At 69.5% G+C, this 51,471-nt stretch carries 49 protein-coding genes and 2 tRNA genes; 21 read left to right on the forward strand and 30 right to left on the reverse strand.

The window, feature by feature from the left end:
* Window positions 1-197: 197 nt before the first annotated feature.
* Window positions 198-1,208 carry a PrsW family intramembrane metalloprotease gene (locus DJ74_RS13705; protein WP_094527599.1) on the forward strand — a complete coding sequence of 337 codons (1,011 nt, stop codon included), beginning with the start codon at window positions 198-200 and terminating at the stop codon, window positions 1,206-1,208.
* A gap of 23 nt (window positions 1,209-1,231) precedes the next feature.
* On the opposite strand, the gene DJ74_RS13710 is transcribed toward DJ74_RS13705, so the two are convergent.
* The 3 genes from DJ74_RS13710 to DJ74_RS13720 form a co-directional block, all read right to left on the reverse strand.
* Window positions 1,232-2,212 (reverse strand): ROK family protein, encoded by a 981-nt coding sequence (locus DJ74_RS13710; RefSeq protein WP_094527600.1) that lies wholly within the window; start codon window positions 2,210-2,212, stop codon window positions 1,232-1,234.
* A gap of 123 nt (window positions 2,213-2,335) precedes the next feature.
* Window positions 2,336-2,794 (reverse strand): universal stress protein, encoded by a 459-nt coding sequence (locus DJ74_RS13715; RefSeq protein WP_094527601.1) that lies wholly within the window; start codon window positions 2,792-2,794, stop codon window positions 2,336-2,338.
* A gap of 66 nt (window positions 2,795-2,860) precedes the next feature.
* On the reverse strand, window positions 2,861-3,715 hold the full coding sequence (locus DJ74_RS13720; RefSeq protein WP_094527602.1) for a hypothetical protein: 855 nt from the start codon (window positions 3,713-3,715) through the stop codon (window positions 2,861-2,863).
* A gap of 143 nt (window positions 3,716-3,858) precedes the next feature.
* On the opposite strand from DJ74_RS13720, the gene DJ74_RS13725 reads away from it, so the two are divergent.
* Entirely contained in the window at window positions 3,859-6,192 is a 2,334-nt protein-coding gene (locus DJ74_RS13725) for a hypothetical protein (protein WP_094527603.1), read from the forward strand.
* A 56-nt stretch (window positions 6,193-6,248) separates the two neighbouring features.
* Window positions 6,249-6,842 carry a histidine phosphatase family protein gene (locus DJ74_RS13730; protein ID WP_094524079.1) on the forward strand — a complete coding sequence of 198 codons (594 nt, stop codon included), beginning with the start codon at window positions 6,249-6,251 and terminating at the stop codon, window positions 6,840-6,842.
* 21 nt (window positions 6,843-6,863) lie between these two features.
* Here the strand turns inward: DJ74_RS13730 and DJ74_RS13735 are convergent, their stop codons facing one another.
* Together DJ74_RS13735 and DJ74_RS13740 are read right to left on the reverse strand one after the other, a co-directional pair.
* Window positions 6,864-7,247: a DUF5611 family protein gene (locus DJ74_RS13735; RefSeq protein WP_094527604.1), complete on the reverse strand. Its 384-nt coding sequence runs from the start codon at window positions 7,245-7,247 to the stop codon at window positions 6,864-6,866.
* 80 nt (window positions 7,248-7,327) lie between these two features.
* Window positions 7,328-8,428 carry a hypothetical protein gene (locus DJ74_RS13740; RefSeq protein WP_094527605.1) on the reverse strand — a complete coding sequence of 367 codons (1,101 nt, stop codon included), beginning with the start codon at window positions 8,426-8,428 and terminating at the stop codon, window positions 7,328-7,330.
* A gap of 166 nt (window positions 8,429-8,594) precedes the next feature.
* On the opposite strand from DJ74_RS13740, the gene DJ74_RS13745 reads away from it, so the two are divergent.
* Window positions 8,595-8,909: a 2Fe-2S iron-sulfur cluster-binding protein gene (locus tag DJ74_RS13745; RefSeq protein ID WP_094524076.1), complete on the forward strand. Its 315-nt coding sequence runs from the start codon at window positions 8,595-8,597 to the stop codon at window positions 8,907-8,909.
* 201 nt (window positions 8,910-9,110) lie between these two features.
* Here DJ74_RS13745 and DJ74_RS13750 read toward each other — a convergent pair whose 3' ends face one another.
* Complete coding sequence (locus DJ74_RS13750; protein WP_004048101.1) at window positions 9,111-9,305, reverse strand: cold-shock protein; 195 nt, start codon at window positions 9,303-9,305, stop codon at window positions 9,111-9,113.
* A 187-nt stretch (window positions 9,306-9,492) separates the two neighbouring features.
* Between DJ74_RS13750 and DJ74_RS13755 the strand changes: the two genes are divergently transcribed.
* Window positions 9,493-10,032 carry a hypothetical protein gene (locus DJ74_RS13755; RefSeq protein WP_176451355.1) on the forward strand — a complete coding sequence of 180 codons (540 nt, stop codon included), beginning with the start codon at window positions 9,493-9,495 and terminating at the stop codon, window positions 10,030-10,032.
* Between the two features lie 89 nt (window positions 10,033-10,121).
* Window positions 10,122-10,448: a zinc ribbon domain-containing protein gene (locus DJ74_RS13760; protein ID WP_094527607.1), complete on the forward strand. Its 327-nt coding sequence runs from the start codon at window positions 10,122-10,124 to the stop codon at window positions 10,446-10,448.
* On the opposite strand, the gene DJ74_RS13765 is transcribed toward DJ74_RS13760, so the two are convergent.
* A complete protein-coding gene (locus tag DJ74_RS13765; protein WP_394338278.1) occupies window positions 10,445-10,939 on the reverse strand; it encodes a DoxX family membrane protein in 495 nt (164 codons plus the stop codon). The genes DJ74_RS13760 and DJ74_RS13765 overlap by 4 nt on opposite strands.
* A gap of 368 nt (window positions 10,940-11,307) precedes the next feature.
* Window positions 11,308-11,381, reverse strand: a tRNA-Phe gene (locus DJ74_RS13770).
* 282 nt (window positions 11,382-11,663) lie between these two features.
* On the opposite strand from DJ74_RS13770, the gene DJ74_RS13775 reads away from it, so the two are divergent.
* Window positions 11,664-12,623 carry a hypothetical protein gene (locus DJ74_RS13775; RefSeq protein ID WP_094527608.1) on the forward strand — a complete coding sequence of 320 codons (960 nt, stop codon included), beginning with the start codon at window positions 11,664-11,666 and terminating at the stop codon, window positions 12,621-12,623.
* A gap of 53 nt (window positions 12,624-12,676) precedes the next feature.
* On the opposite strand, the gene DJ74_RS13780 is transcribed toward DJ74_RS13775, so the two are convergent.
* Window positions 12,677-13,825 (reverse strand): group I intron-associated PD-(D/E)XK endonuclease, encoded by a 1,149-nt coding sequence (locus DJ74_RS13780; protein ID WP_094527609.1) that lies wholly within the window; start codon window positions 13,823-13,825, stop codon window positions 12,677-12,679.
* A 114-nt stretch (window positions 13,826-13,939) separates the two neighbouring features.
* On the opposite strand from DJ74_RS13780, the gene DJ74_RS13785 reads away from it, so the two are divergent.
* The gene (locus tag DJ74_RS13785; RefSeq protein WP_094524641.1) at window positions 13,940-14,143 is read left to right on the forward strand and encodes a hypothetical protein; all 204 of its coding nucleotides are present in this window, start codon (window positions 13,940-13,942) and stop codon (window positions 14,141-14,143) included.
* Window positions 14,144-14,147: 4 nt separating this feature from the next.
* Here DJ74_RS13785 and DJ74_RS13790 read toward each other — a convergent pair.
* The 7 genes from DJ74_RS13790 to DJ74_RS13820 form a co-directional block, all read right to left on the reverse strand.
* Window positions 14,148-14,218, reverse strand: a tRNA-Pro gene (locus DJ74_RS13790).
* A gap of 92 nt (window positions 14,219-14,310) precedes the next feature.
* Window positions 14,311-16,365: a DEAD/DEAH box helicase gene (locus tag DJ74_RS13795; RefSeq protein ID WP_094527610.1), complete on the reverse strand. Its 2,055-nt coding sequence runs from the start codon at window positions 16,363-16,365 to the stop codon at window positions 14,311-14,313.
* Between the two features lie 124 nt (window positions 16,366-16,489).
* The gene (locus DJ74_RS13800) at window positions 16,490-17,020 is read right to left on the reverse strand and encodes a 50S ribosomal protein L16 (protein WP_094527611.1); all 531 of its coding nucleotides are present in this window, start codon (window positions 17,018-17,020) and stop codon (window positions 16,490-16,492) included.
* A gap of 86 nt (window positions 17,021-17,106) precedes the next feature.
* Window positions 17,107-17,913, reverse strand: a complete 807-nt coding sequence (gene nucS / locus DJ74_RS13805; protein ID WP_094527612.1) for an endonuclease NucS — start codon at window positions 17,911-17,913, stop codon at window positions 17,107-17,109.
* A 363-nt stretch (window positions 17,914-18,276) separates the two neighbouring features.
* Window positions 18,277-19,566: an adenosylhomocysteinase gene (locus DJ74_RS13810; RefSeq protein ID WP_094527613.1), complete on the reverse strand. Its 1,290-nt coding sequence runs from the start codon at window positions 19,564-19,566 to the stop codon at window positions 18,277-18,279.
* Between the two features lie 114 nt (window positions 19,567-19,680).
* Window positions 19,681-21,000, reverse strand: a complete 1,320-nt coding sequence (locus tag DJ74_RS13815; protein WP_094527630.1) for a DNA primase — start codon at window positions 20,998-21,000, stop codon at window positions 19,681-19,683.
* Window positions 21,001-21,266: 266 nt separating this feature from the next.
* On the reverse strand, window positions 21,267-22,586 hold the full coding sequence (locus DJ74_RS13820; RefSeq protein ID WP_094527614.1) for an amidohydrolase: 1,320 nt from the start codon (window positions 22,584-22,586) through the stop codon (window positions 21,267-21,269).
* A gap of 128 nt (window positions 22,587-22,714) precedes the next feature.
* Between DJ74_RS13820 and DJ74_RS13825 the strand changes: the two genes are divergently transcribed.
* Both DJ74_RS13825 and DJ74_RS13830 read left to right on the forward strand, forming a co-directional pair.
* Complete coding sequence (locus tag DJ74_RS13825; RefSeq protein WP_241881385.1) at window positions 22,715-23,518, forward strand: PHP domain-containing protein; 804 nt, start codon at window positions 22,715-22,717, stop codon at window positions 23,516-23,518.
* A gap of 49 nt (window positions 23,519-23,567) precedes the next feature.
* Window positions 23,568-23,912: a dihydroneopterin aldolase family protein gene (locus DJ74_RS13830; RefSeq protein ID WP_094527615.1), complete on the forward strand. Its 345-nt coding sequence runs from the start codon at window positions 23,568-23,570 to the stop codon at window positions 23,910-23,912.
* A 75-nt stretch (window positions 23,913-23,987) separates the two neighbouring features.
* Here DJ74_RS13830 and DJ74_RS13835 read toward each other — a convergent pair whose 3' ends face one another.
* On the reverse strand, window positions 23,988-25,619 hold the full coding sequence (locus DJ74_RS13835; protein ID WP_094527616.1) for a GTPBP1 family GTP-binding protein: 1,632 nt from the start codon (window positions 25,617-25,619) through the stop codon (window positions 23,988-23,990).
* A 138-nt stretch (window positions 25,620-25,757) separates the two neighbouring features.
* On the opposite strand from DJ74_RS13835, the gene DJ74_RS13840 reads away from it, so the two are divergent.
* Together DJ74_RS13840 and DJ74_RS13845 are read left to right on the forward strand one after the other, a co-directional pair.
* Window positions 25,758-29,090, forward strand: a complete 3,333-nt coding sequence (locus DJ74_RS13840) for a PAS domain-containing protein (RefSeq protein ID WP_094527617.1) — start codon at window positions 25,758-25,760, stop codon at window positions 29,088-29,090.
* Window positions 29,091-29,278: 188 nt separating this feature from the next.
* Window positions 29,279-30,205, forward strand: a complete 927-nt coding sequence (locus DJ74_RS13845; RefSeq protein WP_094527618.1) for a hypothetical protein — start codon at window positions 29,279-29,281, stop codon at window positions 30,203-30,205.
* Window positions 30,206-30,330: 125 nt separating this feature from the next.
* Here the strand turns inward: DJ74_RS13845 and DJ74_RS13850 are convergent, their stop codons facing one another.
* Window positions 30,331-33,390 carry a PAS domain-containing protein gene (locus DJ74_RS13850; RefSeq protein WP_094527619.1) on the reverse strand — a complete coding sequence of 1,020 codons (3,060 nt, stop codon included), beginning with the start codon at window positions 33,388-33,390 and terminating at the stop codon, window positions 30,331-30,333.
* Entirely contained in the window at window positions 33,377-33,922 is a 546-nt protein-coding gene (locus DJ74_RS13855; protein WP_094524622.1) for a HalOD1 output domain-containing protein, read from the reverse strand. The genes DJ74_RS13850 and DJ74_RS13855 overlap by 14 nt, the downstream gene beginning before the upstream one ends.
* A 623-nt stretch (window positions 33,923-34,545) precedes the next feature.
* On the opposite strand from DJ74_RS13855, the gene DJ74_RS13860 reads away from it, so the two are divergent.
* Window positions 34,546-35,421, forward strand: a complete 876-nt coding sequence (locus DJ74_RS13860) for a ZIP family metal transporter (protein ID WP_249269098.1) — start codon at window positions 34,546-34,548, stop codon at window positions 35,419-35,421.
* A 34-nt stretch (window positions 35,422-35,455) separates the two neighbouring features.
* Here DJ74_RS13860 and DJ74_RS13865 read toward each other — a convergent pair whose 3' ends face one another.
* Window positions 35,456-36,487: a transcription initiation factor IIB family protein gene (locus DJ74_RS13865; RefSeq protein ID WP_094524621.1), complete on the reverse strand. Its 1,032-nt coding sequence runs from the start codon at window positions 36,485-36,487 to the stop codon at window positions 35,456-35,458.
* A 163-nt stretch (window positions 36,488-36,650) separates the two neighbouring features.
* On the opposite strand from DJ74_RS13865, the gene DJ74_RS13870 reads away from it, so the two are divergent.
* A complete protein-coding gene (locus tag DJ74_RS13870; RefSeq protein WP_094524638.1) occupies window positions 36,651-37,175 on the forward strand; it encodes a hypothetical protein in 525 nt (174 codons plus the stop codon).
* A 48-nt stretch (window positions 37,176-37,223) separates the two neighbouring features.
* Here the strand turns inward: DJ74_RS13870 and DJ74_RS13875 are convergent, their stop codons facing one another.
* The 3 genes from DJ74_RS13875 to rnz form a co-directional block, all read right to left on the reverse strand.
* Window positions 37,224-38,003, reverse strand: coding sequence for an AAA family ATPase (locus tag DJ74_RS13875; protein WP_094527620.1), 780 nt, complete (start codon window positions 38,001-38,003; stop codon window positions 37,224-37,226).
* 65 nt (window positions 38,004-38,068) lie between these two features.
* On the reverse strand, window positions 38,069-38,488 hold the full coding sequence (locus tag DJ74_RS13880; RefSeq protein ID WP_094524619.1) for an HIT family protein: 420 nt from the start codon (window positions 38,486-38,488) through the stop codon (window positions 38,069-38,071).
* 76 nt (window positions 38,489-38,564) lie between these two features.
* Window positions 38,565-39,497 carry a ribonuclease Z gene (rnz, locus tag DJ74_RS13885; protein WP_094527621.1) on the reverse strand — a complete coding sequence of 311 codons (933 nt, stop codon included), beginning with the start codon at window positions 39,495-39,497 and terminating at the stop codon, window positions 38,565-38,567.
* A gap of 100 nt (window positions 39,498-39,597) precedes the next feature.
* On the opposite strand from rnz, the gene DJ74_RS13890 reads away from it, so the two are divergent.
* Together DJ74_RS13890 and DJ74_RS13895 are read left to right on the forward strand one after the other, a co-directional pair.
* Entirely contained in the window at window positions 39,598-39,909 is a 312-nt protein-coding gene (locus tag DJ74_RS13890) for a hypothetical protein (protein WP_094527622.1), read from the forward strand.
* 131 nt (window positions 39,910-40,040) lie between these two features.
* The gene (locus DJ74_RS13895; protein WP_094522306.1) at window positions 40,041-41,984 is read left to right on the forward strand and encodes an ABC transporter ATP-binding protein; all 1,944 of its coding nucleotides are present in this window, start codon (window positions 40,041-40,043) and stop codon (window positions 41,982-41,984) included.
* A gap of 43 nt (window positions 41,985-42,027) precedes the next feature.
* Here DJ74_RS13895 and DJ74_RS13900 read toward each other — a convergent pair whose 3' ends face one another.
* Window positions 42,028-42,360, reverse strand: coding sequence for a hypothetical protein (locus tag DJ74_RS13900; protein WP_094527623.1), 333 nt, complete (start codon window positions 42,358-42,360; stop codon window positions 42,028-42,030).
* A gap of 113 nt (window positions 42,361-42,473) precedes the next feature.
* Here DJ74_RS13900 and DJ74_RS13905 point away from each other — a divergent pair, with 113 nt between their 5' ends.
* Window positions 42,474-43,259, forward strand: coding sequence for a creatininase family protein (locus tag DJ74_RS13905; RefSeq protein ID WP_094527624.1), 786 nt, complete (start codon window positions 42,474-42,476; stop codon window positions 43,257-43,259).
* Between the two features lie 12 nt (window positions 43,260-43,271).
* Here the strand turns inward: DJ74_RS13905 and DJ74_RS13910 are convergent, their stop codons facing one another.
* The 3 genes from DJ74_RS13910 to DJ74_RS13915 all read right to left on the reverse strand — a co-directional run bounded on the left by DJ74_RS13910 (window position 43,272) and on the right by DJ74_RS13915 (window position 44,937).
* Window positions 43,272-43,685, reverse strand: coding sequence for a DUF5790 family protein (locus DJ74_RS13910; protein ID WP_094522303.1), 414 nt, complete (start codon window positions 43,683-43,685; stop codon window positions 43,272-43,274).
* Window positions 43,686-43,862: 177 nt separating this feature from the next.
* Window positions 43,863-44,024: a hypothetical protein gene (locus DJ74_RS19255; protein WP_170938268.1), complete on the reverse strand. Its 162-nt coding sequence runs from the start codon at window positions 44,022-44,024 to the stop codon at window positions 43,863-43,865.
* Between the two features lie 106 nt (window positions 44,025-44,130).
* Complete coding sequence (locus DJ74_RS13915) at window positions 44,131-44,937, reverse strand: aldo/keto reductase (protein WP_094527625.1); 807 nt, start codon at window positions 44,935-44,937, stop codon at window positions 44,131-44,133.
* Window positions 44,938-45,121: 184 nt separating this feature from the next.
* Between DJ74_RS13915 and DJ74_RS13920 the strand changes: the two genes are divergently transcribed.
* Together DJ74_RS13920 and DJ74_RS13925 are read left to right on the forward strand one after the other, a co-directional pair.
* Window positions 45,122-46,813, forward strand: a complete 1,692-nt coding sequence (locus DJ74_RS13920) for a methyl-accepting chemotaxis protein (protein WP_094527632.1) — start codon at window positions 45,122-45,124, stop codon at window positions 46,811-46,813.
* Entirely contained in the window at window positions 46,810-47,589 is a 780-nt protein-coding gene (locus tag DJ74_RS13925) for a bacteriorhodopsin (RefSeq protein WP_094527626.1), read from the forward strand. The genes DJ74_RS13920 and DJ74_RS13925 overlap by 4 nt, the downstream gene beginning before the upstream one ends.
* 28 nt (window positions 47,590-47,617) lie before the next feature.
* Here DJ74_RS13925 and DJ74_RS13930 read toward each other — a convergent pair whose 3' ends face one another.
* Entirely contained in the window at window positions 47,618-48,679 is a 1,062-nt protein-coding gene (locus tag DJ74_RS13930) for an Lrp/AsnC family transcriptional regulator (RefSeq protein WP_094527627.1), read from the reverse strand.
* A gap of 81 nt (window positions 48,680-48,760) precedes the next feature.
* Complete coding sequence (locus DJ74_RS19260) at window positions 48,761-48,919, reverse strand: hypothetical protein (RefSeq protein WP_170938267.1); 159 nt, start codon at window positions 48,917-48,919, stop codon at window positions 48,761-48,763.
* A 347-nt stretch (window positions 48,920-49,266) separates the two neighbouring features.
* Between DJ74_RS19260 and DJ74_RS13935 the strand changes: the two genes are divergently transcribed.
* Both DJ74_RS13935 and DJ74_RS19265 read left to right on the forward strand, forming a co-directional pair.
* Complete coding sequence (locus DJ74_RS13935) at window positions 49,267-50,391, forward strand: anthranilate phosphoribosyltransferase (RefSeq protein ID WP_094527628.1); 1,125 nt, start codon at window positions 49,267-49,269, stop codon at window positions 50,389-50,391.
* 144 nt (window positions 50,392-50,535) lie between these two features.
* Window positions 50,536-50,685, forward strand: a complete 150-nt coding sequence (locus DJ74_RS19265) for a hypothetical protein (protein ID WP_170938266.1) — start codon at window positions 50,536-50,538, stop codon at window positions 50,683-50,685.
* A gap of 129 nt (window positions 50,686-50,814) precedes the next feature.
* Here the strand turns inward: DJ74_RS19265 and DJ74_RS13940 are convergent.
* On the reverse strand, window positions 50,815-51,471 hold a 657-nt coding region (locus DJ74_RS13940; RefSeq protein WP_094527629.1), incomplete at its 5' end, for an NAD+ synthase.

The following is a 51,471-nucleotide window of genomic DNA, read 5'->3' on the forward strand; positions in this document are numbered from 1 at the left end:
CGTCCGCGATCGCGTCCGCGTCGAGCCCCGCCTCGCGGAGCGCTCGCTGAGTCCGTCGGTCGAAGTGCATACCGGCCCTTCGGGCGCCGCGGTTTCAACTCCATCGGCTCGGTCCGGGGCGGGTCCCGCCGGAGGACGACTCCCGATCGGCCGCGGTCCGGCCACGGCTTAAGTCATCCCGGGCCGAACCGGGGCGTATGCCATCCCGGTCGGACCCGGTCCAGTCGCGCGCCGACGACGACCGCGACCTCTACGACGTCGCCACGTGGGAGGAGCGCACCTCTCTCGACGGGCTCTCGGTCGCGCTGTACTGGCTCATCACCCGCTCCGCGAAGGCGCTCGTCGTGTTCGTCGCGCTTCTGGGGCTCCTCGCCATCCTCGGGTCGTTCGGCCTCGGGCTGGTCTTCGACCCCGCCGTCGCCATGCTCGTCGGGCTCTCGGCGATCCCGGCGTTCGGGCTCGCCGCGTACGTGTACGTCTCCGACGTCACGACCGCGGAGCCGCTCTCCCTGCTCGTGGCGACGTTCCTGCTGTCTATCCTGACGGCGACGTTCGCCGCGGTGCTCAACAGCTACGCGCAGCCGCTCTTCTCCCCGCTCGGCTTCCCCGGGATCGTCCTCTTCTTCTTCGTCATCGTCGGTCCCGTCGAGGAGACGGTGAAGCTGCTCGCCGTCCGGCTGTACGCGTACACTGACGACCGGTTCGACGCCGTCGTCGACGGCGCGGTGTACGGGGCGATCGCCGGCCTCGGCTTCGTCGTCATCGAGAACCTCGTGTACATCGCCCGGACGGTCGAGATGTCGGAGCTGACGCTCGGGCTCGCCGTCCTCGGCGCGGGCGACGGGATCACGGCGCTGCGAGCGCTCGCGGGGCCGGGCCACGTCGTCTACTCGGCGTTCGCGGGGTACTACCTCGGGCTCGCGAAGTTCAACCCCGAGAACCGCGGTCCGATCGTGGTGAAGGGGCTCGTCATCGCGGCCGCGATCCACGGGCTGTACAACACCCTCGTCGGCCCGGTGACCTCGGTGATCCCCGCGCTCACTCCCATCCCGCGGCTCCCGGCGCTGTTCCTCTTCGTCCTCCTGTTCCAGGGCGCGTTCGGCTACGTCCTCCTCCGGAAGATCTGGCGGTACCGGGACGCGTACGTGGAGACGCGAGACGCGGTCGGCCCGGACGTCGAGCCGGAGATCACGGAGTTCGAGGATTGACGACGGCCGTTTTTAAAAACCGATCACTCCGGCGGCGAGTCCACGCGCGACCGGTCGCCCGTGCCGCCGGTGAGCGCGCTCGCGAGCGCCCCCTTCACGACGACCTCGTCGCCGAGGTCGGTGAGCTTGACCTCCGGGACGTTGATGAACACCATGTCGGAGAGCTTCTCTCGGATCGGGTCGAGCACCCGGTCCGGGTTGTTGAGCGCGACCGCACCGCCCACGCTCACGACGAGCGGGGCGTACGCGTGGATCACGTTGGCGACGCCCATGGCGTTCCAGTGGGCCACCTGGTCGATCACGTGGTCGGCGAAGACGTCCTCGCCCGCCGCCTCGAACACGTCGACCGCGGAGAAGTCCGGGTCCTCGACGGGGAGCGACGTCTCGATCGGGTCCTCGGCGTGGAGTTCGCGGGCGTACTTCGGGATGTTGTTTCCGGAGCAGTACCCCTCCCAGTGCCCGTCGAGCCCGCACCCGCAGGTCATGAACCCGTGCGGGTCGACGGTCATGTGGCCCACCTCGCCGGCGTTCCCGTCCCACCCCGAGAGCACGTTGCCGTCGACGGCGACCCCGGCGCCGATCCCCGAGGAGATCGTGAGGTACACCATGTCGTCCGGGTTGCGCTCGGCGTGGAACCGCTCGCCGATGACGCCGGCGACGGTGTCGTTGTGGAGGTGGACCTCGTCGGTGCCGAGAAGCTGCGAGACGGGCCCGACGAGCGGGATGCGTTCGACCGTGTCCGGGAGGTTCGCCGGCCCCTGGACGACCCCGGCCGCCAGGTCGAGGGGGCCGATCGAGCCGATCCCGGCCGCGACGACCTCGGTCGGGTCGATCTCGGCGGCCGCGCACGCCCCCCGGACGACGCTCAGCACGGCCTCGGTCACGGCGATCCCGTTCGGACCGCGAGGGGTCCCCTGCGCGTCCGATCCGAGGACCGTCGCGGTGCCGTCGCCGACGACCGCCCGGACGTTCGTCGCCCCCAGGTCGACGCCCACGTAATACATCGGCTAGAACGGCGGACCGGTGTCACTTAAGCGGGACGCTTCCCGAGGCGGTTCGTCCCGTTCGGCGCGCGGTGAGGGCGGCGAGGTGTCGCCCTGACCGGCGCGCGGAGACGGGTCGGTCACTCAGGCGGCGACTTCCCGCACGAAGGTCACCGGGCACGGCGCCGAGAGGATGACCTCCTGAGCGACGCTGCCGAAGACGGCCTTCCCGGTCGGCGACCGGCGCCGCCCGCCGACCACCACGCGGTCGGCCTTGACGGCCGAGGCCGCCTCGACGACCTCGTCGGCGTGATCGCCGACCGCGCCGCGGATCGTGTACGAGACGCCGGCCTCGTCGAGCGCCTTCGCGAGCGCCCGCGTCGTGGTGTGCCGCTCCGCGACCGCGTTCGGCGTCGACCCCTCGCTCGTCGGGTTGACCCCGAGCTTCGACCGGATTCCGTCGAACTCCTCGTCCGAGAACACGTGGGTCAACACGATTTCCGCCCCCGCGGGCTCGGCGACCGCGATGGCCTCCTTCGCGAGCTGCTCTGTTTGTTCCTCGTCTTCGGTTCCGACCGCCAGTAGCACCGTTTCTATGCTCATACCTCCCTTTCGCCGCCCGCCCGGATAAAGCTGTCGAAGTTTTAACTCAGTTCTGAATTAATTTTCTTACGATCGATCCTTACGGTTCTCCCTTGCCTCCGCGTCGTCCTCAGCCGGCGTTCCGGCCGCGTCCGCCTCGGGCGGCTCCGGTTCGCCCGGCGGATCGACGAACAACGGTTCGCCGGTCGGGCGGCCGTAGTCGACGATCCAGTACCGACCGCGGTACGCGCCGACGTTCTCCGGCTTGAGCTCGTCGAAGTGAAACCGGTCGCGGTGCGGCGCCAGCGCCCTCCGAACGCGGTCGAGCGCCTCCTCGCGGACCGGCTCCTCTGGGGGGACCTCCGCCCGCGGCATGACGATCCAGTCGCCGTCGGGGTCGCCGTCGAGGACGGGCAGGAACGGGTGCGACTCGACCGCCGACCAGATCCGTCGCTCTCGTCGGTTCTGCGGGCGCCCGTCGCCCATCTCCGCCGAGGGACCGTACCGCGCCAGCTTCGCGACGAGCGGATCCCCGTGGGTCGGCTCCGGAGTTCCGTCGGTCGGCTTGGCATCCCCGTCGGACGTCCTCGGGTCCCCGCCGATCGATCCGGGAATCCCGACGGCGACGCGACCCGTGCCGACCCCGACGACGTCCGCCGTCGACGTCGCCCCCGACGCGGTCGCCTCCGCCGCCGCTCCCGCCTCGCGGAGCCGCTCCAGCTCCGCGGTCAGTTCGTCGAGGACCTCGCGCTCGCCCGGCGCGAGCTCGTGGAAGTACGTGCGCGCCTCCCCCGCCGGCCACGACCACGTCCGGCCCGCGTACTCCCACTCCGTCTCCTCGACGGCGACTCGCTCGAGCGCGTTCCGGCGGGCCGCTCGCAGGCGACGGGCCGCGGTCGACAGCCGGTCGGCGACCGCCGGCGGGATCGGGTCCTGTCGCATTCGGTCACAGTACCCGGTCCGCGGTCAATAGGTTGTCGTCCACGAGACTCCGCCGCGCATCGCCACGACCGCGCCGCCTCGGCGCCGCCTCGGCGCCGCATCGGCTGCCGAGCGTTTATGTATCGCCTCCGACTCCTTCGCCTATGCCCCGGTGTACCTTCGACGCCGACGAGGTCTCCGTCCCCGGCGACCTCGCCGACGACTGGCGCTGCCCGCGAACGGCCGTCGAGGGAGGCGATCACTGCGCGTTCCACGACCCCGACGCGCTCTCGAACGGGGACGCCGCCGGCGAGCTACTCGAATCCCTCTCTGCGACGCCCGAGGCCGACCTGTTCGCGATTGACCTCGGCGAGCGGCGCTTCGCCCGCGAGCGGAAGCGGTTCGTCGGAGCCCGCCTCTCGGCGCTCGACCTCTCCGACGAGCTGATCGAGCGCGGCGACACACACCCGCTCGACCTCCGCGGCGCTCGAATCGGTGCGCTCGACTGTCACGACGCGCGGATCGAGGCGGACTTCGACCTCGGTGGGTCGCGGATCGGGACCGTCGACGCGACCGACTGCGTCGTCGACGGCGACTGCTCGCTTCGCGAGTCCGCGCTCGGCCCGGCGACGCACCCCGACGCGCGGGTCGACCCGGACGCCGACGGCCTGTGGATCGGGGCCGTCGACGCGGCGGAGCGACCCGCCGACGGCGGCCCCCCGGTCGGTGACGCCGCCTCCACACCGGTGCGGTTCGACGACGCGCGCGTCGGCGGGCGCCTCGTGCTCACCGACGCGGTCGTGAACGGCGACGTCGAGGCGACGGAGTGCGTCGTCGACGGCCGGTTCGAGTTCAAGCGCGGCGCGGTCGAGGGGCGGCTCTACTGCCCGGGACTCACGCTCCGGGGCGAGCGCCACCACGCGAACACCTCCGAGCTCACGCTCCGACTCACCGAGGTGCGCTCGCACGTCGTGCTCGAACACCTCCGGAGCCGGGGGGCGCTCCTGCTGAACGACCTCCACGTCGGGGGCGACCTCCGGCTCGACGCCGTCGACCTCGACGACTCGCTCTGGCTCGGCGCCGTCGACGACGAGTCGACGACGCTCGGCCCCGCGATCGTCGCCGGGAACCTCTCGGTCCGGAACGGCCGGATCGGCGGCGACGCCGACCTCGCGGAGGCGCGGACGGGCACCCTTCCCGGTCCGGTCGTCGACGGCTGCCTCGACCTCTCGGGCACGACCGTCGCGGGCGCGTTGACCTGCACGCCGCGGCTCGCCGACACGACGTTCCCGGTTGCGCGGCTGCGCGGTGTGACCGTCGGCGCCGGCTCGCTCTCGCAGCCGACAGCGAGCGGTCCCGTCGGGTACGACCTCCGGAACGCCACGCTCGGCGACGTCCGACTCGGGACGAACGGCGGGTCCACCGACCGCCTCCACCTCGTCGAGACGACGTTCGACGGCTTCGTCTTCGGACGGAACCGCGACGCCTTCGAGGCGGCCGACTGGCGGATCCACGAGGTCCCGGAGACCGTCGACGGCGACGGCACCGGCTACCGCGGGCTCGCGACGGCCACCGTCGCCGCCGACGCGATGGCGCTCGCGGACGACCTCCTCGCGGCGGCCGCGACGTTCGAGGGGTTCCGGGACGCCCTCTCAGCCGCCGATCCGGTCGACGCGGTCGCGACCCTCGTCGGGGCCCGTGTCGACTTCGCCGCGATCGCCGGAGAGGCCGAGTCGTCCCGCGAATCCGCCCTCCCGGAACCGTTCGACGACCGAGAGAGCGACCGGGTGGGCCTCGTTCGCGGCCTCGCGGCGGTCGCCTCGGACGGCGGGGACGCGGTGAGCCCCGCGCCGACCGCCGTCGTCGCCCTCCGCGACCCCGACGTCCGCGCCGCGCTCGCCCGGGTCGACCCCGACGCATACCCCGCGCACGACCCGGGGAAGGCGGCCGCGCGCGGCGAGTTACAGAGCGCGATCGCCCCGGTGATCGCCGACGTCGACGCGGAGGTCCCCGACGCCGAGACGCTGGTCACCACCTACGTGCTCGCGCGCAACGGCGCGAACCGCGTCGGCGACACGAACGCGGCCTCTCGGTTCTTCCGGAACGAGATGCTCCAGCGTCGACGGGTCCACCGGAAAGAGGCCCGCGCCCGCGGGTCGCCACGGAAGCGCCTCGCCGCCGCGTCCGATTACGTCTCGAACGCGCTGTTCGACCTCAGCTCCGGCTACGGCGAACGCCCCGGCCGAGTGCTCACCTTCTCCGGGAGCGTCGTGTTCGTCTTCGCGGGGGCGTTCGCCGTGCTGCTCCCCGAACCTCCGTACGGGGGCGTCCTCGGGTACGGGCTGTTGAGCTTGGAGTCGTTCGTCGCGCTGATCCTCGGCGGCGGCACGGAGCAGTCCGACTTGGCCGTCCGGCTCGCCGCCACCCTGGAGGGGTTCGTCGGCGCGTTCCTCATCGCGCTGTTCGTCTTCGCGCTGACGCGGTCGCTCGAACGCTGACTGGGACGCGGCTCCGACGACGAAAGGCCCTTGATACGAGACGCCGAGAGTGAACCGTGAGCACGCTGTTCGTCAGACACGGGACGACCGAGTGGAACGAGGCGGGTCGGATCCAGGGGTGGGCGCCCGTCGGGCTCTCCGACGCCGGACGCGAGGAGGCCGCGGCGGTCGCCGACGCCCTCGTTGAGCGCCACGCGGTCGACGCGGTCGTCGCCTCGGACCTCGCGCGGACCGTGGCGACCGCCGAGCCGATCGCCGCGGCGGCCGGGGTCGAACTCGAGACCGACCCGCGGCTCCGCGAGCGCGACTTCGGCGTGTTTCAAGGCCTCTCTTCCGGCTCCTTCTTCGAGCGCTTCCCCGCGTTCGACCTGCTGGAGAACGGACGGGCCGCGGCCGAGCGCGAGCCGGAGAGCGGCGAGAGCTGGCTCTCCGTCCGCGACCGCGTTCTCGACGCGGTCGCGGATCTGCGCGCCCGCGAGGGGACCGTCGTCGCCGTCACGCACGTGAACCCGATCCGGCTCGTCGTCGGCGAGCGCAGAGACCTCTCGGTGGTGCGGTCGCTCACGGAGCTGTCGGCCGACAACTGCTCGGTCACCGAGATCGACGACGCGGGCGCGCTCGTCGGCACGAACGACCGATCGTATAAATAGCGGCGGGGGCCCGGGCTCGACTCAGTAGTCGGGCGCGTCGTCCTCGACCTCGCGCTTCAGCGAGTCGCGGCGGGACTTCGCGTCGCGGCCAGTCGCCTCCAGCAGGAACTCGTTTTTCGCGTCGACCGCGTCGGCGGCGGCGTCGGCGTTCCCCTCGGCGATGACGTCCTCGGCGGGCCGCTCCTCGAAGTGGACCGCGAGCTTGTCCTTCTTTCCACCGTACTCGGCGGCACCGGCCACGATTCGTTCGAAAACGGGATTGTCGGGGTCTTCGACCACGTACAGCTCGTGGCCCTGCCACTCCTCTGTGTCGGAGACCTCGCCGAAGTACTCCTCGATGGAGCCCTTCAGGTCGGGCATGCGGTCGTCCAGATGCTCGCCGCGGCGCATCTTGTACTCCTTCATGCCGCGACCGTTCGACAGGGGGGCGTAAACCAGTTTCGTCACGGGGTGTTCAGGCCGTTACGAGACCCCTCCGGCGCCGATCAGATCGGCCGCTCGGTGACGTAGCCGCGCTTGCACTCGGGACAGATGTCGCCCGCGCGCATGGAGTTGCCGTCGGCGTCCCGGGTCATCCCGCACTCGGGGCAGTGGTACTCCGTCGTCGTCTCCGAGGTCGACGTCGAGAGGTCCGGGGTCTCCGCGCGGGTGATCCCCGTTCCGGCGTCGACCGGCTCCGCCTCCTCGCCCCGCGGTTCGATCGTGCCGCCGACCTCGTCCGCGTCGCGCTCCGGCGCCTCGACGTACTCCGCGTCTCCGTCTCCGTCCGCCGACTCGGCCGCCTCGGGGGTGAGACCGCCCCCGAACTCCACGCCGCCGGCGTCGCCGTCGCCGACCTCCGCGCTGAACCCCTCGTCCTCCCCGCGCTGTTCGGGCCACGCCGTCGTCGACGGCTCCGGCTCGTCCGCCTCGTCGACCTCCGGCCACGCCCCGCGCTCGCGGTCGGCCGCCGGCTCGTCCGCCTCGTCGAGGATCACGCCGTCGTCGGTCGCCGCGTCCCGCTCGTCGCCCTCCGTCGACTCCGCGGTCTCGACCTCGGGGTACTCCGCGTACTCGTCGCCGCCCCCCAGCGAGCCCGCCTCGTCGTGCGGGCCCGATTCGAGGAGCTCCGCGTCCTCGTCGTCCGCGGGCGCGTCTCCCTCGTCGTCCGCGTCCGCGGCACCGTCTTCGGGTCTGTCGTCGGCCGCCGCGGCCGGTCCGTCGTCGATGATCACGGCGTCGTCGACGTCGTCGGTCGCGTCGACCGTCGGGCCCGCCTCGCCCGCCCCGTCGTCCGTCGCCGCGGCGTCCATCGAGACGGCGTCCGTTCCGACGACGTCCGGCCCGACGCCGCCCGTCGCGCCGCGGTCGTCGTCGACGCCCGGGGTCGCCCCGGCCCCCGCCGTTTCGGCGCCCGCGACGGCCTCGTCGGTCAGTTGCTCCATCGTCGTGACCTCGGTGTTCTCGCTCACGACCTGCGTCTCACCGCAGCGAGCGCAGGTCTTCACCTCGGTGACGGTCGTGACGACCTCGTTCCCGTCCTCCTCGCGCTCGCGCCGTAGTTCGGGCTCGTCGAAGTCGTGCCCGAGCAGACACCTGAGTCCCATTATGTCCGTCCTGCGGTGCCGAGGGTAAAAAACGCCCCGTCCGGCGTCTGACGCCCGGCGTACGCCCGTCTCGTCGGGCGGCCGTTTCGAACCGCGGTCCCGCGCGGGACGCTATCCCCGACCGCAGTACATAGACTCTTTGTGGATCGGTCGCGTACCTTCGGACATGCCGACCGTATCCTATCAGGGAGAGGAGATCGAGTGCGAGAAAGGCGCCGTGTTACGCGACGTGCTGAAGGAGGCCGGACTCTCCGTGTACAACGGCAAGATGAAACAGCTCAACTGCCGGGGTGCGGGGTCGTGCGGGTCCTGTGCGGTCCAGGTCGACGGCGAGGTGAGCGAACCCGGCAAGAAGGAGAAGGCCCGCCTCTGGTTCCCGCCGCACCACCCGAGCCACGACGTCCGACTCGCCTGTCAGACGAAGGTCGAGGGAGACGTTGAGGTGACGAAGGGCCGCGGGCTCTTCGGGCAGCACATCTGAGTCGTCCGTCTCCGGCCGTTGTACGCCGATACTTCGACGCCACCGCTCGCCGTCACCGGCCGAACCGATCGGCGGCGGCGACGCTCGGTGTCGTGATAAGTACCCGCGTCGGACGTGAGTCCGGAGCGGGCAAAAGTCTCGTTGTCGCGTGTCAGAGCCGTGTTCGGCGTCAGCCGGACCGACCCGCCTTATCGGATCGGCTTACTGCCGAACGACGTTGGACGCGCGCGGCCCCTTGGGCGAGGACTCGATGTCGAACTCGAGCTCCTGGCCCTCTTCGAGGTCCGGCCCTTCGACGTCTTCCATGTGGAAGAACACGTCGTCGTCAGCGTCGTCAGTCTCAATAAATCCGTAGCCGCCAGTGTCGTTGAAGAAATCAACCTTTCCGGTCGCCATTGCATCCTAGCGGACGCCCCGTTCGGGCATAAGGATTGCGAGTGTACAGTTACCACGGGTGAAGCCGAACGATTGTTGTCGTTGTGGGCTATTTTTGAGGCGATCGGTGCCCGCGCTCTGGGACTTATCGCGTCACACCGACCGATCCGTCGGTTCTCCGGATCCGGCCGCCGGCGGAGGGACGTTTATGTTCGCCCGCCGCGATCGGCGTGTCGTGTTTCGATCGCTCAGGGAGAACGGACCGGCGTTGCTCGTCCCCGCCGCTTGGACCGTCGTCGCCGCGACGGCGCTCGACGTCGTCTCGACGCGCGCCCTGTTCGTCGCCCACGTCGTCATGAGCGTCCTGCTCGTCGCGTTCGTGATCGCCTCGTGGCGCGACATGGCGAGCGGCGTGCTCCGGGCGTGGAAGCTCGTGATCCTCGCCGGCACGCCCGCGACGCTCGCTGGCCTCGCGGGATTCCTCGCGCTCGGCGGCACCGGGACCTCCCCGACCGCCCTGTTGGCCGTCTCGCTGTACGGCTGGGCGCTCCTCCCCGCGGCCGGGTTCGCGTACACCGGACGCCGCGTCGAGGCGGGCGCGCGGATCTACGACGCCGGCGCCGCCTGCTGCGTCGCCGGCGCGGTCGCGATCCCGGCCGCACCCTCGCCGACGTGGACCGCGGTCGGGATCGCGGTCGTCGGACTCGGCCAGACCGCCGGCATCCTCGACGCCACGCTGCGGTACTGACCCGTCGCCGCCGCGTCCGCCGCGGCCGCCGTAGCCTTGGTCCGTGCGATCACCCCACAATATCTATGCCTCCGGCCCGTAGGAACCGCGTGATCGACCTCGGCCCGGTGTACCTCGCGGTCGTGGGGACGCTGCTGCTCGTCGCGTTAGGGCTCGGGTTCCGCGTGCTCCGCGGGATCGTCCGCGAGGGGCGCGACCGCCGGGCCCGTCGGCGGGCCGGCGAGATGGAGCAGTACACGGAAGACGAGGAGTACGGTGGGCGGCCGTCGGCCGGTTCGGAGGGCGACCGCGCGGCGGTCGAGGAGCGCGACGACTCGAACGGACCGGCCGCGACCTGCCCGAACTGCGGCGCGGCCAACGAGTCGGGATTCGACTACTGCCGTCGCTGTACGACGCCGCTTCGACCCGGGCCCTAGCCCGTCGGCTCCGTCGCCCCTCCCGCCTCGACCTCTGCGTCGCCCTCGGGCTCCGACTCCGGGAGCGCGTGCCACCACGCCCACAGCACTAGCACGGCCTGAAACGGGAGTCTCGCCCACGCGGCCGCCCGCGAGACCCCGGCGAACCGGTCGGGAACGAGATCGGCCGCGACGTCGTCGGTCGCCATGTAGACGTTCGCCGGGAAGACGGCGACCAGCAGCGCGACGATCCCCCACGCCGACGCCCGCCGCGTCCGGTCGAACTGCAGTCCGATCCCGAGGGCGAGCTCCGCGATCCCGGAGCAGTAGACGAGCGCTCGCGGTCGCGGGAACTCGGGCGGGACGGCCCGGGCGAACGAGTCCGGCGCGAGGAAGTGGGTCATACCCGCGACGGCGTATATCGTTCCCATCACGCGGCGGAGGCGGCGCTTCCGTCTCGCGAGCGGGCCGGTGCGGTCGTCGGTGCCGTCGGCGTCGACGTCGTCTCTCACCCGAGCGGATACCGACGGGCGACTAATGAGCGTTCCCCCGGCTTCGACCGATCCGTTTTCCCGACGGTTCGCCCTCCTCACGGGTTTGGAACATGCCGCCTCCCCGATTTGAACACCGGAAGACATCGCTCCGCTCGTCTTCCGAGCCCCCGCTCGCTGCGCTCGCGGGGACGGAGGACAGCTCGATCTTTAGTCGGCGCTTCCGAACTTAGTTCCCACAAAAACAATGCCGCCTCCCCGATTTGAACTCGCCGAGACGCTCGCCCTCGCCCCGCTCGGGCTCGCGACTCGTCTGCTCAAATCGGGTCGGGAACATTTTCACTGCTCACGGTTCAGTCGCTTCGCTCCCTCACGAGTTCGCAGGAAAATGCCGCCTCCCCGATTTGAACGGGGGACAGCTCGATCTTCAGTCGAGTGCTCTCCCAGTCTGAGCTAAGGCGGCTCGCACTCGGATCAACGCCGATTCGAGACAAAAGGATTTCGAAAGGCGGCGGTCCGATCGCCCCGCCGCCTCGGAGCGCGCGACTCGGCCCGCTCCAGAGCGCGCCGACATCGAGCCGAGGCTCCTCGCGCCGACCGCGAACGCCTCCTTCAATCCTCTCGCGGTTGCGTTCGCTTACTTCAAACCACCGTCCGTTGACGCCATAAAACCGAGGCAATCAACTTTAATTCGGGCCTAATATTCTCGGTTTTTACACCCGCCCCGGACCAACGCCGAACTGCGATGAGCCGACACACTCGACGTTCGGTCGTGAAGCTCGCAGGCGCATCGATCGCGGCCGCCGCCGTCCCCGCCGTCGCGTCGGCCGAGGAGACCTCGTCCTCCGACTGGACCGTCGCCGAGACGCCGGTCGACGGGACCCTCCACGACGTCCGGTACACGGCGACGAACCCGCACGCGGTCGGCGCGGGCGGCGTCCTGATCGAGCGGACGGCGGCCGGCTGGGAGACGGTGTTCCGCGGCGGGCCCACGGGCAACGGCAACGGGCTGTACGGCGCCGCCGTCACCGACGACGGCGAGCGGCTCTGGTTCGTCGGCAACAGCGGCGCCGTCGGCGAGTACGACGTGACGACCGGGAACCTGATCGACCGGTCCAAGCCGACGGGCGCCTCCAACCAGTTCAACTCCGTCGCCGTCACGGGTCCCGCGGGCGACGCGGACGTGTACGTCGTCGACGACTCCGGGCTGGTGTACTACAGCTTCGACAACGGCGAGGAGGGTACCTGGAACCACCTCACGCCCGGTTCCGGCTCCGGGATCCCCGCCGTCGAGTTCTACGGCGCCCGCGCGGGAACCCTGATCGACACGAACGGCACGGTGTTCGGCACCGACGACGGCCCGACGTGGGAGGCGTTCGGCATAGAGAACGCCGACACGACCTTCGCCGGCCTCGACGCCGACGCCCCCGACGACGCGACCGTGGTCGGCGGCGGCGGATCCCTCTACGTCTACGACGGCGTCGAGTGGCGGTCGGACCGGATCGCAGAGGCCGGTCTCAAAGACGTGGTCACGAGCGACGCCGGCGGCGTCGCGGTCGGCGGAAGCGGCACCGTCGTCGAGCGCGATGACGGCGCCTGGGGCGTCGTCGACACGCCCTCCGGACAGAACCTCCGCGCCGTCGCGGCGTTCGACGGCGCTCGCGACTACGCCGTCGGCGCCAGCGGGACGGTGTTAGAGCGGTAAGGTTTCCACTCGGTGACTCGACTCTCAGAAGGGTCACCGAAGCATGTGTCTGTCTATACTGGCCACATCTTTTCTAACAGGTAATCCTCTGCAAAATTGATCCGACTATCCTCTTTTTCGGGCGGATCTATTCGCAGAGAGACAGAATCCCCGAACGAATCATCTGACACGAGATACCATTCTTCTTTTTCAGGATTCTTGAGCGAATAATAATCGGCATTATCGCCGCTCGCGTTGAACCGGAGTAGCCCGTTCTCGATCCACGCTGTTTCGACGCAGATTCGGAAGTCCAACTGCTTACTGTGGACCTCTGCCGTCTTTTTATCGCTGCACTCCACGCGGCTGTACGACACTTGCCCCTCTCGCAGTCTACTGATGAACTGGGACAGCTCCGGCGTCGGATCCGTCTGCGAAGTCCCGACGACTACTGGTGGCCAGTTGTTCCCGAACTCGTACTCATCTACTGGATTCGATCTGGTCCCTCGCGTATTCTCGCTGTCTACCCGGAAAGAGATTGATTCATTAAACTCATCAGTATGTACAGACAGCAAATCGTCCAAGCCATCGCAGTATACGAGATGGTACTCTGCGGAATTACTCGGCGTGAACCGGACCCGGCCATTCACGATCCATCCGGTTTCGACTCCGATCCGATGTGTTTCACCGTCTGTGTCCACGAACAACAGATTCCGGCTGTCCTCTCTGATCGGATCAATATACACCGAACCCTCTACGCTCTCAAGCGCATCGATAGCTGCAGAGACCGCTGAGTCACCCTCGTTGTGGCCGTCGGGTGGCCACTGGTGATCGAGCCGATAGTCATCAGCCCAATTGATCTGACTGGTCTTTCGAGTAGGCGTGTCGATGCGCAAGTGCATCGAGGTACCAACTTCCTCTGAATCGATAAAATAGGTCTCCTCTGTTTCGTCGCAGTATACGAGAAAGCAGTCGACATCGTCGCCGTACTCCTTGTACACATGCCCGGACGAATTCGTGTGTTGACTTACCCCTTTGAATCGAATCACGCCGTCTTTCAATCGCCCCGTTTTGATCTGTCCGCGTATCAGACCGCCGTCTGGTTTTTCCAGGATAACATCGTATCTTTCGTTGTCGCCTACCGGCGTTGACACGCTGATGTTGCGCTTCTTCAGTTCCGTAATGACGATTTGTTCGGTGAGATCGCCTTGCCTGTGTGATTCCATATCTGCCGTGATTCGTTATCTCGTTTGAAAGTCATGGCACTTACATTTGTGTATTTGCAAACTATGCCGATCGAACAGCGCCAAACAATTACCAGATTGGTGCGTAAACTGAGTGTGGCCCGAACACGCGCTCTCCTCACCGAAACCGAACGCGAACATCTCAGATCGGAGAAGGCCAGCTCGAACCAGTATCAAGCTGTGTCTCGAATTCGGAACCGAATACACGAAGAACTCCAGACCGATCTAGAGGTTCTCGAAAAACACCATCCAGAGCTGTATAAGGAGCTTGCGCAGATCGTCTGTGACGGCGAAGAGTAGTAGATGGGGCCGCTGAGAGTCGAACTCAGGTCCACTGCACCCAAGGCAGCGAGGATACCACTACCCCACGGCCCCGTACCTGCACATACCCGCATCGGCCGGTAAAGCGTTTCGTTGCGCGGTCAAGGCTGTTCTCAACCGCGGCCGCCCCGCGACGGCCTGCCGCTTCACTCCTCGTCGTCGCGCAGTTCGAGGTCGGCGACGATCTGGTAGGGGTCGGTCCCCTTCCGGATCGCGTCGAGGATGAAGAACGCCTCGTCGGGCGCGAGGAAGTGCCGCGTGACGCCGCGGCCGAGCGGCGTCGGATCGAAGCCGTCGATGAACTCCCACTCCAGCAGCTTCCCGATCGCGTGTTTCGTCGGCACCTCGCCGATCATCCGGTCGTTGAGCCGCTTGGCCTTCTTGCCGGCGACGACGACGTTCGCCAGCGTCTCCTCGACGGCGGCGGCCTCGTCGTAGTGGGTCGCCACGTCCTCCATCTCCCCTTTCAGCAGGGTGAACGCGACCTCGTCTTCGGTGCGGTCCATGGAGTTGTGGTAGACGCCGTCGGGCTCGACGAGGAGGTAGACGCGCCCGCGGTCGTGGTAGTCCGGCCGTCCGGCGCGCCCGAGCATCTGCGAGAACTCCTGGACGGAGAGCCACTCGATCCCCATCGCCAGCGAGTCGAAGATCACCTGCGAGGCGGGGAAGTCGACGCCGGCGGCCAGCGCCGCGGTGGTGACGACCGCGGAGAGGTCCTGGTTCCCGAACTGGCGTTCGACCTGCTTCCGGCGTTTGTAGTCGAGGCCGGCGTGGTACGGCGCGGAGTCGTATCGGAGCTTCCGGCTGATCTCGTGGCAGCGCCGCCGGGAGTTCGTGAAGACGATCGTCTGTCCGCGGTACCCCTTCGACGACTTCGTGTCGAACTCCCGCTTCACGAGCTTGTCGGCGATCTGCGCCTTCTCACGGCTGTCCGCGAAGGTGACGTGCCGCTCGATGGGAACGGGGCGCTCCTCGTACTCGATGAGGGTCGCCCGGAGCTTCTCGGCGAGCCACTCCGGGTTCCCGACCGTCGCGGAGAGGTAGACGAACTGCGTGCCGCCGTATCCCGAGTGCGTCTCCATCCGATTCTCGCTGTAGTACTTCAGCCGGGAGATGAGGCCGTCGAGCCGGTGGCCGCGCTCGCCCTCCTTCAGCGTGTGGACCTCGTCGATGACGACGGTGCCGACGTCGCCGAGGTCCTTCCCCGTCCGGAGCGCGTGGTCGATCCCCTCGTAGGTGCCGACGATCACGTCGGCGTTCGGGTCGAAGCGGTTGCCGTCGTCGTTCACGCGCGAGGAGCCGACGCGGATCGAGACGTTCAGCCGGTCGCCGTAGCGGTCTTTGAAGTCCTCGTGCTTCTGGTTGGCGAGCGCGACGAGCGGGACCAGAAAGAGGAGCTTCCCCTCCCCCTTCAGCGCCCGGTCGATCCCGGTCAGCTCCCCGACCAGCGTCTTCCCCGTCGCGGTCGCGCTCACGACGAGCTGGTCGTCCCCCTCGAGGAGGCCGTTTCGCACGGAGAGGCTCTGGACCGGGAGCAGCTCCTCGAACCGGCCTTGGAGGTGCGCGGAGAGGTCCGAGTGGAGATCGAGGTCCTCGGTGCGCACGGGGCTCACGTCGTCGACGTTGGCGGAGACCTCGTCGTACTTGGTGAGGTCGGGGTCGAGCCCGCCCTGCAGGAGGTTGACGATCCGATCGAGGTCGCCGGACTCGTACAGCAGCTCCTCCAACCGCTCCTCGGCGGCGCCCGTGAACTCGCCTTTATACGAGAGCTCCCGTTCGAGCTCTCTGCGGGCGCAGTCCCGGCAGATCAGCTCGTCGTTGTGTTCGACCGCGGTCTCGCTCGTGATCGGCCCGTATCGCCCGTCGTTCGCGCAGCGACGGCAAGTCCGGACGGCCATCGCCTCCAGCTGGTAGCCGTCGAGCATCGCCTCCAGCCGCTTCCGGTTCTCCGGCGACGTCTGCTCGGAGATGCGGATCCGGTCGGCCGCGCGGGCGAGGTCGACGAACTCGTCCGGACGGCGGGGGTGGTCCTCGCCGTCGCGGATCACGCGGAACTTCCCCGGGCGCGGGCCCGCGGAGGTCTCCTTGAGTTCGAGCCGCCCGCGGAGCACCCTGTTCCCGTCCCGGTTCGCGACGACGGTGTAGTCGCTCCGCGCCTCGTGGAGGAACAGCGTCTCGACCTCGGCCAACTGCTGTGACACTGGCCGTCGATACGCGAGGAAGGTATTTCAGGAGTTCGGCTCGCCGTGCGGCGGCTCTCGCGTCACCGCGTCCGGCCGCACGGCTCGGGGCGTGAGAACCGCGCCTCGAAAAAGGCCGGCGGGGTTACGAGACGAGGAGCTTCTCGCCGCGGTCGACCGTGATCCGGCACGGGGGCGAGAGCTTGTTGTACGCGCGCCGGAACGCCTCCTTCACGACGGACGCCTGCTCGACGTCGCAGTAGGCGGTGAAGACGATGTCGTCCGCGTTCAGGCGGGCGGCCGTCCCGACCGGCTTGCCGAACGCCTGCCGCATCCCGTCGGAGACGCGGTCCGCGCCGGCGCCGGTCGCCTGCTTGTTCTCCCGGATGACTTGGTGGGGAAACTTGCGGAGGGTCATCTTGTAGTTACCCTCGCCGAGCTCCTTGATCAGGTGACGGTTCGCCGAGAGGCGCGCGCTCTCGAGCGAGCCGTGGCGGATCTGGAGCTCCTCCTCGACGCGGAGGCTGATCTGGACGGGGTAGTCGTCCGGCTCAGCGGAGAGATCGCCCATGTTGTGCTGGGCGATCTTCGAGCCGGGGATCCCGGTGATGTACTCGCGGCGGGTGAACGACGGCTTGTCGATCGTCCGATACATAGAGGCGGGTTTGTCAGACATGGCTACTTGCCCGATGTAGCCCGCGCTGCGGCGATAAACCCTTCGATACCGCGGCGTCGTCGGTCCGTTTCACGGCGCTCGCCGCCTCACTCCTCGGGCGTCGGTTCGAGCGCGACGTGATCGAACCCCCGGTCCGCCAGCCGCTCGGCGGCCCGGTCCGTGACCGAGGGCGCGACGAGGACTCCGCGGACGAGGGTCCCGCCGTCGCCGTCGCTGAGCGCGTCGCCGTCGCCGAGCGCGTCGCCGTCGCCGAGCGCGTCGCCGTCGGCGTCGGCGTCCGCCGCCCCCAACTCCTCGCGGAGCGCCCGCACGTACCGCGCGAGCTGGCCGACAGCGTCCGGGCCGACCCGCCGGCGCTTCAGCTCGACGACGACCGGGTTGCCGTCGCCGTCGACGCCGAACACGTCCATCGGGCCGGCGCTGGAGGGGCGCTCGGTCGCCTTCGGCTCGAACCCCGGTTCGACGAGTTCGGGGCGCTCCAGGATCCGGGTCCGGAGGTCCTCCTCGCTGCCGTGGAGCGCGAGGTCGCGCCCGCCGGTGACCGCCATCGCGGAGAGCTGGTGGACCCGGTCGAAGCGGACCGTGAGCGTCTCGTCGGGGGTGGTGCGCGTCGAACGCACCCGGAGCCGCCCCTCGCGGACCGCGGCGCGGTGCTCGGAGCCCGGGGGCTGCCAGTTCACGGGCTGGTGTCCCTCGTCGGTGTGCACGAGGGCGGCCCCGTCGGGCTTCAACACGAGCAGGCGGTCGCCGGCGCCGAGGTCGGACGCGGCGCGGCCCTCGTAACTGACCGTGCAGCGCCCGAAGACGCTGATCAGGTCGCCGCGCTCGAAGGCGTCCTCCAGCTCCCAGAGGGCCTCGCGGTGGCTCGGGTCGTGGACGCTCGTGACTGTCACTACTACTCGTACGTGGTTGTCGCTCAAAAAGGAAGCGCGGTCGACTGTTTATAAATGATCGGGGATGGATCGGCGGAGAACGCCTCCAAAGCCCCAGCCGCGAAGGCGGGCGCACGCTCGCTGCGCGCCTCACTCGGTCGTTCGCTTCGCTCACTCCCTCGCTACGGTGCTTACGTCGCCTGCGCCCGCCTTCGCGGCTGTCCCTTTGAGTCCCACCCGACCACACCGCGACCGCACCACACGCCTCCCCAGCCTCGCGGCTCCCTCCGGTCGCCGCGTCCCTCGCACGCGCTCCTCGTGGCCTGTCGGCCACTCGGAGGCGCGCGCCACCGCACAAATCTGATTATAAACGCCGCCGCCGCGTTAGGTCCCGTGCTCCCAGCTGTCCATGTACTCGCGCTGCTCGTCGGTGAGGTCGTCGTGTTCGACGCCCTCCGCGGCGAGCTTGATCTCGGCGACCTCGCGGTCGAGCTCGTCGGGCACGTCGTGGACGCCGGGCTCGTAGCTCCCGCCGTTCGCGGCCAGCTCGCGGACGACGACCGCCTGGACGCCGAAGCTCTGGTCCATCACCTCGACCGGGTGGCCGAGCGAGATGGGCGCGGCGAGGTTGACGAGCCGTCCCTCGGCGAGCACGTTGAGGACGCGGCCGTCGTCCAGCTCGAACCCCTCGACGCCGTCGCGGACCTCGTAGCGGTCCACGGCGAGGTCGTCGAGGTCGTCGAGGTTCACTTCGACGTCGAAGTGGCCGGCGTTGGCCAGCAGGACGCCGTCCTGCATCCGCTCGAAGTGCTCGCGGGTGATCACGTCGCGGTTGCCCGTCGTCGTGATGAACACGTCGCCCTTCGCCGCGGCCTCGGCCATCGGCAGCACCTCGTACCCCTCCATGTGGGCTTCGAGGGCCTTCCGCGGGTCGACCTCGCAGACGATGACGTTCGCGTTCTGGCCGGACGCCTTCTTCGCGACGCCCTTCCCGCACTGGCCGTAGCCGCCGACGACGACGTTCTTGCCGGCCCACGAGAGGTTCGTCGTCATCGCGATGGTCGCGAGCGACGACTCGCCGGTCCCGTGGACGTTGTCGAACAGCTGTTTCATCGGCGTGTCGTTCACGGCGAAGACGGGGTAGTGGAGTTCGCCGTCGGCGTCCATCGCGCGCAGGCGCTGGACGCCCGTGGTCGTCTCTTCGGCGCCGCCGACGATGGAGTCGATCAGCTCGGGGTACTCCTCGTGGACGAGCTTCACCATGTCCATCCCGTCGTCGACGGTGACGGTCGGGTCGTGGGCGATGCAGGCGTGCATCGCGTCGTAGTACTCCTCGTCGTCGACGCCGCGGACCGCGTAGGAGGTGATCGACTCGTGGGTGTCGAGCGCGGCCGACACGTCGTCGTGGGTCGAGAGCGGGTTGCACCCGGTGATCGCCACTTCGGCGCCGCCGTCGGCGAGCAGTTCGACGAGGTTCGCCGTCTTCGCCTCGACGTGCATCGCCATCGCGATCGTCTCGCCCGCGAGCGGCTGCTCGTCGACGAACTCCTCGCGGAGCGCGTTCAGGATCGGCATGTGCTGGAGCGCCCAGTCCATCTTCCGGCGCCCCTCCTCCCGGGCCGTCTCGAGGTCCGAGAGGTGCTTCGCTACCGGCGGATACGCGGTTTCGCTCATGCCTCTCGGTTCGCTCACGGCGCACTAAACCCTGCCGACACCGGGTCGCGTTGAAAACGCTGAAAAGGGATCCGCGTCGGTCGCGTCTCGGTTACCGCGTCGCTCGCGCGTCAGTTACGGCGGGCCGTTGCCGTTCCCGTTACCCGGGCCGCCAGCGCCGTCGTCGTCATCGTCGTCACCGTCTTCGTCGTCGTCCGCTTCCTCGTCGTCATCCTCCGCGTCGCTCTCTTCTTCCGCATCGTCGTCCGCGTCGTCCGCGTCGTCCGCGTCGTCCGCGTCGCCCTCGTCGTCGCCGTTACCGGCGTGCTCCGGGGGACCCTGTTCGCCGTCGTTGCCCTGTCCCGCGTGGTCGGGCGCGTTGCCGTTGCCGGGCGCGTCGCTCTCGTTCTCGGCGGTGTCATTCTCGGCGTCGTCCGGGCCGCCGGGGCCGCCAGCCTGGTCCGGCGCGTTACCCGGGTTGTTCTCCGTCACGAAGTCCGAGACGGCGTCGCCGATGCCGCCCTCGCGGTCGCCGATCTGCTCGACGAACTCGCGGACGAGCTGTCCGAACGGCCGGTCCTCCGCGGCCCCCTCGCCGGTCGTCAGGTCGACCGTCGTCGAGACGGTGCCGTTCCCGAACTCGGCGGTCACGTCGACCGTGACGTTCTCCTCGGCGGCGGGGAGCGTGACCGTGCCGTTCTCGTCGGTCTCGTAGTCGCGCTCGCCGACGTAGGTGACGTTCTGACCGTCGGCGGTGGTGACGTTCACGGAGGCGTTCTCGGCGGCCTCGCCGTCGTCGGTGACCGTGACGACGGGCTCGCCGTCGGTGTTCTCGACGTCGAGTTCGAGGCCCTCGGGCGCCTCGAGGTCGACCGTCGTCGAGACGGAGTCGTTCTCGTACTCGGCGGTCACGTCGATCGTGACGTCCTCCTCGGCGGCGGGGAGCGTGACCGTGCCGTTCTCGTCGGTCGCGTAGTCGCCCGTGCCGGCGTAGCTGGCGTTCTCGTCGGCGGTCGTGACGTTCACCGAGGCGTTCTCGACCGCGGTGTCGTTGTCGGTGACCGTGACGACGGGCTCGCCGTCGGTGTTCTCGACGTCGACTTCGAGGCCGTCGGGCGCCTCCAGATCGGCCGTCGCGGAGACGGAGTCGTTCTCGGCGGTGGCGGTCACCTCGACCGTCACGTCCTGCTCGGGGACGGGGAGGTCGACGGTGCCGTTCGCGTCCGTCTCGTACTCGCCCGCTCCCGCGTACGACTCGTTCTCCGCGTCGACCACGCTCACGTTGACCGTGGCGTTCTCGACCGCGGTGCCGTTCTCGTCTGTCACCGTAACCGTCGGCTGCTCGCCGTCGTCGTCGACGGCCACTTGGAGGTGGCCGTCGGCGGCGGCGACGCCGGTCATCGCGCCGAGCGCGACGACCACGACCAGTAGGATGGCTGTCGTGCGTTCTCTCATGTCCACCTGAGGCCACTGGCCCTTTACATATAAATAGAGAGTTCAGTTAACCCGGTTTAAACCGGATTTTATCCGACTTAGCGGCTCTGTGTCGGTAGTTTTGTGTTTCACCGGCACTTCGGCGGTAATCGGTCCATATTGCCTCCGATCCGAGCGCCGATGACGCCGGTCCGCGGCTCGGACGCGGCTCGGACGCGGTGCGACCGCGCTCGCTATTCGCTGGTGTGCTCGCTTCGTCGCGGCGCTCCCGTTCGTCGACGCGATCGCTATTGGTCGACGCGGTCGACGAGGTCGGCGGCGGCCTCGGCCGCGCGCTCCTGAACCGCATCGGCGTCGAGCGTCAGCACCTCTCGGTCGCGCATCAACACCTCGCCGGCGCAGACGGTGTGCCGCACGTCGCTCCCGCGCGCCGCGTACGCGAGGTGCGAGACGGGGTCGTGGACGGGCGTGAGGTGCGGGGCGTCGAGGTCGACGACGGCGAGGTCGGCGGCCGCGCCCGGCTCGATCCGCCCGCCGGGGAGGCCGAGCGCGTCGGCGCCCGCCGCGGTCGCCATCTCCACGACGGCCTCGGCCGGGACCGCGGCGGCGTCGTCCGCGGCGAGCTTCCCGAGCATCGCGGCGTCGCGCATCTCGTCGAAGACGTCGAGGTCGTTGTTCGAGGCCGCCCCGTCGGTGCCGAGCGCGACCGTGACGCCCGCCTCGCGGAGCCGCTGGACGGGGGCCATCCCGCTGGCGAGCTTCATGTTCGAGGCCGGGCAGTGGACGACCGCGGTCCCCGCGTCGGCGAGCCGGTCGACCTCGGCGTCGTCGAGGTGGACGCCGTGCGCGAAGAAGTCGTCCGGGCCGAGCGCGTCGAGGTCGGCCGCGTATGCGACCGGGCGCTCCCCGCGCTCGTCGACGATCGGGTCGACCTCGTCGACCGTCTCGTTCGCGTGGAGGTGCACCGGGACGCCGGCCTCGCGCGCCGCCGCGACCCCCTCGCGCAGGAGCTCCTCGCCGACCGTCGTCAGCGAGTGCGGCATGAACGCGGTCCGGATCCGCCCGTCGGCGGCGCCGTCGAGCTCGCGGGCGACCGCGATGCTCTCCTCGACGTCGGCGCGGGCGTCGGCCTCCCCTTTGCCGACCGTCACGACGCCGTGCCCGAGCCGCGCGCGCAGGCCGGCGCGGTCGACGACCTCGGCCACCCGGTCCATCGCGAAGTACATGTCCGCGAACGCGGTCGTCCCCGAGCGGATCATCTCCAGCGCGCCGAGCGCGGCGCCGGCCTCGATGTCGTCGTCGGTCAGTTCGGCCTCGGCCGGCCAGATATCCTCTCGGAGCCATGCGTCCAGCGGCTTGTCGTCGGCGTACCCGCGGAGCAGCGTCATCGCGGCGTGCGTGTGCGCGTTGACGAGCCCGGGGATCACGAGCGACCCCTCGGCGTCGAGGGTTTCGTCGGGGGCCGCCGGTGCGTCCCCCGCGCCCGGGGCCGCGTCGTCTCCCACCGCGAGGATCCGTCCCGCGTCGCTGTCGATCGTCACGTCGGCCACGGTCACCGAGCCGTCCGGGCGGAGGACGCGGCCGCCCGTCACGCGAAGCGCGTTCATACGGACCGATTCCGGCCCCCGAACCAAACGGCTTCGGTTCGAGAACGACGGGGTGGGCGGGGGTCGGCCGTCTCCCCCGACTCCACGCCCGCGACGGGCTTACGCCGCTTCGGCCCCTCCGTTCACGAGTGACCGTCGACGTCCACGCGCACACGTCCTACTCCGACGGGTCCGGGATCCCGCTCATGGTCGACGCCGCCGAGGCGGCGGGGCTCGACGCCGTCGGGTTCGCCGACCACTGCAGCCTGAGCGAGGCGTGGCGCGACGAGCGCCTCTTGTGGAACCGGAACTTCGACCGCACGCACGAGCGCCGGCGGGAGGCGCTCGCGGTCGCCGCCGACCGGACCGATCTGACCCTCTACGACGCGGTCGAGATGGACTACGAGCCCGAGTTAGCGCCCGCGATCGGCGACTTCCTCGCCGCGGCCGACTTCGACTACGCGATCGGCAGCGTCCACTACGTCGCCGGGAAGCAGGTGTTCCCGTTCGAGTCGTTCGACGACGCGAGCGACGCCGAGCGCCGCGCGTTCGTCGACGATTACTACGACGCCGTCGTCTCGCTCGTCGGGTCGGGGCTGTTCGACGTGCTCGCGCACGTCGACCTCGTGGAGAACCACCCCGCGCTCCGCGGGCTCACGACCGCCGCCCACCGGGACCGGGTCGCGGCCGCCTGCGCCGACTCCCGGACCGTTCCCGAGATCAACGCCGGCAGGGCCGGCGACCGCGGCGAGTTCGACCTGTTTCATCCGACCGATCCGTTCGCGGAGGCGTTCCGCGACCGCGGCGTCCGGTTCGTCGTGGGGACCGACTCGCACGACCCCGAGGACTTCGCCGACCGGGTCCCGCGGCTGGAGCGCTACCTCGACGAGACGGGGATCGAGCCGCTTCCCGTCGAGTCGCTCTTGGGAGATCCGCCGACGGCCACCGAGTAACGCCGCCACCCTCCGAAGCCTCTTAGGCCGCTGCCGCCGCAGTACGGACATGGCAAGCGACGCCCAGCAGGCGTGTTTCGAGGCCGGGATCAAGTTCGGCTCGCTGTACCACCAGTTCGCCGGGACGCCGGTCAGCCCGTCGAGCACGCGGAGCTTGGAGGCCGCGATGGCCGAGTCGATCGAGAACCAGCCGTTCTGCGAGTCGGTGACCGTCGACATCCACGACGACCGCGTCGCCGACGCGATCGACCACGAGAACGGCTACACGGAGCTCACCGGCTCGCTGATGGACGTCGAGATGCGGATCGAACACGAGGGCGTGACGGTTCGCACTCAGATGACGATGGCCGACGGCTACCCGCTGATGGAACTCGTCTCCGTCGAGGGGGACTGATCCGTTTCGTCGAGGGGGACTGATCCGTTTCGTCGAGGGGGACTGAACTGTCCCGTTGAGGCCCAATCCGTCGATTCACTCCGCCGAATCCACGTCCCGAATCGTCCCGACGCCCTTGCTCGACCCCTCGCGGAAGACGAACCGCTGGCCCTCCTCCACGAGGTAGGGCCGGAACTTGAACCGGACCCGCGTCTGTCCGGTGTCGCCGGGCAGGAGCCGGCCGCCCTCGGGCGCGAAGACGGCGGCCTCGGAGACGGTCTCCACGTGGACGACCGGCTCGTACCCCTCCTGGATTCTGGTCGGGTGGTTCAGCACCATCACCTCGGCCTCGAACTCGCGGACGGGGTCGGGGTCGCTCTCGCGCGGCACCAGGGCCATCCCGCGCTCGATCTCCGCCTCGTCGACCCCCTTCAGCGCGATGCCGACGATCCGGCCGGCGCTCGCCTTGTCGACCCGGTGGTAGTGCATCTCGATCGAGCGCGCCTCCACCTCGCGGAAGGAGCCGTCGGCCATCGGGCCGAGGAGGAGCTCGTCGCCGGCCTCGACGGTGCCGGAGTTGACCGTGCCGGACGCGACGGCGCCGACGCCGGTCACCTTGTAGCTCCGGTCGACGTACATCCGGAACTCCGCGCGCTCCGGGGTCGCCCGCTTCGGAAGCGTCTCGAACAGTCGGTCGAGCGTCCCGAGCCCGTCCTTCGTCACCGCGCTGGTCCGGAGGAGCGGCACGACGCCGTCGCCGACCTCCGCGACCGCCGCGTCGATCCCGTGGCGGTCCACGAGGAGGGGGGTCTGCCCGGCGTCCCGTAGCATCGACTCGGCCTCGCGCTCGACCTCGGCGACCCGGTCGTCGCTCACGGCGTCAGCCTTCGTGATCGCGACGATCGTCGGCAGCTCGGTCGCCAGCAGGATGCCGAGGTGCTCGCGGGTCGTCTTCGTCGGCCCGTCGTCGGCGGCGACGACGAGGAGCCCGTAGTCGAGCTTCTGGCCGACGAGCCCGCGGATCGTCGTCCGCAGCCACGGCTCGTGGCCGACCGTGTCGACGAAGGAGACGAGTCGGTCGGCCTCCTCGACGATCCGCGCGCGGTCGGACTTGCGGTGCGGGTTATCCATCCGGACCGGCTCGCCGCCCGCCTCCTCGAAGCCGTAGACGGCGTACGACAGGTCGGCGGAGAGCCCCCGCTCGACCTCGTGGGGCTGGACGTCGAGGAAGCCGCGCGTCCCGCCCTGGCCGTCGTCGGCCCGCCCGGTCACGAGGGTGCCGACGAGCGTCGACTTCCCGTGGTCGACGTGGCCGGCCGTGCCGACCACGAGGTGGTCGTCGTCCGTCTCGAACATCCCGCCGTCGCGGAGGGTCGCGAGACCGACGAGTCCCTCCGAACCGCCGTTGCCGGCCGAGCCGGCGCTCCACGTCTCCACGTCGGCGATGTGGGCGTCCGCCTCGTCGGCCAACAGCGAGAGGACGTCCATCGTCTCGGAGAAGGTCTCGGGCGCGATCCCGGCCAGCCCGCCGTCGTCGGTGACGCCGAGGACGTACGTCGCCTCGCCGTCGCCCGAGAGCACTCGGTGGCGGAGCTGGGCCACGAGCGACTCCATGCGTCCCTCCGCCAAGTGGACCTCGCGTGTCAGCCGCTCTTTGAACTCGATCGCGCCGCCGTCGCGCTCGCCGCGCTCGATGGCCCGCCGTAACGCGGACCGGTCAGCGCTCATACACGCTCGTAGGCGACAGCCGGGCTTAACGGTTTTCGTGCGATCCGTCCCCACGTCACGTGATCGCTCCCGAGCGCTCGGGAGCGCTCCCGAGCCGATACACTCAGGTCAGTTCGGAATACTGATTTACGTAACAAGATGAGTTTGGATCGCATCTCGGCCGACTCTGGGGCCGACCCGTTCCTGGCGCGGCTGGCGATAAAAGCTCCCTCTCCGATCCTCGCGGCGGAGGCCGACAGCGGCACGGTCGTCGCGGTCAACGAGGCCGCGACCGAGCTGTTCGGTCGCGACCGCTCGTCGCTCGTCGGCATGCACCAGACCGAGCTTCACCCGCCGGAGGCCGAGCAGAACGTGCGCGAGGGGTTTCAGGCGGTCCGAGACGCGGGACGGGAACGCGCTTCCGGCGAGGCGGCGGAGCCGGTCACGATCCTGCGTGCGGACGGGTCGACGGTGCCCGTCGACGTGCGGTCGACGCCGTTCACGCACGCCGGCACGGAGTACGTGCTCGGCATCTTCACGGACGCGAGCGAGCGGGTGGCGCACCTCACCCGGGTCGAACGGCAGGCGACCGCGATGGACCTCACGACATCCGGCATCGCGCTGCTGGACGCGGACGGCACGTACACGTACCTCAACGACGCCCACGTCACGATGTTCGGCTACGACGACGCCGACGAGCTGCTCGGCGGGACGTGGCGACAGATCTACGCGGACGATGTCATCGAGCGGATCGAACGCGAGGTCCTCCCGGTCGTCGCGGAGACGGGATCGTGGGACGGGGAGCTGGTCGGCGTCAAGCGGGACGGCACGCCGATCACGCAACGCGTGTCGCTCGCGCAGCTCCCCGACGGCGGGATCACCTGTGTCAACCTCGACCTCACCGAGCAGGAGCGCCGGCTCCGCCGCCTCGGTGAGACGCGGTCGCTCGCCGAGACGCTGATGACCGCGGACGAGTACGAGGACGTGATCGACACCGCGATCGAGGGGATCGCGGAGATCATCGACCGACCGTTCTCCGGCTACTGGGCGGACGGCGCCGCCGAGACGGACTCCGCCGGGCCGAGCGCCCCCGACGACGCCCTCGTCCCGGTGTCCGTCTCCGACGAGGGGGCGTCGATCGTCGACGACGTGCCGCGATTCCGCCCGGGCGAGTCGCTCGCGTGGGACGCGTTCGACGCCGGGACGCCGGCGTACTATCCGGACGTCGCCGCGGAGCGCGGGGTCCACAACCCGGCGACGCCGATCAGCACGGAGTTCATCGTCCCCGTCGGCGACGACGGCGTGTTCATCGTCGGGGCGCGGGAGTCGGACGCCCTCGACGAGGACGAGCGCGAGCTCATCCTGATCGTCACGCAGTACCTCCGGACGGCGATCGAACTCGTCGCGCAGCGCCGACAGCTGCGCGCCGCACGCGACCGCATCGAGGCCGAGCGCAACCAGCTCGAACGCGTCATCAACACGGTCCCGCAGCTGATATTCGCGAAGAACACCGACGGCGAGTTCCTACTCGCGAACGAGGCGGTCGCCGAGGCGTACGGCACCACGGTCTCGGACCTGATCGGATCGACCGACGCCGACTACGCGACCGACCCGGACGAGGCGGACGCGTTCGCCGACGACGACAGGCGGGTGATCGAGACCGGCGAGCCGCTCCATCGCACCGAGGAGGCCCTGACCGACGCCGCGGGCAACGGACGCGTGTTGGAGACGTGGAAGATCCCGTTCTCTCCGGTCGACGGCGAGGGAGACGCGGTGCTCGGCGTCGCCAACGACATCACCGACCTCACCGACGCGCGCGACGAGCTCGACCGTCAGCGCCGGCTGACGAACCTCTACGCCGTGAGCAACCGCGTGTTCCAGGCGACGGACCCGCAGGACGCGTTCGACGCCTGCGTCGAGGCGGTCGCCGACGTGGTGACGGCGGACGAGCTAGCGATATACGACCGCGACACCTCGGAGGGGGAGCTGGTGCGGCTGGCGACCGCGGGCGACGAGGCCGCCCCGCCCAGTCGCCGACGCATCGAGCCGGGCGAGACGGACCTCTGGCGAGCGTTCAGCGAGCCCGAGACGTGCTGGCTCCCGGCCGACGCCGTCGTCGACTCGGCCGACGCGGCCGGGAAGCAGGCGCTCGCCACGCAGCTCGGTGACACGAGCCTGCTGAGCGTGGTCGTCGACGAGCGGAACGAGTCGCTGGAGTCGTTCATCCGGGCGGTGAGCCAGCAGGTCTCGGCCGCGCTCACCCAGATCCGCCAGGAGACGTCGATAGCGGGCCTCTCGAACGACGTCGCCAGCACCCGGCGACAGGCGAACCGGCACAGGGACCTGCGGGAGGGCGTCGTCGACGCCGTCGAGACCATCGCGACGGCGGAGACGCCGGCTGCGGTGCGCGAAGCGATCGTCGACGTCGGCGGTCGGGTGGCGGAGTACGCGTTCGTCGGCACGTACGACCCGGCCGCAAAGCGGGTCGACCCGGTCGAGGTGACCGAGCCGGGCGGACCCGCGAAGCTGTACGAGACCGACGAGCAGTCGTTCCCCGCGGTCGTCGCCGCCACGCGCGACGAGCGGCAGCACGCCGTGGACGGGCAGGCGACCGCGGCCGGTCACGGCGAGTGGATCAACCGGCTGCTCCACTTCGGCTACCGGGAGTCGTTCGCGGTTCCGGTGAGCCACTACGGGACCGTCCACGCCGTCGCCGAGTTCATCAGCACGGACGCCGAGTGCTTCGCCGAGCCGGAGCGGCGGGCGCTCGGCGCGGTCGCGGACGCCGCCGGGATACGCCTGTCGACGCTCGAGTCCGCCACCGCGTCGAACGCGCCTATCGCCTTCGCCCTGGAGTGCCGGCGGCCGTCGCCGCTCTTCCCCGGCCTCCCGGCGGACGGCTCGATCGCCGTCGAGCACGTCGCGATGACCGGCGGCGAGAGCTTTCACCTGACCGGCCGCGTCGACGGCTACACCGAAACGGCGTTCCGCGACTACGTCGCGGCGACGCCGGGCATCGAACTCGACGGCGTCGACTCCGTCGACCGCGACACCCACGAGGTCGCCGTGCGGATGCGGGACACGCCGGACCGCTCGCTGGCCGCCGTCCGCGACGTGCTCGCCGGGACGGACACGCGGCTGCGCGGCGTCCGTTCCCGCCCGGACGCCGACGTCTTGGCGTTTCGGACGACGGACCCGACGGTGATCGGGCGGGTCCGGGCGGCGCTGGTTCCCGTCTCCGACTCGTGTCGGCTCGTCTCGAAGCGGCACGTCTCCGAGCCGTCCGGGGGCCCCGACGGGTGGACCGGGGAGCCGGACCTGACCACCCGCCAGCGAGAGATCGCGGAGACGGCGCTCCGAGAGGGGTACTACGACGATCCGCGCCGCATCAGCGGCACCGACCTCGCTGACCGATTCGACGTGTCCTCGTCGACGCTCCACCAGCACCTCCGCGCCGCGGAGTCGAAGATCATGCGCGGCTTCTTCGAGTGACGGCCGCCAGCCGACCGCGGCAACTCACACGGACATATTCGGTATCACACCGGCCTGCCACATATCTTCGGACGTAGAACTATCGGCGATACTACGACAATAACAGGTATGAACCCCGCTCGAAACGGCGCGGTGCGAACTCCTGTGGCGCCCCTCACACGGGCAGTGTCGACCGGGGGTGAGGATCGGTGAGCGCCGACGGATCCGAGCTGCCGACGCTGGTGTACGAGTACCTGAACCGCTCTACTGACCCCCTCGCGAGCGCGGCGGGCGACGACCGGTCGTCGTGGGTCCACCCCTCTGTCTCCGTCAACGAACGGGGGGACGACCTGGTCGAGAGGCTGCTCGCCGCCGAGCGACGCCCCGGAGAGGTGTTCGAAGCCGTGTTGAACCCCTCTCCGGAGACGGTCACGCCGGCCTTTATCGCCGACACCGCCGTTCAGTACGACGACGTCGTCGGCTTCGCGGCGCCGAGCTCCCAGCTGTACGACGACCTGTTCTACGCCGTGTACGAGGCGATGGCGGAAACGGGCGCGGTGTTGACGACGAAGTACCCGCGTCACGAGGTCTACGGCCGACTCTCGGCGATGGACCCGCTCGTCATCGACTCGACGCCCGGCGCGGAGGCCGACGGCGGCGTCGACATCGCGACGAGCGACGCGGGGTCGGTCCGGTGCGGCGACCTCACGTCGCTCGGGGTCGCCGCCGAGCGCGCGACGATGCGGCTCGCGACGGACGACCGACCCGGGACCTTCGCGATCGCGACGATGACGCAGCTGCTCGCGCACCACGACGCCCGCACGCTCGACAAGTTCCTCCACGAGCTGGTCGGCCAGTGGCGCAATCAGGGCGTCGGCGGACTCGTCCACCTGCCGCCGACAACCGACGTCGACGGCGCCGACCGGTTCGGGGCGGCGCACCTCGATTACGTCATCGAGATGCGAACCGGCGACGGCCAGATCGAGGCGCGCGTGTCTGGGAAGCAGGACGTTGCTCCCACATGGCAGGTGGTTGGCTCGGCGCCGTGCTCGGATAGCGAAGCGTCGGTCCGGTTGGTGGACCGACAGCTCTCCGGGACAGCCGACGAAGGTGGCGGCGAGTCTACCTCGGAATAGCACCCGGCGAATCCGGGCCACGAGCCGGCCTCGATCGCTGGATTTCGGCTCGCTGATCTTCGTCGTGAGGCCGCGCTTTGTTCGTCGACCACCCCATACTCCTCGCGGTTTGTACAGTACGCTCTTTAGGCCATCCGGCTGGGTTCGACCGAAGCCGGGTTGCGGTTTGCTGGCGCCGTCGGAACGCGAAGCACGACCTCGGTACCTGTGTCGGTCACGTCGACGTCGACCTCCCCGCCAAGCATCGAAACTAACATACGAATCAGCCAGATCCCGAGCGCGGAACCGTGCTGTAACGGCGTCTCTTCGCCGGTGACGAGTACCCCCCGCTCGATATCTGGCATGCCAGGCCCGTCGTCAGTCACGACGATCTGGAGCCAGCCGTCGTCTGCCTGTCTCACCGATACGTTGACGTGCGGGTCTTCTCTGTCTCCTGCGGCCACCGCGTTCTTTATCACCTCGGTAAGCGGGTGTGTAAGCCATCGTGAGACAGTCCCGTCGGTCGCGTCGACAGAGACGGCGATCGTTGCGTCCGAGTGGTCATCCCGTACCGCCGTCGCGGCCTTTTCAGTGACCTCAGCGATGTTAACGGTTGACTCGTCGTGTGGTATCTCCCGTATCGCGCGATCGATCACCTGCATTTTGTTCGTAAGCCGTTCCCATCCGTCGAATATACGCGTCAGTCGGCGGAGGTGATCGTGACGACAGTCAGCGTCCGGTTCCTCGGCGAGCATCGTTGTCCATCCCACGAGCTTGTTTAAATCGTTGCGGACGTTGTGTCGGACGACCCGCTGGAACACCTGTAAATGCTGTCGCTGTCGCGTCTTCACGGTAATATCCTTCCCCTCAACGGCGATCAGCGTGATTTCACCAGCGGCGTTACGAATTGGCTTGAACGACACGTCGATGCGTGCGAGACCATCTGGACCCTGTAGTTCTCCTTCGGTCTGGACGAGTTCACCGTCACCCGCGCGGTTGACCGCCTCAGAAACCGTGAGTCCGTGGTTCGGGTCAAGGCTCAGCCACGGGAATTTGTCGATCGGTTCACCAACAATTGCCGACCGATCAACACCGATGCGTGCGACCAGCGTATCGTTCACGTCAGTCACGGTTTTATTGGGGCGGACTAACGCGGTAAGCTGGTGTGGGCTGTTAAACACAGCCTCCAGTCGCCGAGTGTACTTCTCGCGTTCAGAGATATCAATAAACAACACATCGGTACCGACGACTTCGTCGTCAACGGTGCGTGGGATCGCCCGTAACAGACACGGGACCGTGTCGCCGTCCGTCGTCACGAGCGTGCGTTCTGCGACGGTGAGATCACCGCTAAGCGCGCGTTCGTAGCCGTCTGACTGGAGTGAATCAGTCGAGCTATCGTCATAAAACTCACTGAGCGGCTGTCCAACCACCGCTTCGCGCTCGCACCCCAGCGCGTCGGAAAACGACCGGTCACAGGCCTCAATGACTGCTTCGCCGCCAACGGCCCGAGTTTGAACGAACAGCAGCGGGCCCTGATCAAACAGTTTCGACGCCCATTTCACACGCTCGGAGCGCTTCGTCGCGTCTCGCCCCATCGCCAGCACACTGGCAGAGCCATCACCCGCATCACTCACAACGGTGTGTATATCTATCCACGTGACTTCGCTGTCATCCGTCCCGATTCGTATCGTCTCAGCAGCCGGGTCACCGGTCTCGATCGGGCGCCGCAGGGCGTCAGCGGCACGTTCGCGGTCCTCCGAATAAACTACTGCTTGCCATTCGTCTATCGTCGTCGGGCTCGCTCCGACCGTCTCTCGTAAAGTGGCGTCCAACGTGACTGTGTTGGTACTGAAGTCCCACTCACCGATGCCCGTCTCCGTCCCGCTGAGGACGAGTTCCAGCCGCTCAGTCTGGTCTCTGAGCTCTCTGATCCGCCGTCGTTGCTCAGTAATATCGTGTTGAACCCCGATGTAGTTTGTCACGATTCCGTTTGCGTCTCGAACCGGCGTCACGGAGAGCTTCGCCCAGTACGGTTCACCCTCCGCGGTGTAGTTTCTCAGCTTAGTCGTTATCGGTCGCTCGGTTTCGATCGCCGTACGGATGCGCTTTGTCGTCTCCGAATCTGATCCGGGGCCCTGGAGGAATCTCGGGTTTCGGCCGAGAGCCTCTGACCGCTCGTATCCGGTTAGCTGTACAAACTCCTCGTTGACGTACACCAACGGGTTCCCCGGTTGGGTCGGGTCCGTAATCTGGATGCTGGTCCCTGCTTCGTCCAGCGCCCGCTCTTTTAATGCGAGTTCGTGTTCCCGTGCTTCACGATCGCTCACGTCACGCACCGTACAGACCATTCGGGATGGGGTGACCATCGTCAGGGACAGCTCCGCCGGGAACGTCGTTCCATCTGGCCGACTTCCCGTTACTCGCCCCTGCCAGTGACCATCGCGTTCGAGCGCGTCGAAAGCTTCCTTCTCGATCCGTGCCGCTTCATCCGCAGCGTATAGCTCTCGCCAACTTCGACCGAGCAACTCCTGTTTGCTGTCGAATCCGTACATGTCGACGTGCGTCTGGTCGATATAGACGTACGACTCGTCGTCAAGAATGGCGACGCCATCGGCGGCGTCCTCAATCGCTTGTTGAAACGCCCCGAGGCGAATCTCAGAGGCGATCTCGCCTGTCGGCTCACGTGTCTGGGAGCCAATGCGGTCGAGTGCCGCGGCCAGTAACTCCGCTGCTCGCTCTAGGACATCGCGGACGGCGGCCCCGTCCAACGCGGTCGCAGCGTCGCGGTGACCCCATCCAACCGACAGCACACGCTCGGGACCGATCGGAACGAACAGTTCCTCACGCGGCAGCCAGCGGCTGTCATCCGGTGCGATTGGTCCGGCCACCCCGTCGGTTCGAGCCGGCGCATCAGTCGTGAAACATCGCTTGATAAGAGCTGCGTCCGGTGGGGGTGTTCGGCCCGGCCGACCGATATGACGTTCGGAACTAAACGCCGGTTGGGACGGCTGTTCCGGCGGTTGGGCGTTCTCAACGCTGCTGTCGCGCTCGTTGTGGTTTCGCCACACGGTAATCGCTGCGTCTCCCAGTGTGGCACGGATCGCGGTCAGTGTCCGATCAACAGCGCCGCCTACTGTCTCTTCCCGGTTGAGGTCGACGCCGAGGTTGAACAGCGCGTCCTCGGTCACCTCGTCACCGCTCGTCATCGACCCGTGTTGCCAGCGGTTCAGTCGAACACGGCCGAGCGGTCAGGTCATCGATCAATGTCTGAATGGCCCAGAGCCGCTCCACCACTGCCCAGAGCGGGTCGACGAGTTCACTGTCCGACGCGTTGGTAGCGGCGGTCCAGACGTGTTCTTCAGCCTCGGCGAGTGCCGTTGCCGCCACTTCGAGAGCCGCTTCGGTCGACTCCCGTGCGCGTGCGTCCGCTGAGAGTCCGTAATGCAATGGCCGTGAGCGGAACGCGTCGGCGTCGATGACCTCGATCAGTTCGTCGTGCGTCATCGTCACGAACACGTCGTCGTACCGGAACGACAGCGTTCCCTCTTCGAGACGCGTCGCTGAACCGCCCGGCCCGCCGAAGAGGAGGTTTATGCCATCGGGGCTGACGTACCTATCGAGGCGTCGGAGCTCGTCGCCTTCCGTGTTTTTGAACGCCGAGACCGCATCGAACATCGCGTCGAGCGCGGACGGTGCACTCGCCGCGTCGAACCGAGTAACTGACACGTCCGAATTCATGCCGAATAATTTCACCGAATCAGTATGTCACGTTTCACGGAATAATCCGCTTCCCGCGGGCGATACCGAATATGTACGCGTGTGCGGGACTCGACGGCCGTTCAGCTCTCCGTCTCACGCGACCGGACGAGGTCGTCTGCTCGGCCTCACACTCGGCCCGGTCTCCCACCGACGTCCTCCGAGCGGCGACCTGCGTGACTCGCTGTCCTCACCGAGTCACGCGCCGTGCCTCTGACAGCGTTCCCCGTTCCGGGGATCGCGTCGACCGATATTCCCGGTCGACATCCGTATATCAGCAGATAGGATGATAAGTGGTATGACAGAAATATCAGGTAATGGCCTCTGTGACCTCACATTTTTGCTGCGCTCGCCAGAGCGCACCGCGTGCACCACGCGCCTACCGCGCCGCCGGCCGTACCGCGTTCCTCTCGTACCGTCGGCCGCTCCGCGCGCCTCGGCTCGCGGCGTCCCCGCTGACGCCGCGCGCCCGCCCGACGGGGCGTCACGGACTGCGGCTCTCTCGGCCCGTTCGTCCCGGATTCGACGCCCCGATAGCGCTCCGCGAATCGCGTCCTCGGCGGAACAATTATCAATTAATACAATATAGTTATTAATGCACAATAGTGTCTTTCGAAGACATCGCCGACCGGGCGAACGGCGATCGGGTCCCGCTGTCGACCCGCGAGCGGGCGATCGGCGGCGCCGGCGTGCTCGCGCTCGTCGCTCTCTCGGCGCTCGCGCTCGCGACCGACGTCACGTGGAAGCTGCCCGCGATCTCGTGGGTGGCGTTCGGTGCGATGGCGCTCGGCGCGCCGCTGGGCGCCCGGGCGGCGGCGGCCGATCACCCGCTCGAACCGGTCTGGGGGTACGGGCTGGCGAGCGGCGCGATGGTGACGAGCACGGCGTTGTTTCTGATCCCACAAGCGCTCGCCCAACACGGGCGCTTCGGTAGCCTCGGCATCGCCGTCGGCTTCCTGGCGGGGTACGCCGGTCACTCGCTCGGACACCGGTTCACGCACCTCGATCTCCCGGTCGACCACACGGCCGCGGAGCTGACGGTCCACGCGCTCGCGGCCGGCGCGATCATCGGCGCCATTTACGGCGCGATGCCGTCGCTCACGTCGCTGCTCGGTATCGCGCTCGTCTCGCACAAGGCGCCGGCCGGGTACGCCGCGGCGCGCCGCCTCGCCGGGCGGGACCGGTCGGTCGCCGTGCTCGCGCTCCCGGCGGCCGCCGTCGGCCTCATCGCCCTCCCGGTCGCCGCGGTCGGCGTCACCCCGTCCAGCACCGTCCGCGGTCTGCTGTTCGGCGTCGGGGCCGGCGTGTTCCTCCACGTCGCCGTCGATCTGCTGCCCGAGTGCACGGCCGGAAGCGAGACCTGCCCCGCGGACGCCGCGGCCGACGGACACCGCCTCCGCGACCGACTCCGCACTCACGCGGCCGTCAGCTCCGTCGTCGGCGGGACCGCCGTCGTCCTCGGCTGGCTCCTGATCGGCTGACGGCTCCGCCCGCGGCGCCCCGGTCGCGCGCGGCTCACTCCCCGGTCAGGTCCACGTACGTCCGCCGGACCGTCACGGGCGTCACGTCGGCGACGTCGGCCGCCTCCCGCTGCGTGCAGTCGGCGCCCAGCTCGCGGGCCGCGGTGTACAGGCAGGCGGCGGCGACGCCGACCGGGTTGCGGCCGTTCGCGATCCCCTCTTCCACGGCGCGCTCCGCGAGCTCGCCCGCCCGCCGCTCCACGTCGGCCGCGCAGCCGAGGTCGCTCGCGAACCGCGGGAGGTACTCCGCGGGTCCGGTCGGGCCGATCGGGAGCCCGAGCTCTCGGTTCATCGCGTCGAAGGCGGCCTGGTGCTCGTCCTCGGTCGCCTTCGCCTCGGCGCACACCTCGCCCACCGTGCGGGCCACGTCGGCGGTTCGGCAGGCGACGTAGACGCAGGCGGCGGAAAAGCCCTCCAGCGACCGCCCCCGCAGCAGGCTCTCGTCCTGCGCCGAGTCGAACAGCGCGCAGGCCGCGTCGCGGACGCTGTCGGGGAGCTCCAAGACGCCGGTCAGCCGACGGATCTCGGTGTACGCGTACACCTTGTTGCGGTCGCGCTTCGTCGAGATCTGCGCCCGGTTGTGCTGGGTCCGCATCCGGGCGAGTCGCCGGCGCTTGCGCCCCTTCACGCGTGTCGAGCGACCGATCTCCGTCGAGAGTCCGCGGTCGTGCCGCGAGCGCGTCAGCGGCGCGCCGGTGCGCTTGGGGTTCGCGTCGTCGTCGTCGAACGACCGCCACTCCGGGCCGTGGTCGATCCGATCGGCCTCGACGACGAGTCCGCACTCCGTACAGACGCGTTCGGCGGAGTCGACGCGGGTCCGACCGCCGCACTCGGGACACTCGTCGACGGCGGTCGGTCCGGTCGCCGGCGTCCCTTCGGCCTCTCTCTCCCCCGCCGCAGCGGTCGTCTCGCTGTCGGCGGTCGCCTCGCGATCGGCGGTCGCCTCTCCGTCGGCGGTCGTCTCGGCGGCGCGGTCGGCGGTCTCGGTGCGGTGCGAACGGACGCGGGTCGAGCGTGCCTGACTCATCACACGTCGAACTCGGGCCCGATGCCTTACTTAAACCCGGGCGAATTCGGGGGTGATCGGCCGGATCGACGCGTTCGAACCGACCGGTTACCGGTCGGTGATCGGCGGTCTCGCACCGCCGCAGTACGGTGGTTTTAACCCGCTGACCGAGCCATCGGTTCGCATGACGCTGTCGGAGATCGCGGACGGGGTAGAGGTGACCGCGAGCCAGCGCGACCGCGGTGTCGCCGTCGCCGACGACACGGAGACGCCGCTCGTCGACCGGCTCGCGGCGCACGCGGACGACCTCCCGTGTACCCCGGCCGCGACCGCGACGCTGGTGGACGCGTACACGGCCGGGCGGAGCGTCGGCGACGCCGCCCGCGAGGCCGGGGTGACGCCGATGACGGGCGCGAAGGCGCTCCACCGCTGCGGCGTCGAGGGCGTCTGCCCGCTCGCGCCGAGCCGCCGGAGCGTCGTCCGCGACTGGCTCGACGGACGGACCGCCCGGAGCGAAGCGGTCGCGCTCGCCGGCGGCGACGAGGCCGACTTCGCGCTGGCGACGTACGTCGAGACCCACGACCCGGTCCCCGCGGTCGCCGAGGCCGTCGACGCGCACGTCGCGGGCTCCGCGCCGCTCGGCGACGGCCTCCGCGGCGACGGCGACGCTCTCGGCGGCGCGTTGGGATCGCCGGACGGCCTGCGCTGACCGTCTCGACCGCCTTCGATTCCGCTCCTCACCGTCCTTCCGACCGCCTCAGGACCGAATCCGATCGACCAGCCCCGGCTCCTCGAACTCGATCCCGAGCGCCGCGTCGAAGGCGCGCTCGTACGTCTCGGCCAGCGCCGCGACGTAGTCGCCGGTCCCGGTCGCCGCCGCGGGGGCGCTCTCGACCGCGGGGTCGACGGCCGGAAGCCGGGTGTCGGCGTTCTCCCCGACGTCGCTCTCGGCCGGCCCTTCCGCGCGAGCCACCGCGACCGTCCCGTCGACGCTCCCGCCGACGTCGGCCACGCGGCCGCGGAGCCGCTGGAGCGCGTCGCGGCCGTGCGCCGTCGCCGGGGTCACCGCCTCGACGCGGTCGGCGGCCGTGACCGCCGCGACTGCCTCGTTCGACCCCACGGGGGCGGCGTCGACGACCACGGCGTCGTACGCGGTCGCCGCCTCGTCGATCCGTCGCTCCAACTTCCGCGCGGCCTCGGCCGTCTTCGCGCGGGCGGCGCGCTCGAACGGCGCGCGGGCCGGGAGCAGATCGGCGCGTCCCGAGAGATCGGGTTCACCGTCACGATCGCTCGACCCGGTGTCGGTCGCGTACGCCGCCGCCGACAGCGACGCGCCGGTCTCGTCGGTGACGAGCGCCGTCACGTCCGGGTCTATCCGCCCCGAGACGTACTCGGAGAGCCCCTGCGTCGTGAACGCCGCGTCGACCACGGCCACGTCGCGGCCGTCCCTCGCGCCCAGCGCGGCCAGTTCGACGGCGGTCCGTGTCGTCCCCGCGCCGCCGGTCGCTCCGACGAGCGCGAGCGTCGTCGCCTGCATGCGGTCGGCTACTCGGAGTTTCGCTGTTAACTCTGTCGTACGCCGGCCGTCGACGAGGGCCGCCCTCACCCGGCGATCGCTTCGGCCACCGCGTCCAGTTCGTCGTCGGAGAGGTCGGGTCGCGTCCCGCCCACCGCGTGGAGGGGCGCGCCGCCGTCGCCCTCGAACCGCGGGATGACGTGGACGTGGACGTGGGGGACCTCCTGCCCGGCCGCCTCGCCGTCGTTGATCCCGACGTTGGCGCCGTCGGCGTCGACCGCGGCCTGCACCCGCGGGGTGAGCTCGGTCACCGTCGCGAACAGTTCGCTCGCGAGGTCGTCGTCGAGGTCGCCGACGTGCTGCGCGTGCGACTTCGGGATCACGAGCGTGTGCCCGCGTGCGAGCGGGTTGGCGTCGAGGAACGCAAGCACGTCGTCGGTCTCGTGGACGGTCCGCGCCGGGATGTCGCCGGCGACGATCGAACAGAAGATGCAGTCGTCTGACATACGCGAGGGGTCGGCGGCGCGACTCATCAAGCTTTCCCGGAAGGGGGGGTCGATCCGGCCCACGATTCGACCGACCCTACTCCTCCGCGTCGGGGAACGGCACCTCGACGAGGTCGCCGTCGTCCGGGAGGAGCACGTCGCCGTCGAACGCCTCCATCGCCTCCCGACGGATCGGCGAGGCGTCGGCCGCGTACCGCGAGGAGATGTGGACGAGCGCCAGTCGCTTCGCGTCCGCGCGCTCGGCGATCTCCCCGGCCTCGCGGCCGGTCGAGTGGGCCGTGTCGCGGGCGCGGTCGGCCATGTCGTCGCCGAAGGTCGCGTCGTGGACGAGGAGGTCGGCGCCGGCGGCGGCCTCGACCGTCCGCTCTCGCGGGCGCGTGTCGGCGGTGTAGACGAGCGTCCGACCGGGCCGCGGCGGGCCGACGACCTGATCCGGCTCGACGACCGTCCCGTCCTCGGCCTCGACGGGCTCGCCGTCGTGGAGCCGGCCGAACTTCGGGCCGACGGGAACGCCGAGTTCCTCCGCCCTCGGGCGGTCGAACCGACCGGGCCGGTCGTCCTCGTCGAGGACGTACCCCTGCGAGACGGTCCGGTGCTCCGTCTCGAACGCGCGGACCGCGTAGCCGTCGGCGTCGAGCGCGACCTCGCCGGGCGCGACCTCCTCGATTCGCACCCGGAACGCGGGGTCGTGCCCGACCGCGTGGACGAGGTCGCGGAGGTCCTCGCCCGTCCCCGGCGGGCAGTGGACCGTCAGCGGCGCCGATCGGTCGTTGAACCCGAGCGTCTGGACCAAGCCCGGGATCCCGAGGACGTGGTCGCCGTGGAGGTGCGAGACGAACACGTGGTCGATCCCGAACCCGGTGCCGTACCGCATCATCCCGCGTTGGGTCCCCTCGCCGCAGTCGAAGAGGAGGCGGTCGCCCTCGCGGTTGACGAACAGTGCGCTCGGCGCGCGCTCGGTGGTCGGGACGGCGCCGCCCGTGCCGAGGAACGTGACGCGAAGGGACATGCCCGCACGTCGGAGCGGCGGTTGTAAACCGGTATCGATGACGGCGGGAGGCGCGCCCCGACGGCGACACCCACATGTGTCCGCCGGCCCGAGCGCGCCTATGCACGACTCGATCGCCGCGCTGGTCGGACGGGAGGGGTGGCGCGCCGAGGGCGACGCCGCCCGCGTCCACTACGACGGTGGCGGCGGGGACCGGTTCGCGGTGGAGTTCTACGCCGACGCCGAGCGGGTCATCTACTGGACGGTGCCGGTCGCCGATGGCGACGGCCCTGAGGCGACCGACGCCGCGACGGCGACCGCCACGGCCGCCCCGGTGCCCCGCGACGATATCCCCGACCCCCTCCGACGGCGCATCCGCGAGGACCTCGCCGCCGCCGACGTCGACCCGTCCGTCGAACGCCGGCAGGTGTGAGGGGCCGCTCGTGCTCGCAGGGGTAGCCGACGACAGAAACGCGGTCGTTGGCCTTCGAAACCGGAGATTTCCGCCGATGTATTTCGGTTCGAAGGAAACCTATTTGCGGCGCGATACGATATGAAACGGTAATGAGTAGCGTCGAATGGGAAGAAGACGACCCCTTCGAGGAACAACGGGACAAGATCGATAACCCGATGAAACGCCTGTTCCTCGAGTACGGTCGCGACTACCTCCCGCAGGTCTCCGTCGGTGTCCTCGCCAGCGTCTTCGCGCGGCTCCTCGACCTCCTCCCGCCGCTTATGCTCGGTATCGCCCTCGACGCGATCTTCCGCGGCGAGGCCCCGTTCAACGAGCAGATCCCGCTCGTGTTGCTACCGGACGCGTGGCTCCCGACCGCGCAGACCGAGCAGTTCTGGTTCACGATCGCGGTGCTGGCCGGGGCGTTCCTCTTCGGCGCGGGGTTCCACTGGATCCGGAACTGGGGGTTCAACGCGTTCGCGCAGAACATCCAACACGACGTCCGGACGGACACCTACGACAAGATGCAGCGGCTCAACATGGAGTTCTTCTCTGACAAGCAGACCGGGGAGATGATGTCCATCCTCTCGAACGACGTGAACCGGCTGGAGCGGTTCCTCAACGACGGGATGAACTCCGTGTTTCGCCTGTCCGTGATGGTGGTCGGGATCGGTGTCCTGCTGTTCTGGATCAACTGGCAGCTCGCCTTGGTCGCGCTGCTTCCGGTCCCGATCATCGCCGGGTTCACCTACCTGTTCATCAAGACCATCCAGCCGAAGTACGCCGAGGTGCGGTCGACGGTCGGCAAGATGAACTCCCGGCTGGAGAACAACCTCGGCGGTATTCAGGTGATCAAGTCGTCGAACACCGAGCCGTACGAGTCCGACCGCGTCGACGATGTCTCGATGGACTACTTCGGCGCCAACTGGGACGCGATCACGACCCGGATCAAGTTCTTCCCGGCGCTCCGCGTGCTCGCCGGGATCGGCTTCGTGATCACGTTCATCATCGGCGGACTGTGGGTGTTCCAGGGTCCGCCCGGCCCGTTCTCCGGCGAGCTCTCCGAGGGGATGTTCGTCGTCTTCATCCTCTACACCCAGCGGTTCATCTGGCCGATGGCGCAGTTCGGGCAGATCATCAACATGTACCAGCGCGCCCGCGCCTCCTCCGCGCGGATCTTCGGTCTGATGGACGAGCCCTCGCGGCTCGCCGAGGACCCGGACGCCGAGGAGCTGGTCGTCGACGACGGCGACGTGGTCTACGACGACGTGAGCTTCGGCTACGACGAGGAGACCATCGTCTCCGACGTCGACTTCGAAGTCGAGGGCGGCGAGACGCTCGCCTTGGTGGGCCCGACCGGCGCCGGCAAGTCCACGGTGCTCAAGCTCCTGCTCCGGATGTACGACGTCGACGACGGCGCCATCCGGATCGACGGGCAGAACGTCCGCGACGTGACGCTCAAGTCGCTCCGCCGGTCGATCGGCTACGTCGGCCAGTCGTCGTACCTGTTCTACGGGACCGTCCGCGAGAACATCACGTACGGCACGTTCGAGGCGACCGACGAGGAGGTCCGCGAGGCCGCGAAGGCCGCGGAGGCCCACGAGTTCATCGAGAACCTCCCGGACGGCTACGACACGATGGTCGGCGAGCGCGGCGTGAAGCTCTCCGGCGGGCAGCGCCAGCGCGTCACCATCGCGCGGGCGGTCCTCAAGGACCCCGACATCCTCGTCCTCGACGAGGCGACCTCGGACGTCGACACCGAGACGGAGATGCTGATCCAGCGCTCGCTCGACCGGCTTACGGCCGATCGGACGACGTTCGCCATCGCGCACCGGCTCTCCACGATCAAGGACGCCGACACCATCCTCGTGTTGGAGGGCGGCGAGGTCGTCGAGCGCGGGACCCACGGGGAGCTGCTCGACAACGGGGGGCTGTACGCCCACCTCTGGGGCGTGCAGGCCGGCGAGATCGACGAGCTCCCGCAGGAGTTCATCGACCGCGCGCAGAAGCGCACCGCGCGCCTGATCGAGGACGCGGAGACCGACGACGACTGAGGCGGGACGGGCCGAAGCGCCCCGACGCCTCCCCTCGGGCCGCTCACGTCGACAGCTGACTCCAGTCGTCGGCGCCGTCGGCCTCGCTCTCCTCCCCGCGCTCTCCCGCGGTCGGTGTCTCCCCTCTCGGCTCCTCGCCCAGCGCGTCGAGGATCGCGTCGCGCACCTCGCGCGGCTCGTGGAACCGCGTCCGCTCGCACCGCTCCAGCGTGGTTTCGAGCCGCTCGCCCCCGCTCCCGGTCTCCAGCTCGAAGCCGCCGTACTGCTCGATCAACTCCGCGACCGACACCGGATAGGCGTGCTCGCGAAGCGCCCGCTTCAGCGGTCCGAACGTCACCCCCGCCGTTCGACCGCGGTCTTCGTTCTCATTACTCATGAGGTGACTGTCATCGCGGATCGAAATAACTCCCGGGGCGACTCGCGGTCCGTTCGCGGTCGATCCCCTCGTCCGACCGTCGGCTATACGGCGCGTCCCGTCGAAGGGACCGCATGCGACTCACGGACGCCACCTGGACCGACGTGCGCGACGCCGACGTCGACGTCGCGTTCGTCCCCGTCGGCAGCACCGAACAGCACGGCCCCCACGCGCCCCTCGGGACCGACACGCTTGACGCCGTCGCGGTCGCGGAGGCCGGGGCGGCGGCGTACGAGGAGACGGAAGGCGAATCGGCGGACGGAGACGCGACGGAGGGCCCCGGCGATACCGCCGGCGAGGTCGCGGTCGCCCCGCCGATCCCCGTCGGCGTCGCCGAGGAGCACCGCGCCTTCGACGGGACGATGTGGGTCTCGCCGGACGCCTTCCGCGCGTACGTCCGCGAGGCGGCCGAATCGCTGCCGCACCACGGGATCGACCGGATCGTGTTCGTCAACGGCCACGGCGGCAACGTGGCGGCGCTCGCGGAGGTCGCCCGGCGATTCTCCCGGGAAGACGCCCACGACGGCTACGCCGTCGCGTTCACGTGGTTCGAGGCGGTCGGCGAGCACGGGGCCGACATGGGCCACGCCGGCCCGCTGGAGACGGCGCTACTGCGCGCGACGAACCCCGACCTCGTCCGCGAGGACCGCGTCGCGGCCGCGGGCGAGGGCGCCGCCGACCGCTGGGGCGAGTGGGTCTCGGGCGTGAACCTCGCGCACGACTCCGACGAATTCACCGAGAACGGCATCGTCGGCGACCCGACCGCCGGCGACGCCGAGCGCGGCGAGGAGCTCCTGAGCCTCGCGAGCGACGCGCTCGCGTCGCTCACGGCGGCGGTCGTCGAGCGGGAGTCCGAGTGAAAACGGGGGACCCTACTCGTCGCCTTCCTCGGCGGCCTCCGCCGCGTCCTGCAGGGCCCCGCGGATCGCGGGGACGGTGCCGGTGAGCGAGGCGACCTCCTCGGCGGCGCTCTCGATGTCGCCGACGAGCGACTCCAGCTCCTCGATCTCGGCTTTCAGATCGTCGGCGTCCTCGAAGGCGTCGGCGCGCTCCCCGAGCACGTACGCCTTCTTCGCCGACCGGACGGAGCCGATCGCGTCGCCGACGTCTAGGGCGGATTTGAGCCCGTTGAGGGTGCCGAGCACGTTGTCCGCGTCCGTCTCCCACACGTCGTCCGCGTCGGGGAGCTCCGCCCGAGCGGCCGCGAGGTGCTCTTCGACCTCCGCGCGCGTCTCCGCGGCCGCCTCCCCGAACAGGTCGTCGTCGTCGAACGTGGACTGGGCCATACCCGTCACGTCGTCCCGACGCCTTTTAAAAACGCGCCCGAAAGCGGAAGTGAAATCGCGACGGACGGGACGTCAGGGTCGCGGTTCGGTGCGAGGCGGCGTTCAGTTCCGCCTCGGGCGACGGCGGGGGCTCGGCGACGTCGCCGCGGCGATTCCGTCGCGACCGCCGCGCCCCGCTCAGAGCCGAACGAGGAGCTCGAACGCGATCAGCGCGAGCAACAGCGCCGTCGCGCCGGCGAGCAGGGCGAGCGCGCGGAGCCATCCGGCGACCCACTCCGCGCTCGGCGTCGCGGCGAGCAGCGCCGGCCGACCGGCGGGATCGGTCTCGGGGTCGGTCACGGTGTTGGCGTCGACCGGAACCGACGTAAAACCGACTATGAGAGGGTCGTAGCGGTGGGATCGGCTCCGGACGGCTATATACCGAACCGGCCGGGAGGTCCTCCCGTCACCCGTGATTCCACGGCGCCTCGTCGAAGTCGACGACTCGATCCTCGCGGTCGAGAGCGTCGATCCGCTCGACGTCCACGGGATCGAGGTCGAGGTCGCGCGCCGCCCAGTTCGCCTCGACGTGATCGGCGCTCGCGGCCTTCGGGATCGGCGCGACCCGCTCTTTCGAGAGCAGCCAGGCGAGGCTCACCTGCGCCGGGCTCGCGTCGTGCTTCGCGGCGATATCTCGCAGGACGTCCACGTCGGCGACTCGGTTGCGCGCGATCGGCGAGTACGCGACGAGCCAGTGGCCGTGCTCGACCGCGAGCTCGCGAAGCTCCGGCTGGCGGAGCAGGGGGTGGCACTCGACCTGGTGGGCGAACACGTCGTGGTCGAGCCGGTCGATAGCCGCCTCGAGCTGGTCGGGACGGAAGTTCGAGAGCCCGATCCGGTCGGCGACGCCCTCGTCGACGAGGTCGTCGAGGGCGGGCAGCGTCTCGTCGGGGTCGTAGGTGTTGATCGGCCAGTGGACGTACAGGATGTCGATCGAGTCGACGCCGAGCCGGTCCCGGCTCACCCGCGCGGTCGCGGTGGCGTCGTCGTACGAGAGGTTGTCCGTCGAGAGCTTCGTCGCGACGAACAGGTCGTCGCGATCGACGTCGGTGCGGTCGATCCCCGCCGACACCGACGCCTCGTTGTCGTACCCCTGCGCGGTGTCGACGTGGCGGTACCCTGTCTCGACCGCGTGGGCGACCCCGGCGACGCACTCCTCGCCGTCCGCCAGCTTGTACGTCCCGTACCCGAGCCGATCGAACGCGTCGGACATACCTGCCCGGGGGGCGCAATCCCTGTGAACGTACCGGTCCACCTCGTTCCCCTCGATCTCGGGTCGGCGTCGGGCCGCCCGTCGGTCGACGGGGTCTCCGACCGACTTCGCGCCGCAGGGTTCTCATGATTGATATTTTTGCCCAAGTTATTATCCTGATGCTTTCCCTGTGGATCGATACATCATGCAAGAGGGACCGTTCTCCGGCGTCCGGTCGAGCTACGGCGCGAAGCTCGCGTTGTCGCTGATCGGCGTCACGGGGATCTCAGTCACGTACGGGGCCGTCGTCTACCTCCGGACGGAGGGAATCGGCGCGGTCGGCGCGGAGATCCGCTCCGGCCTCATCGGGATGACGCTGCTGACGGTGATCGGGCTCGCGCTCATCGGCGTCACGGTCGGGTCGAACACGGTCATCTCGCTGCGCCAGCTCACGACGAAGGCGGAGCGGATGGCCGAGGGCGACCTCGACGTGACGCTCGAGACCGGCCGGACCGACGAGATCGGTCGGCTGTTCGAGGCGTTCGACGCCATGCGCGGCTCGCTCCGCGCCGAGATCGACGACGCGGAGACCGCCCGCCGGGAGGCCGAGGAGGCCCGCCGGGAGGCGACGCAGCGAGCCGAGACGGTCGAGCGCAAGGCGACCGAGTACGAGTCGGCCATGCGGGCGCTCGCCGACGGCGACCTGACCCAGCGCGTCGACACCGAGAGCGACAACGAGGCGATGGCTCGGGTCGGCGCCGCCTTCAACGAGATGGCCGACGAGCTGGAGGGGACGGTGGCGTCGGTCGCGACGGTCGCCGAGGACACCGCCGACGTCGCCGGCACCGTCGACGACCGCACGGAGAGCCTGCGGGCGACGACCGGGACCGTGAGCGAGGCGGTCGAGGAGATCGCCGAGGGGGCGCGCACCCAGCGCGACGACCTCCAGGCGGCGACCGACGAGGCGGAGAACCTCGCGTCGTCGGCCGAGGAGGTCGCCTCCACCGTCACCGACGTGGCCGAGACCGCGGAGCACGCCGCGGCGGTCGGCGAGGAGGGACGGGAGGCCGCGGAGGAGGCGCTCGCGGAGATGGACGCGGTCGAGGAGACGACCGCGGAGACGACCGCCGAGGTCGAGGCGCTCGCCGCGGAGGTCGAGGAGATCGGCGAGGTCGTCGACACCATCTCGGAGATCGCCGAGCAGACGAACCTGCTCGCGCTCAACGCGTCGATCGAGGCGGCCCGGTCCGGCGCGGAGGGCGCCGGCTTCGCGGTCGTCGCCGAGGAGGTGAAGGCGCTCGCCGAGGAGACGCAGGAGTCCGCGAGCGAGATCGAAGCGCGGATCCACTCCGTACAGGAGCGCGCGGAGACGGGCGCGAACGCGATGGAGCGCACCGAAGAGCGGATCTCCGCCGGCGTCGAGACCGTCGAGACGTCGATCGACGCGCTCGAACGGCTCGCGGAGGCCTCCGAGCGCACCGACACCAGCATGACCGAGATCACCCGCGCCACGGAGACGCAGGCCGACTCCGTGGACGCGGTCGTCGGCCACGTCGAGGACGTCTCCGCGATCAGCGCGCAGACCGCCGGCGCGGCCGGCGACGTCACCGGCGCGGTCGACGAGCAGGAGCGGACCCTCGGGGCGGTCGAGACCGCCGCCGAGTCGCTCTCCGACCGGGCCCGCAGCCTGCGCGACGCCGTCGGCGGCTTCGAGTTCACGGCCGACGACGCGCTCGGAGGGGGCCCGGAGCCCGCGACGGCGACGGCGGTCTCCGACGGCGGGACGGCGGGCGGCGGCGACCCCGGAACCGACGGCGGGGGAGACGACTCCGCCTTCGACTTCTCGTCCGGCGCGCCCGACGACGGCGCCGCCGGGGAGGGAGGTGACCCGAGATGATCGCCGACACGACGATATGGGCGTGGCTCGGCGTCCTCGCGATGGGCGCGGGCACGGTCCCGCCGCTGTGGGCGTGGCTCACGGGGTCGTCCGAGACCGGCGAGTCGCACGCGCGGTACTACGCCACTCTCACCGGCGTCACCGGGGTCGCGGCGCTCGCGTACCTCGCGATGGCGCTCGGCTTCGGCGTGCTGTCGACGCCCGGCGGCGACCTCGAGGTCGCCCGCTACGTCGACTGGCTGATAACGACGCCGCTGCTGATCCTGTACCTCGGGCTGCTCGCGCGGCCGTCGCGCCGGCTGCTCGCCGGGCTGATCGCGGTCGACGTGGTGATCATCGCCGGCGGGACCGCCGCGGTCGTCACCGCCGGCACGCTCTCGTGGGCCCTGTTCGGCGTCGCCGCGGCGGCGTACGCCGCGCTCGTTTACGGCCTGCTCGCCGCGCTCCCGCGCTCGGCGTCGGCCGAGGGGGACCGCGTCCGCGCCGTCTTCGGGACGCTCCGGAACATCACGGTCGTCCTCTGGACGCTGTACCCAGTCGTGTGGGTGCTCGCGCCCACCGGGCTCGGGCTCCTGACGGGCTCCACGGAGATGCTCGTGTTCGTCTACCTCGACGTCGTCTCGAAGGTCGGTTTCGTCGTCGTCGCGGTCGCCGGCGCGGACGCGCTCGATCGGCTCGGCGCGGGGAGCGGGCTCGACGCCGGCGTCCGCGGCCGCGGCCGCGACGCGCCCGGCACCGACACGGACGGCTCGTCGCCGTCGCTCGGCGACGACTGAACCGACTGAACCCCGATAGACCCCTTCCTCACTCCTCTTCGTCGGCGACGAGGTCCTCGTACTGCGCGCCGGTCTGTTTCAGCGTCTCCGTGGAGTAGAGCCGCTCGTGGTCGAACGGGAGGTGCTCGGCCGCCAGCTCGTCGATCTTCGCGTCGACCGCCTCGGCCTCGCGCCCGTGGATCATCGTGAACAGGTTGTACTCCCACTCCTGTTCGGGCCGGCGCGGGCGGTGGTAACAGAGCGTGACGTACGGGAGGCTGCCGACCGCCTCGCCGCGCTCGTCGAGCTCGTCGTCGGGCACGTCCCAGACGACCATGCAGTTGTTCGTGAACCCGGTGACGACGTGGTTGACGACGCAGCCGATCCGCTTGATACAGCCGTCCGCGAGGAGGCGATCGACCGCCGCGAGGACGTCGTCGAGGGGGGCGTCGATCTCGGCCGCCACGTCGGCGTAGGGGGTCGCCGACAGCGGGAAGCCGTCTTGGATCGCCAGGAGGAGATCGGCCTCCAGCGCGGTCAGGTCGCCCCGGGCGTCCTCCGAGATGCGGGTGGCGGAGACCGCCGTGTGGTCGAGCGACTCGCGCGCGAACCGGTCCCCGTTCACCACGGGGAACTCCAGGTCGATGTAGTAGTCTGTCAGCATCGGGAGGGCCAGCACCTCGCAGCCGGTCCGATCCTCGATCTCCGCGAGGATCGCGTCGCGCGTCTCGCGGGAGCCCGCGGTGACGACGAACCACTGGTTCCACTCGTGGTCGCGACGATAGTTGTGGTTCACCTGCCGGTAGCCGTTGATCACGTCGGCGATCTCGTCGAACCGCTCCTCGGGCGCCCGCACCGCCGCCAGCGTCGACGAGCCGATGACGGGCGGATTGAGCACCGCGCCGAACCGCCGGAACACCCCCCGCTCGCGGAGGTCGCGGACGCGGTCGAGCACCGCCGCGGCGTCGACGTCGACGCCCGTCTCGGCCGCGATCTCGCCGGCGACCCGCTCGAACGGGCGCGACTCGACGGGGAAGTCGCTCTGGAACTCGTCGATGAGCACGGCGTCGACCGAGTCGATGTCGGCCCGCCAATCGGCGTCCAAACTCATTGCGTTCCGTTGGGACCGCGCATACCTACCGGTTTCGGAGGTGGTCAGCGGTTCCGGGAACCGTCGGTCGTCGCGGAGGAGTCAGTCGTCAGCGGGGGCCGCCCCGGGCGCCGGCGCGAACGCCCGGGCGCTCTCCTCCAACTCCGCCGCCGAGCAGCCGCCGACGGTGGCGGCCTGTTCGAGCGTCAGAGTGCGGGCGCGATACAGCGTGAGTGCGGTGGCCACGGATTTGGACGTCATCGGGAACAATTCTTTACTGGATGGACATACATATAACTCTAACGCTTATCTTGGTGTGTTACAAACTCTAGTGACGATAGAGTACTTAGAATGTACAGTGTAAGAAGAGAAAACACAACGATTGGTGGTTTAGTGTGTGTGATTCAGTACCACGGAACCGGAGAGAGACGGTCGCGTCGGTGGGCTCGTCGCTCGCGCGCACTCGCCGGGCCTGCACCCGCCGGGTCCGCTCTCGCCGGGCCTGCACTTGACGGGGCCGCTCTCGCCGGGTTCGATCTCGGCCGGTCGGTTCCCACCGCACGGGAGCCGAGCGAGGGACTTTTCGTCCGAGGACCCGAACGACGCGTATGGCTCAGGCGACTCAGGAGTTCGGCGACTGGCCCCTCAAGCGGCTGATGACCGAGGTCTGCGGCTCCGGCCACAAGTCGGCCGACGACCTGACGCGCGCACAGGCGACCGAGGCGTTCGAACGCATCCTCGCGGACGAGCCCGACCCGACGACGCTCGGGGCGTTCTGGCTCGCGAACCGCTGGAAGCGGAACACGCCCGAGGAACTTGGCGCGTACGTCGACGTGATGTGCGAGCGCGTCGAGTACGCCGAACCCGACGCCGACCCCGTCGACTGCGGGGCCAACTACGACGGCAAGGGGCGCTCCGCGATCCTCGGCGTCGCGGCCGGGGCGGTCGCGGCCGCCGCGGGCACCCCCGTCGTCGTCCACTCGGGCGACCGCGTCCCCACGCAGAAGCAGGACGCCTACAAGCACGTCTTGGAAGAGCTCGGCGTCCACACCGAGTTGACCCCCGCGGACTCGGCCGACATGGTCGACGAGACCGGCTTCGGCTTCTACTACCAGCCCGCGTTCAACCCCGCGATCGACGACCTGTTCGACCGCCGGGACATGATGGGGGTCCGCACGTTCGTCAACACGATCGAGACGCTGGCGAACCCCGCCGGCGCGTCCGTCCACCTCGGCTCCTTCTACCACCTCGCGTTCGCGAAGAAGGTGGTCGACACGTTCGTCGAGAGCGAGTTCCACGACCTCGACCGCGTCCTGATGTTCCAGGGCATGGAGGGGTACGACGACGTGCGGCCCGGCTACACCAAGGTCGCCGAGTGGGACGCGGCCCCCGCGAGCGACGGCGAGGGAGCGAGCGCGGACGACGGCGACGCGGCCGGCAGCGAGGGCGCGTCGTTCGACGACTTCGAGATCGAGACCGCCGAGTACGGGATGGACCTCGAAGAGGCGGACCTCGCGGTCGACGACGTCGCCGTCGACTCCGCGCGGATCACGGAGGAGGTGCTGTCCGGCGAGCGCGACGACGCCTTCGCCGACGCGGTCGCGGTCAACGCCGCGCTCCGGATCTACGCCCGCGAGGACGCCGACTCGATCGAGGAGGGACTCGACGCCGCCCGCGGGGCCGTTGACGACGGCTCCGCGCTAGCCGTGCTCGAAGACCTGCGAGCGTTCTGACCGCCCCCCGTCCCCCGGCGGCCGGCGTTTTGGGCGTAATTTGGGCCGGAGTTCGGAAAGCCCACTTAGGTGTTCGTGACCAACTCTCACACGCACAGAACACCATGATACACGACGCCACCTCGCACGAGGGGAGCCCCTGCCATGCCCACGTGTGAACACTGCGACGCGCACGTCTCCGACCGGTTCGCCCGCGTGTTTTCGGACGCGCGCGGCCGGATCCACGCGTGCCCGAACTGCTCGGCCAACGCCGGTATCGCGGAGGTCACGAAACAACGGGCGCACGACGCCTGAACGGCCCGCTCTCCGTTCCGACTCCCTCCGCTTCGGCCCGCTCTCCGCTTCGGCCCACTCTCCGCTTCGGCCCGCTCTCCGCTCCGGCCCGCTCTCCGCTCCGGCCCTCGCCGTCCCCGCTGACGCCGCTTACCGCTCCGGAGCCGGCGGCATCGACCGCTTGTGAGCGCTGCGATCGTGGAGCTCGACGACGCGGTCGACGGCCTCGGCGGGCACGTCGAGCTCGCGGACCGTCGCCGCCCGGGAGAGCCCGCCGTCGACGTGGACGGCGAGGATCGCGTCGACGGTGTCGTAGTCGAGGCCAATCTCCTCCGCGTCGGTCTGGCCCTCCCACATCCCCGCGGTCGGCTCCTGCATCACGAGCTCGCGCGGGACGCCGACGTGCGCCGCCAGCTGCCGGACCTGCTGTTTGTAGAGGTTCCCGATCGGGTTGCAGTCGACCGCCTGGTCGCCGTACTTCGTGTAGTAGCCGGTCATCGCCTCCGCGCGGTTCCCCGTCCCGAGCACGACCCGGTTCTCCGCGTTGGCGACGAGGTAATTGAGGACCGCGCGGGTCCGGACGTACACGTTCCCGGCCGCCGTCTGATCGGCCGCGGCCTCCGGGAATGCGTCGAAGAAGGACTCCGCGATCGGCTGGATCTCGACCACGTCGTACTCGATCCCGAGCTCGTGGGCGACGCGCTCGGCGTCGGTCATCACGTCCGGGTCGTTCACCGCCGAGGGCATCGTGATCCCGTGGAGCCCGTCCTCGGCCTCTCGGGCGGAGTCGATTCGACGCTGACCGCC

The organism is Halorubrum sp. Ea8, from assembly GCF_002252925.1.
Classification (GTDB): domain Archaea; phylum Halobacteriota; class Halobacteria; order Halobacteriales; family Haloferacaceae; genus Halorubrum.

Excerpts from the sequence above, each read along its gene's own strand:
- DJ74_RS13915 (WP_094527625.1), bottom strand. The coding sequence starts at position 44,937 with ATGTCCGACGCGTTCGATCGGCTCGGGTACGGGACGTACAAGCTGGCG.
- DJ74_RS13745 (WP_094524076.1), top strand. The coding sequence starts at position 8,595 with ATGCCGACCGTATCCTATCAGGGAGAGGAGATCGAGTGCGAGAAAGGC.
- DJ74_RS13910 (WP_094522303.1), bottom strand. The coding sequence starts at position 43,685 with ATGGCCCAGTCCACGTTCGACGACGACGACCTGTTCGGGGAGGCGGCC.
- DJ74_RS13880 (WP_094524619.1), bottom strand. The coding sequence starts at position 38,488 with ATGTCAGACGACTGCATCTTCTGTTCGATCGTCGCCGGCGACATCCCG.
- DJ74_RS13905 (WP_094527624.1), top strand. The coding sequence starts at position 42,474 with ATGCGACTCACGGACGCCACCTGGACCGACGTGCGCGACGCCGACGTC.
- DJ74_RS13720 (WP_094527602.1), bottom strand. The coding sequence starts at position 3,715 with ATGCGACAGGACCCGATCCCGCCGGCGGTCGCCGACCGGCTGTCGACC.
- DJ74_RS13820 (WP_094527614.1), bottom strand. The coding sequence starts at position 22,586 with ATGAACGCGCTTCGCGTGACGGGCGGCCGCGTCCTCCGCCCGGACGGC.
- DJ74_RS13935 (WP_094527628.1), top strand. The coding sequence starts at position 49,267 with ATGGCTCAGGCGACTCAGGAGTTCGGCGACTGGCCCCTCAAGCGGCTG.
- DJ74_RS13890 (WP_094527622.1), top strand. The coding sequence starts at position 39,598 with ATGCACGACTCGATCGCCGCGCTGGTCGGACGGGAGGGGTGGCGCGCC.
- DJ74_RS13925 (WP_094527626.1), top strand. The coding sequence starts at position 46,810 with ATGATCGCCGACACGACGATATGGGCGTGGCTCGGCGTCCTCGCGATG.
- DJ74_RS13735 (WP_094527604.1), bottom strand. The coding sequence starts at position 7,247 with ATGAAGGAGTACAAGATGCGCCGCGGCGAGCATCTGGACGACCGCATG.
- DJ74_RS13840 (WP_094527617.1), top strand. The coding sequence starts at position 25,758 with ATGAGTTTGGATCGCATCTCGGCCGACTCTGGGGCCGACCCGTTCCTG.
- DJ74_RS19260 (WP_170938267.1), bottom strand. The coding sequence starts at position 48,919 with ATGACGTCCAAATCCGTGGCCACCGCACTCACGCTGTATCGCGCCCGC.
- DJ74_RS13815 (WP_094527630.1), bottom strand. The coding sequence starts at position 21,000 with ATGAGAGAACGCACGACAGCCATCCTACTGGTCGTGGTCGTCGCGCTC.
- DJ74_RS13830 (WP_094527615.1), top strand. The coding sequence starts at position 23,568 with ATGGCAAGCGACGCCCAGCAGGCGTGTTTCGAGGCCGGGATCAAGTTC.
- DJ74_RS13775 (WP_094527608.1), top strand. The coding sequence starts at position 11,664 with ATGAGCCGACACACTCGACGTTCGGTCGTGAAGCTCGCAGGCGCATCG.
- DJ74_RS13930 (WP_094527627.1), bottom strand. The coding sequence starts at position 48,679 with ATGAGTTTGGACGCCGATTGGCGGGCCGACATCGACTCGGTCGACGCC.
- DJ74_RS13810 (WP_094527613.1), bottom strand. The coding sequence starts at position 19,566 with ATGAGCGAAACCGCGTATCCGCCGGTAGCGAAGCACCTCTCGGACCTC.
- DJ74_RS13750 (WP_004048101.1), bottom strand. The coding sequence starts at position 9,305 with ATGGCGACCGGAAAGGTTGATTTCTTCAACGACACTGGCGGCTACGGA.
- DJ74_RS13725 (WP_094527603.1), top strand. The coding sequence starts at position 3,859 with ATGCCCCGGTGTACCTTCGACGCCGACGAGGTCTCCGTCCCCGGCGAC.
- DJ74_RS13870 (WP_094524638.1), top strand. The coding sequence starts at position 36,651 with ATGACGCTGTCGGAGATCGCGGACGGGGTAGAGGTGACCGCGAGCCAG.
- DJ74_RS13740 (WP_094527605.1), bottom strand. The coding sequence starts at position 8,428 with ATGGGACTCAGGTGTCTGCTCGGGCACGACTTCGACGAGCCCGAACTA.
- DJ74_RS13865 (WP_094524621.1), bottom strand. The coding sequence starts at position 36,487 with ATGAGTCAGGCACGCTCGACCCGCGTCCGTTCGCACCGCACCGAGACC.
- DJ74_RS13710 (WP_094527600.1), bottom strand. The coding sequence starts at position 2,212 with ATGTATTACGTGGGCGTCGACCTGGGGGCGACGAACGTCCGGGCGGTC.
- rnz (WP_094527621.1), bottom strand. The coding sequence starts at position 39,497 with ATGTCCCTTCGCGTCACGTTCCTCGGCACGGGCGGCGCCGTCCCGACC.
- DJ74_RS13715 (WP_094527601.1), bottom strand. The coding sequence starts at position 2,794 with ATGAGCATAGAAACGGTGCTACTGGCGGTCGGAACCGAAGACGAGGAA.
- DJ74_RS13850 (WP_094527619.1), bottom strand. The coding sequence starts at position 33,390 with ATGACGAGCGGTGACGAGGTGACCGAGGACGCGCTGTTCAACCTCGGC.
- DJ74_RS13835 (WP_094527616.1), bottom strand. The coding sequence starts at position 25,619 with ATGAGCGCTGACCGGTCCGCGTTACGGCGGGCCATCGAGCGCGGCGAG.
- DJ74_RS13895 (WP_094522306.1), top strand. The coding sequence starts at position 40,041 with ATGAGTAGCGTCGAATGGGAAGAAGACGACCCCTTCGAGGAACAACGG.
- DJ74_RS13855 (WP_094524622.1), bottom strand. The coding sequence starts at position 33,922 with ATGAATTCGGACGTGTCAGTTACTCGGTTCGACGCGGCGAGTGCACCG.
- DJ74_RS13920 (WP_094527632.1), top strand. The coding sequence starts at position 45,122 with ATGCAAGAGGGACCGTTCTCCGGCGTCCGGTCGAGCTACGGCGCGAAG.
- DJ74_RS13900 (WP_094527623.1), bottom strand. The coding sequence starts at position 42,360 with ATGAGTAATGAGAACGAAGACCGCGGTCGAACGGCGGGGGTGACGTTC.
- DJ74_RS13705 (WP_094527599.1), top strand. The coding sequence starts at position 198 with ATGCCATCCCGGTCGGACCCGGTCCAGTCGCGCGCCGACGACGACCGC.
- DJ74_RS13875 (WP_094527620.1), bottom strand. The coding sequence starts at position 38,003 with ATGCAGGCGACGACGCTCGCGCTCGTCGGAGCGACCGGCGGCGCGGGG.
- DJ74_RS13755 (WP_176451355.1), top strand. The coding sequence starts at position 9,493 with ATGTTCGCCCGCCGCGATCGGCGTGTCGTGTTTCGATCGCTCAGGGAG.
- DJ74_RS13780 (WP_094527609.1), bottom strand. The coding sequence starts at position 13,825 with ATGGAATCACACAGGCAAGGCGATCTCACCGAACAAATCGTCATTACG.
- DJ74_RS19265 (WP_170938266.1), top strand. The coding sequence starts at position 50,536 with ATGCCCACGTGTGAACACTGCGACGCGCACGTCTCCGACCGGTTCGCC.
- DJ74_RS13800 (WP_094527611.1), bottom strand. The coding sequence starts at position 17,020 with ATGTCTGACAAACCCGCCTCTATGTATCGGACGATCGACAAGCCGTCG.